Origin of the sequence: Microbaculum mangrovi, assembly GCF_051390635.1 — a bacterium.
In the GTDB taxonomy this organism is placed as follows: domain Bacteria; phylum Pseudomonadota; class Alphaproteobacteria; order Rhizobiales; family Tepidamorphaceae; genus Microbaculum.
Map to the genome: position 1 here is coordinate 1,016,436 of NZ_JBPODT010000002.1, position 57,671 is coordinate 1,074,106.

45 protein-coding genes (2 of these 45 cut by a window edge) are annotated in these 57,671 nt (G+C 65.7%); 32 read left to right on the top strand and 13 right to left on the bottom strand.

All coding sequences use genetic code 11. The features are described from left to right. The 4 genes in view from ACSF9G_RS11225 to ACSF9G_RS11240 are tightly spaced (each overlapping or abutting the next) and all read left to right on the top strand, a layout consistent with a single transcriptional unit that may run on beyond the window. Positions 1-798 carry the 3' portion of a branched-chain amino acid ABC transporter permease gene (locus tag ACSF9G_RS11225; RefSeq protein WP_261617658.1) on the top strand. It extends 105 nt beyond the left edge of the window, so only the last 798 of its 903 coding nucleotides appear in the window; its start codon lies off the left edge, out of view; it ends in the stop codon at positions 796-798. Further along, positions 795-1,856, top strand: a complete 1,062-nt coding sequence (locus tag ACSF9G_RS11230; RefSeq protein WP_436641525.1) for a branched-chain amino acid ABC transporter permease — start codon at positions 795-797, stop codon at positions 1,854-1,856. The genes ACSF9G_RS11225 and ACSF9G_RS11230 overlap by 4 nt, the downstream gene beginning before the upstream one ends. Beyond that, complete coding sequence (locus tag ACSF9G_RS11235) at positions 1,853-2,596, top strand: ABC transporter ATP-binding protein (protein ID WP_436641527.1); 744 nt, start codon at positions 1,853-1,855, stop codon at positions 2,594-2,596. The genes ACSF9G_RS11230 and ACSF9G_RS11235 overlap by 4 nt, the downstream gene beginning before the upstream one ends. Continuing rightward, positions 2,596-3,462 carry an ABC transporter ATP-binding protein gene (locus ACSF9G_RS11240; protein ID WP_436641529.1) on the top strand — a complete coding sequence of 289 codons (867 nt, stop codon included), beginning with the start codon at positions 2,596-2,598 and terminating at the stop codon, positions 3,460-3,462. The genes ACSF9G_RS11235 and ACSF9G_RS11240 overlap by 1 nt, the downstream gene beginning before the upstream one ends. A gap of 21 nt (positions 3,463-3,483) precedes the next feature. Here ACSF9G_RS11240 and ACSF9G_RS11245 read toward each other — a convergent pair whose 3' ends face one another. Both ACSF9G_RS11245 and ACSF9G_RS11250 read right to left on the bottom strand, forming a co-directional pair. Continuing rightward, on the bottom strand, positions 3,484-4,395 hold the full coding sequence (locus ACSF9G_RS11245) for a DMT family transporter (protein WP_436641531.1): 912 nt from the start codon (positions 4,393-4,395) through the stop codon (positions 3,484-3,486). Between the two features lie 105 nt (positions 4,396-4,500). Then, positions 4,501-5,319: an SPOR domain-containing protein gene (locus tag ACSF9G_RS11250; protein ID WP_436641533.1), complete on the bottom strand. Its 819-nt coding sequence runs from the start codon at positions 5,317-5,319 to the stop codon at positions 4,501-4,503. Positions 5,320-5,505: 186 nt separating this feature from the next. On the opposite strand from ACSF9G_RS11250, the gene glmU reads away from it, so the two are divergent. From glmU to ACSF9G_RS11265, 3 genes are all read left to right on the top strand, one after another. Further along, positions 5,506-6,879 carry a bifunctional UDP-N-acetylglucosamine diphosphorylase/glucosamine-1-phosphate N-acetyltransferase GlmU gene (glmU, locus tag ACSF9G_RS11255; RefSeq protein WP_436641535.1) on the top strand — a complete coding sequence of 458 codons (1,374 nt, stop codon included), beginning with the start codon at positions 5,506-5,508 and terminating at the stop codon, positions 6,877-6,879. A 134-nt stretch (positions 6,880-7,013) separates the two neighbouring features. Continuing rightward, positions 7,014-8,840, top strand: a complete 1,827-nt coding sequence (glmS, locus tag ACSF9G_RS11260; protein WP_436641537.1) for a glutamine--fructose-6-phosphate transaminase (isomerizing) — start codon at positions 7,014-7,016, stop codon at positions 8,838-8,840. 223 nt (positions 8,841-9,063) lie between these two features. Continuing rightward, positions 9,064-9,762 carry a DUF502 domain-containing protein gene (locus ACSF9G_RS11265; protein ID WP_436642126.1) on the top strand — a complete coding sequence of 233 codons (699 nt, stop codon included), beginning with the start codon at positions 9,064-9,066 and terminating at the stop codon, positions 9,760-9,762. A gap of 6 nt (positions 9,763-9,768) precedes the next feature. Here the strand turns inward: ACSF9G_RS11265 and recG are convergent, their stop codons facing one another. Beyond that, positions 9,769-11,877: an ATP-dependent DNA helicase RecG gene (gene recG / locus ACSF9G_RS11270; RefSeq protein ID WP_436641539.1), complete on the bottom strand. Its 2,109-nt coding sequence runs from the start codon at positions 11,875-11,877 to the stop codon at positions 9,769-9,771. Between the two features lie 179 nt (positions 11,878-12,056). On the opposite strand from recG, the gene ACSF9G_RS11275 reads away from it, so the two are divergent. Further along, the gene (locus tag ACSF9G_RS11275) at positions 12,057-12,326 is read left to right on the top strand and encodes an FAD assembly factor SdhE (protein ID WP_436642128.1); all 270 of its coding nucleotides are present in this window, start codon (positions 12,057-12,059) and stop codon (positions 12,324-12,326) included. 6 nt (positions 12,327-12,332) lie between these two features. Next, positions 12,333-15,860 carry a transcription-repair coupling factor gene (mfd, locus tag ACSF9G_RS11280; RefSeq protein ID WP_436641541.1) on the top strand — a complete coding sequence of 1,176 codons (3,528 nt, stop codon included), beginning with the start codon at positions 12,333-12,335 and terminating at the stop codon, positions 15,858-15,860. A 25-nt stretch (positions 15,861-15,885) separates the two neighbouring features. Here mfd and ACSF9G_RS11285 read toward each other — a convergent pair whose 3' ends face one another. The 5 genes from ACSF9G_RS11285 to ACSF9G_RS11305 form a co-directional block, all read right to left on the bottom strand. After that, positions 15,886-16,857 carry an SLAC1 anion channel family protein gene (locus ACSF9G_RS11285; RefSeq protein ID WP_436641543.1) on the bottom strand — a complete coding sequence of 324 codons (972 nt, stop codon included), beginning with the start codon at positions 16,855-16,857 and terminating at the stop codon, positions 15,886-15,888. A 205-nt stretch (positions 16,858-17,062) separates the two neighbouring features. Then, positions 17,063-17,734: a DsbA family oxidoreductase gene (locus ACSF9G_RS11290; protein WP_436641545.1), complete on the bottom strand. Its 672-nt coding sequence runs from the start codon at positions 17,732-17,734 to the stop codon at positions 17,063-17,065. Positions 17,735-17,777: 43 nt separating this feature from the next. Beyond that, the gene (locus tag ACSF9G_RS11295; RefSeq protein ID WP_436641547.1) at positions 17,778-19,331 is read right to left on the bottom strand and encodes an acetate--CoA ligase; all 1,554 of its coding nucleotides are present in this window, start codon (positions 19,329-19,331) and stop codon (positions 17,778-17,780) included. Next, a complete protein-coding gene (locus ACSF9G_RS11300; RefSeq protein WP_436641549.1) occupies positions 19,328-21,031 on the bottom strand; it encodes an AMP-binding protein in 1,704 nt (567 codons plus the stop codon). The genes ACSF9G_RS11295 and ACSF9G_RS11300 overlap by 4 nt, the downstream gene beginning before the upstream one ends. Positions 21,032-21,053: 22 nt before the next feature. Next, positions 21,054-22,889 carry an extracellular solute-binding protein gene (locus ACSF9G_RS11305; RefSeq protein WP_436642130.1) on the bottom strand — a complete coding sequence of 612 codons (1,836 nt, stop codon included), beginning with the start codon at positions 22,887-22,889 and terminating at the stop codon, positions 21,054-21,056. Positions 22,890-23,169: 280 nt separating this feature from the next. On the opposite strand from ACSF9G_RS11305, the gene ACSF9G_RS11310 reads away from it, so the two are divergent. Next, positions 23,170-23,886 (top strand): invasion associated locus B family protein, encoded by a 717-nt coding sequence (locus tag ACSF9G_RS11310; RefSeq protein ID WP_436641551.1) that lies wholly within the window; start codon positions 23,170-23,172, stop codon positions 23,884-23,886. An 85-nt stretch (positions 23,887-23,971) separates the two neighbouring features. On the opposite strand, the gene hspQ is transcribed toward ACSF9G_RS11310, so the two are convergent. Continuing rightward, positions 23,972-24,304, bottom strand: a complete 333-nt coding sequence (hspQ, locus tag ACSF9G_RS11315; protein ID WP_436641553.1) for a heat shock protein HspQ — start codon at positions 24,302-24,304, stop codon at positions 23,972-23,974. A gap of 102 nt (positions 24,305-24,406) precedes the next feature. Beyond that, a complete protein-coding gene (locus ACSF9G_RS11320) occupies positions 24,407-25,450 on the bottom strand; it encodes an HpcH/HpaI aldolase/citrate lyase family protein (protein ID WP_436641555.1) in 1,044 nt (347 codons plus the stop codon). Positions 25,451-25,627: 177 nt separating this feature from the next. On the opposite strand from ACSF9G_RS11320, the gene ACSF9G_RS11325 reads away from it, so the two are divergent. Beyond that, positions 25,628-26,590 (top strand): AEC family transporter, encoded by a 963-nt coding sequence (locus ACSF9G_RS11325; protein ID WP_436641557.1) that lies wholly within the window; start codon positions 25,628-25,630, stop codon positions 26,588-26,590. A gap of 52 nt (positions 26,591-26,642) precedes the next feature. Further along, positions 26,643-27,770 (top strand): CaiB/BaiF CoA transferase family protein, encoded by a 1,128-nt coding sequence (locus ACSF9G_RS11330; RefSeq protein ID WP_436641559.1) that lies wholly within the window; start codon positions 26,643-26,645, stop codon positions 27,768-27,770. Positions 27,771-27,820: 50 nt separating this feature from the next. On the opposite strand, the gene ACSF9G_RS11335 is transcribed toward ACSF9G_RS11330, so the two are convergent. Then, a complete protein-coding gene (locus tag ACSF9G_RS11335; protein ID WP_436641561.1) occupies positions 27,821-29,032 on the bottom strand; it encodes a UbiH/UbiF family hydroxylase in 1,212 nt (403 codons plus the stop codon). Between the two features lie 230 nt (positions 29,033-29,262). Between ACSF9G_RS11335 and ACSF9G_RS11340 the strand changes: the two genes are divergently transcribed. The 4 genes from ACSF9G_RS11340 to ACSF9G_RS11355 all read left to right on the top strand — a co-directional run bounded on the left by ACSF9G_RS11340 (position 29,263) and on the right by ACSF9G_RS11355 (position 32,348). After that, positions 29,263-30,147 (top strand): DUF2182 domain-containing protein, encoded by an 885-nt coding sequence (locus tag ACSF9G_RS11340; RefSeq protein WP_436641563.1) that lies wholly within the window; start codon positions 29,263-29,265, stop codon positions 30,145-30,147. Between the two features lie 29 nt (positions 30,148-30,176). Continuing rightward, positions 30,177-30,788, top strand: a complete 612-nt coding sequence (locus tag ACSF9G_RS11345) for a DUF1326 domain-containing protein (protein ID WP_436641565.1) — start codon at positions 30,177-30,179, stop codon at positions 30,786-30,788. A gap of 9 nt (positions 30,789-30,797) precedes the next feature. Beyond that, on the top strand, positions 30,798-31,508 hold the full coding sequence (locus tag ACSF9G_RS11350; RefSeq protein WP_436641567.1) for a CDP-alcohol phosphatidyltransferase family protein: 711 nt from the start codon (positions 30,798-30,800) through the stop codon (positions 31,506-31,508). 114 nt (positions 31,509-31,622) lie between these two features. Continuing rightward, a complete protein-coding gene (locus ACSF9G_RS11355) occupies positions 31,623-32,348 on the top strand; it encodes a TerC family protein (protein WP_436641569.1) in 726 nt (241 codons plus the stop codon). On the opposite strand, the gene ACSF9G_RS11360 is transcribed toward ACSF9G_RS11355, so the two are convergent. Then, complete coding sequence (locus ACSF9G_RS11360; RefSeq protein WP_436641571.1) at positions 32,349-32,813, bottom strand: Lrp/AsnC family transcriptional regulator; 465 nt, start codon at positions 32,811-32,813, stop codon at positions 32,349-32,351. A gap of 351 nt (positions 32,814-33,164) precedes the next feature. On the opposite strand from ACSF9G_RS11360, the gene ACSF9G_RS11365 reads away from it, so the two are divergent. The 15 genes from ACSF9G_RS11365 (at position 33,165) to ACSF9G_RS11435 (ending at position 55,252) form a co-directional block, all read left to right on the top strand. Then, entirely contained in the window at positions 33,165-35,504 is a 2,340-nt protein-coding gene (locus tag ACSF9G_RS11365) for a thiamine pyrophosphate-binding protein (protein WP_436642132.1), read from the top strand. A 43-nt stretch (positions 35,505-35,547) separates the two neighbouring features. Then, positions 35,548-36,522 carry a quinone oxidoreductase family protein gene (locus ACSF9G_RS11370; RefSeq protein WP_436641573.1) on the top strand — a complete coding sequence of 325 codons (975 nt, stop codon included), beginning with the start codon at positions 35,548-35,550 and terminating at the stop codon, positions 36,520-36,522. A gap of 179 nt (positions 36,523-36,701) precedes the next feature. Then, entirely contained in the window at positions 36,702-40,973 is a 4,272-nt protein-coding gene (locus tag ACSF9G_RS11375; protein WP_436641575.1) for a peptidoglycan-binding domain-containing protein, read from the top strand. Positions 40,974-41,176: 203 nt separating this feature from the next. Further along, positions 41,177-42,097 carry a hypothetical protein gene (locus ACSF9G_RS11380; RefSeq protein WP_436641577.1) on the top strand — a complete coding sequence of 307 codons (921 nt, stop codon included), beginning with the start codon at positions 41,177-41,179 and terminating at the stop codon, positions 42,095-42,097. Between the two features lie 108 nt (positions 42,098-42,205). Further along, positions 42,206-42,553, top strand: a complete 348-nt coding sequence (uraH, locus tag ACSF9G_RS11385) for a hydroxyisourate hydrolase (RefSeq protein WP_436641579.1) — start codon at positions 42,206-42,208, stop codon at positions 42,551-42,553. Between the two features lies 1 nt (position 42,554). Continuing rightward, positions 42,555-44,045: a xanthine dehydrogenase small subunit gene (gene xdhA, locus ACSF9G_RS11390; RefSeq protein ID WP_436641581.1), complete on the top strand. Its 1,491-nt coding sequence runs from the start codon at positions 42,555-42,557 to the stop codon at positions 44,043-44,045. Further along, positions 44,026-46,362 (top strand): xanthine dehydrogenase molybdopterin binding subunit, encoded by a 2,337-nt coding sequence (gene xdhB / locus ACSF9G_RS11395; RefSeq protein WP_436641583.1) that lies wholly within the window; start codon positions 44,026-44,028, stop codon positions 46,360-46,362. Before xdhA ends, xdhB begins: the two co-directional genes overlap by 20 nt. Next, positions 46,359-47,360, top strand: a complete 1,002-nt coding sequence (gene xdhC, locus ACSF9G_RS11400; RefSeq protein ID WP_436641585.1) for a xanthine dehydrogenase accessory protein XdhC — start codon at positions 46,359-46,361, stop codon at positions 47,358-47,360. Before xdhB ends, xdhC begins: the two co-directional genes overlap by 4 nt. Before the next feature lie 173 nt (positions 47,361-47,533). After that, positions 47,534-49,096, top strand: a complete 1,563-nt coding sequence (locus ACSF9G_RS11405; protein WP_436641587.1) for an ABC transporter ATP-binding protein — start codon at positions 47,534-47,536, stop codon at positions 49,094-49,096. Then, complete coding sequence (locus ACSF9G_RS11410) at positions 49,086-50,177, top strand: ABC transporter permease (protein ID WP_436641589.1); 1,092 nt, start codon at positions 49,086-49,088, stop codon at positions 50,175-50,177. Before ACSF9G_RS11405 ends, ACSF9G_RS11410 begins: the two co-directional genes overlap by 11 nt. Before the next feature lie 2 nt (positions 50,178-50,179). Next, a complete protein-coding gene (locus ACSF9G_RS11415; protein WP_436641591.1) occupies positions 50,180-51,100 on the top strand; it encodes an ABC transporter permease in 921 nt (306 codons plus the stop codon). Between the two features lie 94 nt (positions 51,101-51,194). Continuing rightward, positions 51,195-52,259, top strand: a complete 1,065-nt coding sequence (locus tag ACSF9G_RS11420) for a BMP family ABC transporter substrate-binding protein (protein WP_436641593.1) — start codon at positions 51,195-51,197, stop codon at positions 52,257-52,259. Between the two features lie 65 nt (positions 52,260-52,324). Beyond that, on the top strand, positions 52,325-53,509 hold the full coding sequence (locus tag ACSF9G_RS11425; protein ID WP_436641595.1) for a urate hydroxylase PuuD: 1,185 nt from the start codon (positions 52,325-52,327) through the stop codon (positions 53,507-53,509). 29 nt (positions 53,510-53,538) lie between these two features. Beyond that, positions 53,539-54,021 (top strand): 2-oxo-4-hydroxy-4-carboxy-5-ureidoimidazoline decarboxylase, encoded by a 483-nt coding sequence (gene uraD, locus ACSF9G_RS11430; RefSeq protein WP_436642134.1) that lies wholly within the window; start codon positions 53,539-53,541, stop codon positions 54,019-54,021. 13 nt (positions 54,022-54,034) lie between these two features. Continuing rightward, positions 54,035-55,252, top strand: a complete 1,218-nt coding sequence (locus ACSF9G_RS11435) for a M20/M25/M40 family metallo-hydrolase (RefSeq protein ID WP_436641597.1) — start codon at positions 54,035-54,037, stop codon at positions 55,250-55,252. Here ACSF9G_RS11435 and ACSF9G_RS11440 read toward each other — a convergent pair. Then, a complete protein-coding gene (locus tag ACSF9G_RS11440) occupies positions 55,236-56,246 on the bottom strand; it encodes a GlxA family transcriptional regulator (RefSeq protein WP_436641599.1) in 1,011 nt (336 codons plus the stop codon). The two genes, ACSF9G_RS11435 and ACSF9G_RS11440, sit on opposite strands and share 17 nt — an antisense overlap. A 172-nt stretch (positions 56,247-56,418) precedes the next feature. Between ACSF9G_RS11440 and ACSF9G_RS11445 the strand changes: the two genes are divergently transcribed. Beyond that, on the top strand, positions 56,419-57,671 hold the 5' portion of the coding sequence (locus tag ACSF9G_RS11445; protein WP_436641601.1) for a sarcosine oxidase subunit beta family protein. Its footprint extends 10 nt past the window's final position; the window shows 1,253 of its 1,263 coding nt (coding positions 1-1,253); its start codon is at positions 56,419-56,421; its stop codon lies off the right edge, out of view.

A 57,671-nucleotide genomic window follows, 5' to 3' on the forward strand; every position in this document is an offset into this window, starting at 1 on the left:
ATGGCGCTCGTCTGGGGGGTGATGAGCATCATCAACATCGCCCAGGGCGAGTTCGTCATGCTCGGCGGCTATGTCGCCGTGATGATGTACTGGGGCGGCATCCATCCCTTGCTGGCCGTGCCGGTCGCCGCGGTCGTGATGTTCATCGTCGGATGGGCGCTCTATCGCGCGGTGATATTCCGCGTCGTCGACCGTGACCTGTTCGTCTCGATCCTGGCCACCTTCGGCCTGTCGATCCTCCTCCAGCAGCTGATGAACACGGCCTTCAGCGGCAACGTGCAGATCGCGGAAGCCGGGCTCGGCACCGTGTTCCTGTTCGACGGGCTCGTCACGCTGTCGGAAATCAAGGTCGTCGCCTTCGTGCTCGCCATCGTCGTCGGTGGCTGCATGGTGGTCTTCCTGAAGCGCTCGCGCATGGGCCAGGCGATCCGCGCCACGGCCCAGAATGCCCGGGCCGCCCGCGTGATGGGCATCAACACCGACCGGGTCTATGCCGTCACCTACGGGCTCAACGCGGCGATCTGCGGGTCGTGCGGCGCGCTGGTGGCGATGGCCTACAACATCCATCCCTATATCGGGCTGCCCTATACGATCCGCTCCTTCATGATCGTCGTCGTCGCGGGCCTGGGCAACTTCGCGGGCGTCATCCTGGCCGGGCTCGGGCTCGGCGCGGCGGAAAATATCGCCGGCTTCGTCCTCGGCGCCCAGTATCAGCTCGCCTTCGTCTTCGCGCTTCTCGTCGTCGTGCTGGTATGGCGCAACTGGCGGCTGGCGGCCAAGCGGCAGTACCTCAAATGAAAGTCGGCGCCTCCAGACTGCTGGGCTACGCGGCGCTACTGGCGATCGGCGCCGCCGCCCCGTACCTGTTCCCGAACTATCAGTCGCAGATGGCCGAGCTCTGGCTGTTCATCGTCTTCGCCCTGACCTGGGATCTGGTCGGCGGGCAGATGGGCTACAACTCGTTCGGCAACGTCGTCTTCATCGGCGTCGGCATGTATGTCTGCGCCATCACCCAGGTCGGCCTGTTCTACTCGGTCGCCGAGTACAACGCGGCCAAGGGCGGCGGCCAGACGGTTTTCACCTTCGACGTCGCCCAGTATCTCGAAGGCCTGGCGCTGGGGCTGCCGCTGGCCGCCGTCTCCGCCGGCATCGTCGCCGCGATCCTCGGTTCCGCGGTGCTCGGTATGCGCGGTCACTATTTCGCGATCTGCACCCTGGGCCTCGGGGTCGCGGCCGGGCAGATCGCCAACGGCTGGGAGTGGATCGGGGCCGGCTCCGGCATGGTCGTGCCGCACGCGCCGTCCGGCATCGGCGACACGGCCCGCTTCTACTACTATTTCGCCTTCGTGCTCGCCGTGATCACCTTCATCGTGGTCGCCTGGCTCTACACGACCCGTTTCGGCCTTGCCATCAACGCCATCCGCGACGACGAGGACAAGGCCGAGGCGATGGGCCTGCCGACCACCCGCATCAAGGTCTCCGCCTGGGTGATCTCCGCGCTGTTCCTAGGCGTCGCCGGCGGCATCCTCGGCAACCTGAAGCGCTTCATCGACCCGATCGAGGTCGCCTTCGCCGGCGCCACATTCGGCGTCTGGATGGTGCTGATGGCCATCCTCGGCGGCAAGGGCACGCTGTGGGGGCCGGTGATCGGCGCGGTCGTCTTCCAGGTCCTGAAGGAGGTCTTCTGGACCTACCTGCTCGGCTGGCAGCGCGTGGCGCTGGGCCTGATGATCGTGCTCATCGTCGTGTTCTTCCCGCAGGGCATCCTCGGCTTCCTGCGCGATCGCTTCCCCGAGCGCTTCGGCCACAAGGTCGACCCGGCGCTGGCGCGCGGGGCAGGGGGGGCGGCCGAATGAGCACGCTCCTGGAAGTCAGGGACGTGTCGAAGGCCTTCGGCGGCGTCCAGGCCAATGTCGACATTTCGCTGCGGGTGCCGGAAGGCAAGATCATCGGCCTGATCGGGCCGAACGGCTCCGGCAAGACCACGCTGTTCTCCTCGATCGTCGGTTATCATCCGATCGACTCCGGCTCGATCCGCTTCGAGGGCAACGAGATATCGAAGCTGCGCGTGCGCCAGATCGCCCGGCGCGGCCTGCTGCGCACCTTCCAGCAGACCCGCATCTACGGCGGCATGACCTGCATGCAGAACATGCTGATCTCCACCTCGATGCGCGGCCAGACGCTGATGCACCTGTTCGCCAGCCAGCGGTCGGGCGAGCACGGCCGTGCCGAGGAACTGCTCGAGTTCGTCGGCCTTTACCAGAAGCGCTACCTGCTTGCCGGCGATCTCTCCTTCGGCCAGCAGAAGCTGCTCGAGTTTGCCATGGCGCTGATGAACGAGCCGAAGCTGCTGATGCTCGACGAGCCGACCGCCGGCATCAATCCGACCCTCATCAACGGCCTGATCGACCGGCTCGTCCACGCCAACGCGAACTTCGGCATCACCCTATTCGTGATCGAGCACAACATGCGGGTGATCATGAACCTGGCGGAGCACATCTATTGCCTCGCGCATGGCCGCCTCCTCGCCGAGGGCAAGCCGGACGAGATCCAGAACGACCAGCGCGTCGTCGAAGCCTATCTGGGGGCGCACTGATGGCCGGCGAGAACAAGGGCGGCAAACGGATCCGCGGCTATGGCCTCGGCGACATCTCCACCGTCATGTCGGTCGAGGATGTGCAGCTGGAGGCCGAGAAGATCGCCGCCGAGGCGCCCGATCCGAAGGTGCTCGACGCGCTCGCCGGCGAGCCGTTCCTGTCGATCGACTCCCTGCGCGCCGGCTATGGCCGCATGCAGATCCTGCACGACTTCTCGCTGCGCGTGGCCAAAGGCCAGTCGCTGTGCCTGATCGGCCCCAACGGCGCGGGCAAGTCGACCGTGCTGCATTCGATCTTCGGCTTCACCAACATCATGGGCGGGACCATCTCGGTCGGCGGGCGCGACATCACCGGCCTGAACCCCAACGAGAAGCTGCGCGACGCCGGCATCGCCTACATCCTGCAGGACAACTCGGTCTTCCCGCAGATGACGGTGGAGGAGAACCTCTGGATGGGCGGGTTCCTGAAGCCCCATCCCAAGGAGGCCCGGGAGGCGGCCGAACGGGTCTTCGACAAGTACACCCGGCTTGCAGAGCGCCGCAGGCAGCCCGCCCGGGTTCTCTCGGGCGGCGAGCGGCGGCTTTTGGAGATCTCCCGCGCGCTGGTGATGAACCCGGACGTCCTGCTGGTCGACGAGCCGTCGATCGGCCTCGAGCCGCGCTTCATCGACATGGTCTTCGAGATCCTCGACGACCTCCAGCGCAGCGAGGGCAAGACCATCGTCATGGTCGAGCAGAACGCCAAGAAGGGCCTGGAGTTCGCCGATATCGGCTACGTGCTCGTCTCCGGCCAGCTTGCCAAGGCGGCCAGGGGCGACGACCTGCTGGCCGATCCCGACGTCGGCCGCTTGTTCCTGGGCGGATAGGCTCGGCGGGCGGGCTGCCCGTCAGGCCGTCTTCGCGACGCGGCGGCCGAACTGCGCCGTCGCCAGGATCACGCCCGCCGTCACCAGCACGAAGCCGACGGCATGATAGGTATGGAATTCCTCGCCGAGGAAGGTCACCGCCATCAGCACGCCGTAGACCGGCAGCAGGTACAGGAACGCCGAGGTGATCGACGGGCCGACGACCTTGACGCCGTACTGGTAGGACAGGAACGGCAGCACCGAGGAGAAGATCGCCAGCCCGATCAGGCTGATCCAGGCCGCCGCTTCGAGCGGGACCGGCGCCACCGCCACCGTTTCCCAGGCCATGAACGGGATCAGCAGCACGGCGCCCGACAAGGCGATGACGTCGAACAGCACCGTCGTCGGAAAGCCCTGCAGCGACGGCCGCCGCAGCAGCACCGAATAGATCGCCCAGGCGAAGGCGGCGAAGGCGATGCCGAGATCGCCGGGATTGAGGCTGAGCCCAAGCAGCCGCTTTAGCTCCCCGTGCATGACGATGACGACGACGCCGACGAACGCCAGCACGATGCCGGCGATCTGGCGCAGGCTCACGCGCTGGCCGCGGAACAAGACCTCCAGCACCAGAACGAAGACCGGCGACGTGGTGTAGATCAGCGTGGCGTTGGTCGCCGTGGTGTGGCGCAGCGCCAGATAGACGAAGCCGCCGCACACCACCATGCCGAGGAAGCCGAGCAGGGCGATCAGGCGCCACTGGGCCAGAAGCGCGTCGGCGTTGCGGCGTATCCCCGCCCAGGCGAACGGCAGCAGGATCACGCTCGCCAGGCCCCAGCGCCAGAAGGCCTGCGTCCACGGCTCGACGAAGTCCAGCGCGGCCCGGCCGAGCACGAGGTTCGAGGAAAAGAACAGGGGCATGAAGGCGAGGATCACGTAGGCGCGGGTCTGCTCGCTCATGGCGCGTCTCGGTCCGGCCCTCTGATATCCCCGATCACAGGAACTCAGGACCTACAGGGCTTCCCGGCGCTCGGCAAGGGCGCGGAGGACGGGGCCACCATGCCGTCACCGCATGACGAGCTTCTGGCCCTCGCTGCGCACTGCCCGGCAGTCGACGCCGCGTTCGTTGAGCAGGCTGCAGACCTGGATCGCGTCGCCGGCATCGGCGAACGGTCCCGCCAGCAGGCGCAGGCGGATCGTTTCGTCGGCCTCGGCGATCGCGACCGCCGGCTCGAGCCGGCCGACCAGGATGTCGTGCGCATTCGCGATCGCCGTCCACATCTGGCGGACCTCGTCCATCGTATCCGCGATGCCGAGCTGAACGGCGAAACGGGTCTGGCTCACCGCCGAGGGAATGACGCGCGCGGCCGGGCTGGCGAGCGCAGCGAGATCCGTCTCCGCCTGAGCCGTCTCCGCCTGAGCCGTCTCCGCCTGAACCGACGCATCGTCCGGGGTGGCGGTTGCCACCGGCTTCGGCGCGGGCGTCGGCGGCGTCGCGTAGCGATCCTGTTTGCCCGGACGCGCCACGTAGCCGACGTCTATCGTCCGCACGGACCGGGGCGCCGTCTGCGCGGTCCCGTCCGGGTCCGTCGGGGGCTCATCCTGTCGGATCCCGGCGGGGTCGGGAATGGATCCGGTGATCGGGCCGAAATCGCTTTCCAGCGTGGCGATCTTGATCGCCATCGCTTCCTTCTCCAGCGCTAGCAGGCGCGTCTCGGAGCGCAGCCGGGTGAGCTCCGCCGATAGGTCGGCGATCTCGGAATGCGTGGCGAAGCCCCCGGCCAGTTGCGCATCGGAGGCCGGGTCGAAAAGCGCCGCGATCCGCGCCCGTCCCGGCGCGTCGACCGCCGAAGCGAGCGCCCCGGCCGCTGACAAGATGGCCATCACGCCCCATATGCGCCGCAAACGGCGCGCACGGGGAGGTCTGCGCCTCTTCGCGGATCCGAGTTTGATCGCCAAAATGTCTACCGTTTCCGAGTTAAAGCCGTTAACCAGAATTAACCGATTCTCTCCCCAACCTTGCAGCGATCCAGTTAATTATCCGGTAACCATGTGCCCGCGGAGCTACCCATGACCGACCGTCCATGCCTCTACATCGTCCTCGCGGCCGGTGAGGGCACGCGGATGCGTTCGGCGATCCCCAAGGTCATGCATCCGGTGGCCGGCGTGCCGATGCTCGGCCACGTCCTGGAGACGATCGGGGTGTCGACCGGCGACAAGGCCGTCGCCGTGGTCGTCGGGCCGGGCATGGACGCTGTGTCCACCTTCCTGTCGAAGCGGGCGCCCGAGGCGTCCCTCCATTTGCAATCCGAACGGCTCGGCACGGCCCACGCGGTTCTGGCGGCCCGCGACGCCATGACCGCCGACCGCGACACGCTGGTCCTGTTCGGCGACACCCCGCTGGTCACGCCGGAAACGCTGGAGCGCATGCGGGCCGCGCTGGCTACCGGCGCCGATGTCGTCGTGCTCGGCTTCGAGGCCGCCGACCCGACCGGCTACGGCCGCCTGATCACCGAGGGTGACACGGTCACGGCCATCCGCGAGGAACGCGATGCTTCGGATGAGGAAAAAGGCATAACCTTCTGTAATGCTGGCGTTATGGCCTTCTCCAAAGGGATCCTTCCGGACCTGCTCGACGCGATCGGAAACGACAATGCCAAGGGCGAGTACTACCTGACCGACGCGATCGAGATCGCCAGGTCGCGTGGACTGGCCACAGCTGCCGTCACCTGCGCGGAAGCCGAAGTGCAGGGCGTCAACACCCGCGCCCAGCTCGCCGCCGCCGAAGCCGCGATGCAGGCCCGCCTGCGCGCCGCCGCGCTTGACGGCGGTGCCACCATGGTCGCCCCCGAGACCGTTTTCCTCAGCCGCGACACGCGTATCGGCCGCGACGTTCTCATCGAGCCGAATGTGGTCTTCGGGCCGGAATCGTCGGTCGGGGACGGCGCCACCGTCCGCGCCTTCTCGCATATCGAGGGCGCGTCGATCGGCGACGGCGCGACCGTCGGTCCCTACGCCCGGCTCAGGCCGGGATCGGCGATCGGGGCCGGCGCGCGGGTCGGCAATTTCGTGGAGGTCAAGGCGGCGACCGTGGAGGACGGCGCCAAGGTCAACCATCTCAGCTATATCGGCGACGCCCGTGTCGGCGCCGGCGCCAATATCGGGGCGGGCACCATCACCTGCAATTACGACGGGGTTTCCAAGCATCACACCGATATCGGGGCGGGCGCCTTCATCGGCTCGAATACCGCGCTGGTGGCCCCGGTCAGGATCGGCGACGGCGCCTATGTCGCCACCGGCAGCGTCATCACCAAGGACGTCGCGCCCGATGCGCTGGCCTTCGGACGCGCCCGGCAGATCGAAAAGGAGGGAGGCGCCGGTCGGATCGCCGCGAGAGCCAAAGCGGCCGCGCGGAAACCGGATTCTAAGAAATCCGAGGGATAGTTCCCCAAAATAGGTGTCAGAGTCGGTCACAAAGTTTGAATTCTCCAAAATCGCGAAAGCCGATATCCGACGCCATGATATGACCGACGGCCTTCAAAGCGGCGTCGGGCCGATGACCGGGAGTCGATAGTCACATGTGCGGGATTGTAGGCATCATCGGCAACGAGCCGGTTGCCGAGGGCATCGTCGAGGCGTTGCGGCGCCTCGAGTATCGGGGATACGACTCCGCCGGCGTCGCCACACTGGAGGACACGCATCTTCAGCGCCGCCGCGCCGAGGGCAAGCTGCGCAATCTGGAGACGCGCCTGCGGGAAGCCCCGCTGATGGGCCGGATCGGCATCGGCCATACCCGCTGGGCGACCCACGGCGCGCCCAACGAGACCAACGCCCATCCCCACGCCACGGATCGCGTTGCGGTGGTCCACAACGGCATCATCGAGAATTTCCGCGACCTGCGCACCGAGCTGGAAGCCGGCGGCGCGGTGTTCCAGACGGACACCGATACCGAAACGGTGGCCCATCTCATCACCCGCGAGCTGGCGGCCGGCCAGCCGCCGGCGGAGGCCGTGCGCCGCACGCTCTCGCGTCTGGAAGGCGCCTTCGCGCTCGCCATCATGTTCGACGGTCAGGACGACCTCATGATTGGGGCGCGGCGGGGCAGCCCGCTGGCCATCGGTCACGGCGACGGCGAGATGTTCCTCGGCTCCGACGCCATCGCGCTCGCGCCCTTCACCGACCGGGTCACCTATCTGGAAGACGGCGACTGGGTGGTGCTGACCCGCGCCGGCGCCTCCATCTTCGATGGCGACGGCAATCCGGTCGTGCGCCCGATGAACCGCTCGCTGGCGACCGCGCTACTGGTCGACAAGGGCAACTTCCGCCATTTCATGGCCAAGGAAATCTACGAGCAGCCCGAGGTCATCTCGCATACGCTCGCCAACTACATCGACATGGCGACCGAGACCGTGCGGCTGCCGGAGGATCTGCCCTTCGATTTCTCCCAGCTGAAGCGCATCACCATCTGCGCCTGCGGCACCGCCTACTATGCCGGCCTCGTCGGCAAGTACTGGATGGAGAAGTACGCGCGCCTTCCCGTCGACATCGACGTCGCCTCGGAGTTCCGCTACCGCGAGGTGCCGCTTGAGGAAGGCGGGCTGGCGATCTTCATTTCCCAGTCCGGCGAAACCGCCGACACGCTGGCCTCGCTGCGCTACTGCGATTCCCAGGGCCAGCACATCCTGTCGATCGTCAACGTGCGCGAATCCACGATCGCCCGCGAGTCCGAGATTGTCTTCCCCACGCTCGCCGGCCCCGAGATCGGTGTCGCCTCCACCAAGGCGTTCACCTGCCAGCTCACGGTGCTGGCCTGCCTGGCGATTGCCGCCGGCCGCCAGCGCGGCATCCTGTCGGACGGCGACGAGCGCAAGCTCGTCCACGCCCTGATCGAGGTGCCGCGGCTTGCGACCCAGGCACTCAAGCTCGAGCCGCAGATCGAGGACATCGCCAGGGATCTGTCGCGGGCCCGCGACGTCCTCTATCTCGGGCGCGGCCTCAACTACCCGCTCGCGCTCGAAGGTGCCTTGAAGCTCAAGGAAATCTCCTACATCCACGCCGAAGGCTACGCTGCCGGCGAACTCAAGCACGGCCCGATCGCACTGATCGACGAGAACGTGCCGGTCATCGTCGTCTCGCCGTCGGATACCCTGTTCGACAAGACGATCTCCAACATGCAGGAGGTGGCCGCCCGCGGCGGGAACATCATATTGCTGACCGACGAGGACGGCGCGAAAGCCGCCGGCGACCAGCCGCAGGCGACGCTGGTGCTGCCGAAGATGTTCCAGTTCGTCCAGCCGCTGATCTACGCGATCCCGGTTCAGCTTCTCGCCTATCACACGGCGGTTTTCATGGGCACCGACGTCGACCAGCCACGCAATCTGGCAAAATCGGTGACGGTGGAATAATCGGCGTGATGCCGACAAAAACGGCACCGGTTCGATTCCATCACCCCTCCCGCCCCCACGAATTGGGTTATATGATGCGTGAGCGCGGACTTGACGCCGGGACCAACCCGGCCCACTTCTCACGATCGGACCACGTATGACGAACCATCCGGAAGGCGAGGGCGGCGGGCTCGGCCCCATTCTGCCGCACGATCCGCCGGTGAAACGGCGGATTGGGTTCGGCATGCGCCTGCGCAACTACTTCCTGACCGGTCTCGTGATCGCAGCGCCGCTGTCGATCACCATCTACATCACCTGGACCTTCATCGGTTGGGTCGACGCGTGGGTGAAGCCGTGGATTCCCGAACGCTACAATCCGGACCACTATCTGCCGTTCACCGTGCCCGGCTTCGGCCTGATCGTCGCGATCGTCGTGCTGATCGTGCTTGGCGCGACCACGGCGAACCTGTTCGGCCGCACCATCATCTCCTATGGCGAGTTGCTGCTGGACCGCACGCCGCTGGTCCGCTCGATCTACCGCGGCCTCAAGCAGATCTTCGAGACGGTGCTATCGCAGACCAATCAGTCCTTCAAGGATGTCGGACTGATCGAATACCCGCGGCCGGGCCTGTGGGCGGTCGTGTTCATCGCCACGGAAACCAAGGGCGAACTCAGCGAGAAGGCCGGCGGGGACGAAACCGATCTGCTCAGCGTGTTCCTGCCGACCACGCCCAACCCGACCTCAGGCTTCCTGCTGTTCGTGCCGCGCAAGGACGTGATCGTCCTCGACATGACCGTCGAGGAAGCCGCCAAGGTCGTGATTTCGGGCGGTCTCGTGACGCCGACACGGGACAACGTGGCGCAAGGCACCCTGCCGGGCCGCAAGAGCGGCAAGAAGACCGGAGACACCGATCCGCTGGAGCCGAAGAGCGCCGCCGAATAGGCGGGCCTATCCGGCCTCTATCAGGCGCATCGCAGCATCCTTCCGGAACAGATACAGCAGCGTTCTCAGCGCCTGGCCGCGCGCGCTCGTCAGGCCCCGATCCCGTTCGAGGGCGAGCCGGGCGTCGTCGCGGGCGGCTTCGAGCATGTCGAGATGGACGCCGGTGCGCACGACACGGAACTCCGGCATGCCGCTCTGGCGCGTGCCCAGAACCTCGCCACCGCCGCGCAGCCGGAGATCTTCCTCGGCGATGCGGAAGCCGTCCTCGGTCTCGCGCATGATTTCGAGCCGCGCCCGCGACGTCTCGCCGAGTGGGCCCTTGTAGAGCAGCAGGCAGCTGGATTCCGCGCGCCCCCGGCCGACGCGGCCGCGCAGCTGGTGCAGCTGGGCCAGGCCGAAGCGCTCGGCATGCTCGATGATCATCACGCTGGCGTCCGGCACGTCGACGCCGACCTCGATGACGGTGGTCGCGACCAGGACGCGGACGGCGCCGTCGATAAAGCGGCGCATGACCGCATCCTTCTCCGCCCCGCTCATGCGCCCGTGGATCAGCGCGACGCGATCTCCGAATACCGGTTTCAGCGCCGCGAAGCGCTCTTCCGCCGAGGCAACGTCGAGGACTTCGGATTCGTCGACCAGCGGGCACACCCAGTAGACCTGGGCCCCCGCGTCGGCGGCGCGCTGTACGCGCGCCACCACGTCGCTCATCCGGTCCAGCGGCACGACCGCGGTCGAGACCGGCTTGCGGCCGGCCGGCTTCTCGGTCAGCTTGGTCACGTCCATGTCGCCGTAATGGGTGAGCAGCAGCGTGCGCGGGATCGGCGTCGCCGTCATCACCAGCATGTCGACGGCCTCGCCCTTGGCCGCCAGCGCCAGGCGCTGATGCACCCCGAAGCGGTGCTGCTCGTCGACCACCGCCAGCCCGAGGTCGGCGAATTCCACCCCGGTCTGGAACAGGGCATGGGTGCCGACGAGGATGTCGATCGATCCCTCGGCGAGACCCGCGAGGATCGGTTTGCGCTCCTTCGCCGTCTCGCGTCCGGTGAGGATCGCGGCCGTCAGGCCCGCCGCTTCGGCGAGCGGCGCGATGGTCCGGAAGTGCTGGCGGGCCAGAAGCTCCGTCGGCGCCATGAAAGCCGACTGCGAACCCGACTCCGCGACGACCGAAATGGCGAGTAAGCCGACCACGGTCTTGCCGCTGCCTACGTCTCCCTGCAGCAGTCTCAGCATCCGCGAGGGCGCGGCGAGATCGGCCCGGATATCCTCCACGGCCTGCGCCTGCGAGCCCGTCAGGCTGAAGGGCAGGGCATCGATGATCTTTGTCTGAATATGTCCGTCGCCCACCCGGGCCTTGCCGCCGGCCTTCTTCATCCGGCTACGCACGATCGTCAGCGCCAGCTGTCCGGCAAGCAGTTCGTCATAGGCAAGTCTTTGCCAGTTCTGGCTTTCTTCGGCCGCCTCGCTCGGCTCCTGCGGGTGATGGACATGCGCGAGCGCCGCCTTGAAGCCGGGAAACGTCCGCCGTTTCAGCCATGCCGCGTCCTGCCATTCTGGCAGGTCCGGCACCGCCTCGACCGCCGCCGTCGCCGCCTTGGCGATCACCTTGCCGCTCAGGCCCGCGGTGCGCGGATAGATTGGCTCGAGCAATGGCAGCCTGGCGAAACCGTCCTCGTCGACGATGTGATCGGGATGAACGATCTGCAGCGTGCCGCCGAATTCCTCGATCCGCCCGCTGACCCAGCGCACCTCGCCGACGGGCAGGGTCTTTTCCAGCCATTGCGCGTTGGAATGGAAGAAAACGAGTGTCAGATCACCGGTTTCGTCGTGACACTGAACCCGATAAGGCGCCCGCGAACGGCCCGGCGGCGAGGGCCGGTGCCTGTCGATGGTGACGCGCAAGGTGGCGATCGTTCCCGGAACGGCCTGGGATATCGTCGGGCGCTGACGCCGGTCGACGAGACCCGAGGGAAGATGCCAGAGCAGATCGACGACCAGCGGCTCGCCGAGTTCGTCGTCGGCGCCGAGCAGGTTCGAGAACAGCTTCGACAGCCGCGGACCGACGCCGGGCAGACTGGAAACCGGTGCAAACAGGCTGTTCAGGGACGATGGCCGCATGGCAAAGGTCTAGCGGATTATGCCGAGAGTCGACATATACAAACCGGTATTTCGCCGTGCACGGCGATCGGCGGGTGGTAGACGGCGCGCCCGCGCGCTATACCCCCGCGAAAGCCAACGGCACCATATCCTGCAAGGCCCGAACCGTGACTGAGACCGCGAAAAACGACACCGCCGGCATGGACGTGCGGCGCCGAAAGCTGACGTTCCGCTGCTGGCATCGCGGAACGCGCGAGATGGACCTGCTGCTCGGCCGATACGTAGACCGTCACATCGCCGGTTTGAATGATGCGGATATCGAGGCACTCGAGCACCTTTTGGAAGCGCCCGATCCCGAACTGTTCGCCTGGATCACCGGTGGCAAGCCCGTGCCGGCGAACTACGATTTGCCGATCCTCCAAGCGATCCGCGACTTCCATCGAGACAATCCGACGGCCGAAGCCGTCTGAAGACCCATGACCGCTCCCGACTTGATCCGTAAGCGCCCGTTCGGCGCCACCATCCTCGAAGCCCCTGGGCGGGTGACGCTCGCCCACGTGCCCGACGGTTTCGACGCGGTCGTCGCGACCGATCTCGCCCGCGCACGGGGTGCAGGCTCGCTGCTCCTATTCGTTGTCCGCGACGCCCAGCGGCTCGCCGCCTTCCGCAATGCGGCAGCGTTCTTCGCCCCCGATATCGAGATCCTGCCGTTTCCGGCCTGGGATTGCCTTCCCTACGACCGGGTGTCTCCGAACGGCGAGGTGGTGGCCCAACGCCTCGCGACCCTGTCGCGACTGAGCCATCGCCACGAGACCGACAACCCGATCATCGTCGCGACCACCATCAATGCGATCACCCAGCGGGTGCCGCCGCGCGACTGGGTGGCAGCGTCTTCGTGGACCCTGAAGCCCGGAAACCAGATCGATATGGACGGCCTCGTCGCCTGGCTCGCGCGCGATGGCTTCGAGCGCACCGGCACGGTCCGCGAGACCGGCGAATTCGCGGTGCGCGGCGGCATCCTCGACCTGTTCCCGCCGGGACGCACCGAACCGATCCGCCTTGATTTCTTCGGCGACACGCTGGAATCGATCCGCAGCTTCGATCCGGAGACCCAGCGCACGACCGCGCAGGAAAAAGGGCTGTCGCTCATTCCGATGAGCGAGCTGCGTCTCGACGAGGCCGCGATCAGTCGATTCCGCAGCCAGTATGTCGCCCGCTTCGGCGTTCCCTCCATGGATGACCCGCTCTATTCGGCGGTCAGCGAGGGCCGGCGCCACCAGGGCATGGAGCACTGGCTACCGCTCTTCCACGAGCGGATGGAAACGTTGTTCGATTATCTCGGCGAAACGCCGGTGCTGCTCGACGCTCTGATAGAGGAAGCCCGGACCGAGCGACGCGACCACATCGCCGACTACCACGAGGCGCGCGTCGAGGCGCTCGAATTGCCGGATGGCGACTCCGCGCCCTACAAGCCGCTCGATCCAGGCGACCTGTACGTGCCCGAGGACGACTGGTCGGGCGCGCTGGAAGCGCGAGCCGTTGCCGCGCTGACGCCCTTCGACGTGCCGGAGACCGCGGAAACCGGTCCGGTCTTCGATCTCGGTGCCCGCGAAGGCCGCAACTTCGCCCCCGAACGTACCGACCAGGCCGAAAGCCTGTTCGACGCCGCCGCGAAACATGCCAGAGCACTCTCGTCCCCGGATCGCCGCATCATCGTCGCCTGCTGGAGCGAGGGCTCGCGCGACCGTATGGGCGACATGCTGGCCGATCACGGCCTGGAAGGCCTCGCCGTCGCCGACGATTGGCCGGATGCGCAGAACCTGCAGCCGGGCAGGGTGGCGCTTACGGTGCTGGGCATCGAGCGCGGCTTCGAGGCGCCGTCCTTCGTCATCATCGGCGAGCAGGACATCCTCGGCGACCGGTTCGTCCGGCCGAAACGCAAGAGCAAGCGTGCCGCCGACTTCCTGACCGAGCTGACGAGCCTTTCGCCCGGCGACTATGTCGTCCACGTCGATCACGGCATCGGCCGCTTCGTCGGCCTGCAGACGATCGCGGCGGCGGGCGCGCCGCACGATTGCCTGGAACTGCACTACCACGGCGGCGACAAGCTGTTCCTGCCCGTGGAGAACATCGAGCTCCTCTCGCGCTACGGCTCCGAGGACGCGACCGCCCAACTGGACAAGCTCGGCGGCCACGGCTGGCAGGCCCGCAAGGCGAAGATGAAGGAGCGCCTGCGCGAAATGGCGGAGGCGCTGATCCGCATCGCCGCCGCCCGCACCATGCGCCCCGCGCCGGTCATGACGGCTCCGGAAGGGGCCTTCGAGGAGTTCTGCGCACGCTTCCCCTACGAGGAGACCGAGGACCAGGAGCAGGCCATCACCGCCGTGCTCGAGGATCTGGCGAGTGGCAATCCGATGGACCGCCTCGTCTGCGGGGACGTCGGCTTCGGCAAGACCGAGGTGGCGCTCCGGGCAGCCTTCGTCGCCGCGCTGTCCGGTCGCCAGGTCGCCGTCGTCGTGCCGACGACCCTGCTTGCCCGCCAGCATTACAAGACCTTCGTCGAGCGTTTCCGCGGTTTCCCCGTCAAGATCGGCCAGGCTTCGCGGCTCGCGACATCGAAAGAGCTTGGCGAGACCAAGAAGGGGCTCAAGTCCGGCGACATCGATATCGTCATCGGCACGCATGCGCTGCTCGGCAAGACCGTGACGTTCCGCGATCTCGGTCTCGTCATCGTTGACGAGGAGCAGCATTTCGGCGTCAGCCACAAGGAACGGCTGAAGGACCTGCGTGCCGAGATTCACGTCCTGACGCTGACGGCGACGCCCATACCGCGCACCCTGCAGCTTGCGCTGACCGGCATCCGCGAACTGTCGATCATCGCCACGCCGCCGGTCGACCGGCTTGCGGTTCGCACCTTCGTTACGCCTTTCGATGCCGTTGTGCTGCGCGAGGCGATCCTGCGCGAGCACTATCGCGGCGGCCAGACGTTCTTCGTCTGCCCGCGCATCGCTGATCTCGAGGAGAACGCCGCCTTCCTGCGCGAATCCGTGCCGGAGGTGAAGGTCGCGGTTGCCCACGGCCAGATGCCGCCGGCCCAGCTCGATGACATCATGGGCGCCTTCTATGACGGGCGCTACGACGTGCTTCTGTCGACCGCGATCGTCGAGTCCGGCCTGGACATCCCGACCGCCAATACCCTGATCGTGCATCGCGCCGACATGTTCGGCCTTGCGCAGCTCTATCAGCTGCGCGGCCGCGTCGGGCGCTCCAAGGCCCGCGCCTACTCCTATTTCTCGGTGCCGGCGAAGCGCAAGCTGACCGCCGGGGCGGAAAAGCGGCTCAAGGTCCTGCAGTCACTCGATACGCTGGGCGCCGGTTTCATGCTGGCGAGCCACGATCTGGACATCCGCGGTGCCGGCAACCTGCTCGGCGAGGAGCAGTCCGGTCATATCCGCGAAGTCGGCTACGAGCTCTACCAGGCGATGCTCGAGGAAGCGGTCGCCAGCCTCAAGGAAGGCGGCGAGGTCGAGGAAGGCCAGTGGTCTCCGCAGATCACGCTCGGCACGCCGGTGCTGATCCCGGACTACTACGTGCCCGATCTCGACGTCCGGCTCGGTCTGTACCGGCGTCTGTCGCAGCTTGCGGACGAGATGGAGGTGGAGTCGTTCGGCGCCGAGCTCGCCGACCGGTTTGGCCGTTTGCCGACCGAGGCCGATCAGCTCCTGGACGTGGTGCGGGTCAAGATCCTGTGCCGCGACGCCGGCGTCGATCGCCTCGAGGCGGGGCCGAAGGGGCTCGTCATCGGCCTCAGGAACAACCGCTTCGCCAATCCGCAGGGGCTGGTCCAGTTCGTCGGCGAGGAAGGCCATCGCGCCAAAATCCGCTCCGATCACACCATCGTGCTGCTGCGCGACTGGGCGACGCCGGAGGACCGCTTACGCGGCACCACGACGATCCTGCGCCGGATCGCGTCGCTGGTGGAAACGACCGAAAACGCCGCCTGAACGCCGCAGTTGGTCAAGGCCGCGGCTATTCGGGTTTGCAGATCTCGTTTCCGCCGATCGCCTTGATCGTGCGCACCGCCAGTCCGGCGACCAGAACGGTCAGTATGCCGACCAGCACGAGCCCGATCGTCTGGTGCGCCTGCGAGCCGGTTCGTTCCGCGTAGACGAGCGAGGCGATCGACAGCGCCGCGATCGGGAATGACAGCGCCCACCACGACAGCGCGAACGACAGTGTCAGGAACTTCGGTATCTGCGTGATGACGATGCCGGCGAAGACGTAGCCGACATTGAGCAGGATCAGGGCGAAGGGATCGAGGTCGCCGCCGAGCTGGAGGTAGGAGACGAAGCCGACCGCCGGCGGCGCGACGAGGATGACCAGCGTCGGCACCAGGCGGCCGGGCAGGGGATCGTGGAAGACCAGCCGGTTGAACACCAGCGTCAGCAGCACGATCCAGAACATCAGCCCGGCGGAAAAGAACAGCCAGGAAATATCCGGATAGCCGAACCCGACTCCGGCGACCGGCACGATGATGTTGCCGACGGCCGGAATGAACCAGGCCGGCGTCAGATGCATCTGCTGGAAGGTCCGGTGACCGATCCAGTTGGCGATCACGACAAGGCTCAACAGCCCCTGCGCGAGCATGCCGACGAACCAGATCGGCCGCGCCGTCTCCGGCCAGATCGGCGCCATCGCGGTGGCGATCAGCAGAACCGAAATCGAGATCGCCGGAAAGAACGCGATCTGCAGGGGATTGTCCCATTCCGACCTGACGCGCTCGGTCCAGGTGAACGCTTTGGCGGCATAGAACGCCGAAATGACGAGGAATACGCAGATCGTTACGATCAGGACGACCTGAGAGGCGCCGTTGTCGACGCCGAGCGCATGTTCCGAAGCCCGGTAGGCAAGGGTCACTCCGGAAAGCCCCATCACGATTGCGAAGAAGGCGACCGGGAAATGCGCCAGTCGGCTTTCGGTCGGCGCGGTGATCTCGCTCATGCCTTGCCCCTGTTCGATCGGCCGGAAAGCCCGGGAAGCGAGATGCCTCTGGAAGGCCCAATCCGGACACGTCGTGCGCTGAATCTGGCGCAAAAGCACCGGAATCGGCCCGCGCGGATGAGCTACTATGTCGGAATTCGATACGGGCCGAAACTCGCGCCGGTTGAGGGCGCGCGGTTACAGAATTTGGGGGCCTGAAACGTAATTAGGCGGATGCGTCGGAGCCTTGCGGTTCGGCCGGCTGCGTCAGCGCGCGGTCGATAGCCTCGGCGAGGATGTCCGGCGACTGCGCGCCCATGACCCCAAAGCTGTTGGCGAAGATGAAGCAGGGCACACCGGTCACCCCGATTTTCTGCGCGGTCCGGATTTCGCGCTGGACCAGCTCGACGTCCGCGTCTCCGCCGAGCAACTCGGCAACCAGTTCGGCATCCATGCCCATCTCGCGGGCCACGCCGATCAACGTCTCCGGCTCCTCGATGTTGGCGCCTTCGATGAAGTAGAGCTGAAACAGCCGCTCGACGACCTGCTCCTGGGAGCCGGCGGTCGCGGCCCATCGGATGATGCGGTGGGAATCGATGGTATTCGGCGTGCGCTGGATCTTCTCGAACGAGAACGGAATGGCTTCCTCGGCACCCGCCTCGCGCACGCGGTCGTAGATGGCCTTGGCCCGGTCCGGCCCGCCGAACTTGCTCTCCAGGTACTCGCGCCGATCGACCCCGCCGGGGGGAATGGTCGGATCGAGCAGGTAGGGCCGCCAACGGATATCGACATCGACGTCCGGGCGCTGCTTCAACGCCTTTTCCAGCCGCCGCTTGCCGATATAGCACCAGGGGCAAATCGTGTCGGAGATCACATCGAGCTGGACGGGGGTCGGCATGGCTGTCCTCCTCTTTCGCCCGCGGGCTTAGGGACGCGGACGGTCAGGCGATGGTTTTGCGCAGCTTTGCCCGCTGGATCTTGCCGTTGGCAGTGCGTGGCAAGGCGCCCGTCACCACAATCTCGTGTGGTACTTTGTAGGCGGCAAGGCGCGAACGCGCAAATTCGAGCACTTTTTCGGGAGCGAGCTTGGCTCCGTCCTTCGCCACGATGCAGGCGCGGATGACCGAGACGCCCGTCCTGGGCTCAATTGCGACGACGGCCGCCTCCGCCACGCCGTGAGCGGCGCACAGGACGTCCTCGACCTCGGCTGCCGAAACCCGATAGCCCATCACCTTCATCACGTCGTCGCCGCGCCCCTTCGGCCAGACGTAGCCATCTTCGTCCATGACGGCGAGGTCCCCGGTGACGAACCAGTCGCCGCGAAACGGATCCTCGTCCGGCCGGTTCCAGTAGCCGATCATCAGCGCCGGATCGGAGCGGTGCACGGCGATCAAACCGGTTTCGCCGCTCCCCATCGGTCCGGTTCCGCCCTCCAGTGGAACAACGGCGACCGCCCGGCCGTCCTGCGGCCTGCCGGGAGAGCCCGGACGCGGCATCTCCGTCGGCGGCGTCGAGATGTAGGTCGACACCTCGCTCATGCCGAAGGCCTCGAAGATCCGCCGCCCCGTCGCCTCGTACCACGCGTTCGCGATCTCGGGGCGCAGCGGCTCTCCGGCGGCAAGTCCATGACGCAGGGTCGGCACTGCCGACCGGGACATCGGGCAATACTTCAGGATTTGACGGTATACCGTTGGAACAGCAGCGAATAACGTCGCTTGAAACCGGTCGATCAATGCAGGCCAGATGTCCGGCCTGCGGTCTCCGGCGAAGACGACGCCGATGGCTCCATTGACCAACGGGTCGAGCAGGCCGGTGCCGAGCGTATAGGTCCAGTTGAGGGTCCCAGCGTGCAGGACGATATCGGTCACGGAAATACCGTACCAGCCGGCATACATCGGCCGCCGGCCCCACAGCGCCCGCTGGGCATGCAGCACGCCCTTGGGCCGCGATGTCGCCCCGGACGTGTAGACCAGGTAAGCCGGATCGTCGCAGGCGGTATCCAGATAGGCGGCCCGGTCAGCGGTTTCGGCCTGTCCGAGAAGCTCCGCTTCTTCGACCACGCGCCTGCCTCGCGCCGCCGTACCGATCGGCAGGCCGGTCGCAACGACGATCAGCGCCGGCTCCGTATCCCTGGCCATGAATTCGATATCGGCGCCGGTGAGCTGCGTCGACAGCGGAATGGCGACCGCCCCGACCGCCGTGGCGGCGAGAAACGCGATTGCCATCCCCGCCGTATTGCCGAGCCGGAGCAGGATCCGGTCGCCCTTCTTGACGCCCAAAGCCGACAGCACCGCGGAAACGCGCAGGACGGCATCTTCGAGGCCGGCATAGGTCCAGATCTCGTCGCCGGACCCGTCGGCCGGATCGTGCGCGACAATGAGAGCGGCCTTGTCGGGCGATGTCGCTGCCTGTTTCTGGAGGCAGGCGCGCGCAATGTTGAAATGCCCGGGGGGCGGCGCGCCGCCGTAAACGGGGGACGATACCGCGTCCGTCATGCCGCGAGGCTGGTCGCGATCGCGGACCGCAGCACGGAACCGGTCCCGGTGCGGGGGATTTCCGCAACCGCGATGATGCGATCGGGGACCATGTAGGGGGCGACGCCGATCCCGCGCAGATAGGCGCGGAACGCGGCGAGCGAGCAGTCCATCCCGGGCTTCGGCACGACGGCCGCGACGATGCGCTCACCGAACAGCGGATCGGGGACGCTCGCCGCCGCGGCATCCGCGAAACCCTCATAGGCCTTGTAGACGGAATCGAGGCTTTCGGCGCCGACAGCCATGCCCCCGGTGACGAAGGTTTCCGTACGGTGCCCTTGCACGGCAAGCATCGGCTGCCCGTCGTCGACGCGCCGGGATCGCAGGCCGGTCTCGCGGAAACCGTCGGGATGAGGCGCGAAGCGGAACGACTCGTCAAAACCGGCGTCGCCCGCGCGGAACGCGGTCGTCGGCACCTGCGATCCACCCAGAAGGAGGGCGCCGCTCATGAGCGCGCCGGGCATCAGCCCGCTGACCGCCCGGAACGTGGCGCCCTGCATCCGCGCCGTCAGAAGCGCCGCCTGCGGGTCCCTCGCATTCGCCACGTCGCCGGCCTCTGCATCGTCCGACGGGTGGTCGACCGGCGCGATCGGCAGAACCAGCGCCCGCCGTCCCGTTCCCGCGGTCAGTGCCATCTCATCGAGCGATACGACATCGATTATCGACGTGTCGGCGCCGACCGTTCCCTGCGCGGGATCGAAGGCGTCGGGCGAACACCAGTAGCGGATCAACCGCGTGCGTTGCTCCGGATCGAGCCGCGCGGCGAGATGGGTGAGCTTCCCGGGCAGTACCAGATGGGTCGCCGCAAGCCCGCCGATCTCCCGGCAGAACGCCGCGGAGGTCAACGGCATGACGAGGATGAGCTGGCATCCAGACAGAAGCCAGGCGCCCAGCCCGCACGCGATCCCCGCGAGCGACGAGGGCAGGAGCGTCGTTGCCAGTGAGGCATCCGGGCCGATCCGCGCTTTAAGGATCACCTCCATTGCCACGGACAGCCACTGGTTGTGGCTGCGTGCCACCGGCTCCAGCCGGCTGTCCCAACTGGCGAGCGTGACGATTGCCACATGATCGGCCGGATTGCCCGGCCTCGGCGCGCCATTGCCGCCTTCCGACGACGCATCGGGCAACAGAGCCTCGTTCAGCGAACTGACGCCGTCCGGTACCGCGTCGCCGAAAGCGAAAATATGCCGGATCGACAGAATCTCCGTCGCGACGCGCATCATCAGATCGCAATGATCGTTCGGTCCTATCCGCGTTCCGGTTACGACGGCATGAGGAGCGATCCTTCCGAAGGCCGCCTTCAGCTCGTGCTCGCGCGCGATCAGCGGGAGCGCCACCGGGATCAGACCGGCGCGAAGCGCGGCCAGGTGCGCGATCAGCGCTTCCGCTGTGTTTCCAAGCTGAATCGCGACGATCGAGTCCTGCTTCAGACCGAAATCGAGAAACACGGCGGACACGGCCGAAACCATGTGATCGATCTGTCGCCAGGTCATTTCCGAGGGGACGGTCCGAGGCCATCCGAGGCGGTCGCCACGATCGACCAACGCGACCACGTTCGGCCTTACCGCCGCATTGCGCGCCAGTATTCCATCCAGTGGTACCTTCCCCCAGATACCGGCGGAAACGTAATGCTGAGCCGCTTCCCGATCGACCAGTATCATCCCGTTCGCCCCATTGCCCCGTTCAGTCGCTCCGCTCCCCGGCGCCGCGGTCCCACCACGAATCGAGGTCGTAACCGTACAAGGATACACGGGCAGGGTGTCCGATACGCGCCCCCCGCGCCACCCACTGTTTGGGCAGGTGAAAAAGCGGAACCACGTAGGTGCCGGACATCAGCAGCCGGTCCAGCGCGCGCGTCGCGTCGACGAACGCGCCGCGATCGTGCGCTTCGAGCATCGTCTCGATCATGGCGTCGATCGCCGGATCCGAGACCCCCATGTAGTTGCGGGTCCCATCGGTCTTCGCCGCCTCGCTGCCCCAGTAGAATTTCTGCTCGTTGCCCGGCGACAGCGACGAGAACCAGAAATAGGGCATCATGTCGAAATCGAAGGTCTGGCGTCGGCGCTCGAACTGGGCGCTGTCGACCTGCCGGACCGAGACCTCGATCCCGGCTCGCTTGAGGAAATTGACGTAGGCGAGGGCCAGCCGCTCCTGATCGGGCGTTCCCACAAGGATCTCGAAGGCGAGCGGTTTGCCCGTCGCCTTGTCGGCCATCACCCCGCCATCCAGCGCATATCCGGCGGCGTCGAGAAGCTGGATCGCCCGCCGCAGCGCTGCCCGGTCGCGCCCGGACCCGTCGGATCCGGGAACCTGGTAGGTGCCCTCCATGATCTCGGGCGCGATCCGATCGGCCCATGGCGCCAGCAGTGCGCGCTCGCGCTCGCTGGCGGGTCGGCCGTGGGCCGACAGTTCGGACCCCGGATAGTAGCTCTGCGTGCGCTGATAGAGCCCGTGATAAAGGCTCCTGTCGATCCAGGCCCCGTCGAAGAGCGTCAACAGTGCGTCGCGCACCCGCTTGTCGGCGAAGATCGGTCTGCGGGTGTTGAACACCAGCGCCGACATGCCACGCGGCACACCGGACTCGAACTCCTCGAGGACCACGTCGCCGGACCGGGCCGCCGGAAAGACATACTCCGTCGCCCAGCGTGCGGGATTGTCCTCGACCAGGACGTCCACCAGGCCCTTCTTGAAGGCCTCGAACAGGGTCGAGTCGTTGCGGTAGTACTCGTACTTGATCTCACCGAAATTGAACCGCCCCCGGTTCACGGCAAGATCGCGGCCCCAGTAGTTCGGGTCGCGCCGGTAGGTGACCGATTCCCCGTACTTCACCTGTTCGACCACATAGGGACCGCTGCCGACCGGCAGCATGTTCCCGCTGCGCTCGAAATCGTCGAACAGGTAATGGTCGAACGACAGGATCGGCATCAGGCCGATAATCAGTGGCATCTCGCGATCGGGCGCGCCCTTGAACGTGAAACGCACGGTCCGGTCGTCGAGTTGCTCTACCTTTTCGACCTGCGAATAGTATGTGCGGAAGTTGGGCCTGCCTTTCTTCATTAGCAGTTCCCAGGAGAAGATCACGTGTTCCGGCAGGACCGGCTTGCCGTCCGAGAAACGTGCTTCCGGCCGCAGACGAAACGTCACCGAACTCCGGTCGTCAGGCACCTCGACGCTGTCCGCGAGAAGACCATAGAGCGTGAACGGCTCGTCGAGACCGCGCGTCATCAGCGATTCGAAGACATAGTCGCGCAGGCCCCTGGCCGGCGCGCCCTGGACGATGAAGGGATTCAGGCTGTCGAAGCTGCCGACGACGCCCAGCGTCAGTTTACCGCCTTTGGGCGCGTCCGGATCGACATAAGCGAAATTTCCGAAGTCCGGGCCGTATTGCGGCTCGCCATGCATGGCGATCGCATGGGATGGTTCGGCGGCCGGGGTCCCGATCGCCGTCGAAAAGGCGAGTAAAACTCCCGCCGCCACCGACAAACCGCGACCAAACGCGCGACCAAACCGCGAAAACATACGCAAGATGACCGGTCTCTGTCCGAATCGTCTCCAGTCACTTTAACATAGGCCGATAAACTCGCCGGCGAAGTCGCGATCGAGGGGGTGTGCCAGAATTTCGGTTGACGTTGCTGGAAATCGGCCGCGATCCGCGCTATTGCGTAGCCCGCGCTCGGCTCCGACATCCTGTCGCCGCAATTCGCCGCGAGCTAGCGTCATGAGTGTCGCCATGCCCGTAATAATCCGCGAGCGTGGTCAACACACCCGAGGGAATTTCAGAAGGTTTCGAGGAGCACGTATGTTGCCCGTCATATCGAATTCGCGCCGCCACCTGAAAGGCGTCGGCAGTGCGCTGATCGCAGCCGCGATCGCAATCGCCTGGGCTTCGGCTCCCGCATCGGCGCAGGACGCCGGCGGCACGCCGCCGGCCGCGCCGGCTGTTCAGGCACCGTCCGGGGAGCAGAAGCTTGGTAGCTGGATCAAGCTGTGCGCGCCCGATCAGGCTGACGAGACCAAGAAGGAAGTCTGCCTCGTCACCCAGGAAGTCCGTACCGAGACGGGCGAATTCCTGGCGTCGGTCTCCGTCCAGGAGACCAAGACGGCGGAAGGCAAGCGCCTCGTCCGTGCCGCCGTGCCGCTCGGTACGCTGATCCAGCCCGGCATCCGCATGCAGATCGACGAAGGCAAGCAGGTCGCCGGCAAGTACGTGATCTGCCTACCGAACGCCTGCTACGCCGAGATGGAAATCGATGACGCGTTCATCGAAAGCCTCAAGAAGGGCACCAACCTCGTCGTTCTGGTCATCAACAACCAGGGCAAGGCAGTCGGCATCGGCCTTACGCTGATGGGCTTCACCAAGACCTGGGATGGCCCGCCTGTGCCGATGGAAGAGCTCGCCCAGCAGCGCCAGAAGCTGCAGGAAGAGCTGCAGAAGCGCGCCGAGGAAGCCCGCAAGAAGATGATCGAGCAGGGCGGCGCTGCCCAGCCGCCGGCCGAGGGCACGACGACGGAATAACCGGTCTCCCGGTGTACGAAAACAAAAAACGCGCGTCCTTTCGGGCGCGCGTTTTTGATTCCGGCGGGACGAGCCCGCGCAAATGTCAGTGGCAGCGTTCCTCGCGGCTCATATAGACGCCGTCTTCGATCCCGTCGAAAACCTCGGCGACCTGCGGGTGTCGTACCGGTTCGCCTGTGTCGTCGGGCAGGAGATTCTGCTCCGATACGTAGGCGATGTATTCGGTTTCGCTGTTCTCCGCGAACAGGTGGTAGAAGGGCTGATCCTTCTTCGGCCGCACGTCTTCGGGAATCGCCTCCCACCATTCCTCGGTGTTCGAGAAAGTCGGGTCGACGTCGAAGACCACGCCACGGAACGGGTACACGCGGTGCCGAACGACCTGGCCAATTCTGTATTTTGCAGTTCTTAGCTTCATCATTTCGTCACCGGCGCACCTAAACACGCGTTACTTGCGAAATTAATCGCTTGAGATTACAGCCGAATTGTTGTTGCGGCGCCGAACACTGTCAAGTGCGGCGCGTCAAGCGAAGCCGTAGGCACCCGCCAGTTCCGGGTCCTTTCGCGCGACGAGTTTGGCCAGGTCCACGATCACCTTGGCCTGCTTCCAGGTGGCGTCGTCCTGCATCTTGCCGTCGATCATCACGGCGCCGGTCCCGTCGGGCATTGCCTCGAGGATGCGCGCCGCGAGCTTTACTTCCTCCGGGTCCGGACTGAACACCCGCTTGGCGATGTCGATCTGGGAGGGATGCAGGGTCCAGGCGCCGGCGCAGCCCATGAGGAAGGCGTTGCGGAACTGGGATTCGCAGGCGTCCGGGTCGGAGAAGTCGCCGAACGGGCCGTAGAACGCCTTCAGACCGTTGGCCGCGCAGGCGTCGATCATGCGCGCGATCGTGTAGTGCCAGAGATCCTGCTGGACGCCGGCCCGCGCCGATCCCTCGACCGGGTCGGGCAGGACCGAATAGCCCGGATGACCGCCGCCGACGCGGGTCGTCTTCATCGCCCGCGAGGCGGCGAGATCGGCGGGGCCCAGGCTCATGCCGTGCATCCGCGGGCTGGCCGCGGCGATGGCGTCGACATTGTTGACGCCTTCGGCCGTCTCCAGGATCGCGTGGATCAGGATCGGCTTCGCAAGGCTGTGACGCGCCTCGAGCTGCGCCAGCAACTGGTCGAGATAGTGGATGTCCCATGCCCCTTCGACCTTGGGCAGCATGATCACGTCAAGCTTGTCGCCGACCGCACCGACGATCTCGACGATGTCGTCGAGCACCCAGGGGCTGTTCAGCGCGTTGATCCGCGTCCACAGGCCGGTCTCGCCGAAGTCGTTGGCCCGGGCCATCTCGATGAAGCCGGCGCGCGCGGCCTCCTTCGCATCCGCCGGAATGGCGTCCTCGAGGTTCCCCAGCACGATATCGACCTGTTTGACCAGATCGGGGATTTTGGCGCGCACCTTCTCGATATGCGGGGGAATGAAATGGATCATCCGCTCGGCGCGGACGGGCATTTCCCGAAACGGCTCCGGAGCGCCAACGGCGAGAGGGCGGTAGAAGTTGCGCGGGAGTTTCATAGTGTCGTCGGTCCTGTCGATATCTTGACGCGTGGCGGGTCGCCAACATGTCGCTGGTCAGCCCGCAATGCAACCGTTTTGCCGCAGTGCAGCAACAGCGCGACGTTGACCGTCCCGCCGCAAAGGCGCTAGGCGAATGACAGGGCGTAGGACGCCCACGCGACGGGATATGGCGGCTTGCAACAGGTAATCTCGCTGGCGATGCCTTTTTTCGGGCTGATCTTCCTCGGCTTTCTGGGAGGGAAGATCGTAAAGCATCCGGCCGAGGGCCTTGCCTGGCTCAACATCTTCGTCGTCTATTTCGCGCTGCCGGCGCTTTTCTTTCAGCTACTCGCCCAGACTCCCTTCGAGCAATTGGCCCAGTGGTCCTTCGTCCTGACCACGACCTTCGCCACCTACTGCGTCTTCGTGATCGCCTTCGTGGTCGGCTGGCTGGTGACGCGCGGCAACGTCCAGGAAGCCACGATCCAGGCGCTCGTCGGCAGCTATTCGAACATCGGCTACATGGGCCCCGGCATCACGCTCGCCGCGCTCGGACCGGCGGCGACGGTTCCCACCGCACTGATCTTCTGCTTCGACAACACGCTGCTGTTCACCCTTGTGCCGCTTTTGATGGCGCTCGGCCGCGACGATCATGTCGGCGGTCTGTCGATGGCGATCGGGATCGTCCGGCGCATCCTGCTCCACCCGTTCATCCTGGCGACCATCGCCGGCGTGCTCGCCGCCTATTTCCGCTTCGAGCCGCCCGAGGCGATCAACACGATGCTGACCTATCTGCGCTCCGCCGCCGCACCGTGCGCCCTGTTCGCGATGGGGGTGACCGTGGCGCTGAGGCCGCTGAAGCGAATTCCGCGGGAACTGCCGGTCCTGGCCTTCATAAAGCTCATCCTGCACCCGGTTCTGGTGCTGGTGCTGTTGAGCTTCGTTGGTGATTTCGAGCCGGTCTGGGTCTATACGGCGATGCTGATGTCGGCCCTGCCGCCGGCGCTCAATGTCTTCGTCCTCGCCCAGCAGTACAACGTCTATGTCGAACGCGCCTCGAGCAGCATCTTGCTCGGCACCATCATTTCGGTGTTCACGCTGACGACCGTGTTATACCTCGTGGCCAACGATATGGTGCCGGCCGACCTGTTTCCTTGAGCCGACGGTTCGCGGCTCCGCCGGCGAGCCGCAGATAGTCCGGGGGATAATCGTGCAGCCGCTTTCTGGCATTAAGGTACTCGATTTCACGACGCTTCTGCCGGGCCCGCTCGCCGGGCTTATCCTCGCCGAAGCCGGCGCGGACGTAACGAAGGTCGAGCGCCCCGAGGGCGAGGAAATTCGTCGTTACGCCCCCCGCTGGGGGGGTGAATCGATCCAGTTCAGTCTTTTGAATCGCGGCAAGAAGAGCGTCACCGTCGACCTGAAGGACAAGGCTGCGCTCTCGCGCATCGAACCGCTGATCGCCGAGAGCGACGTGTTGATCGAACAGTTCCGGCCGGGCGTCATGGCCCGCCTCGGGCTAGACTACGACTCCGTTCGCAAGATCAGGCCGGACATCGTCTATTGCTCGATCACCGGCTACGGCCAGCATGGTCCCAAGGCCTATGTCGCCGGACATGACCTGAATTACATCGCCGAGACCGGGCTGTTATCGCTGTCCTTCGGAAACTCCGGCAAGACCGTGGTGCCGCCTGCACTGATCGCCGATATCGGTGGCGGCACGATGCCGACCGTCATCAATATCCTGCTGGCGCTGCTGCGCCGCAACGCGAGCGGCGAGGGTGCCTATATCGACATCGCCATGGCCGATACGATGTTCACCTATGCCTGGTGGGCCTTGGGCCTCGGCAATGCCCTCGGAGACTGGCCGGGCAACGGCGACGCGATGCTGACGGGCGGCTCGCCGCGCTATCAGATCTTCCCGACCCGCGATGGCCGTTTCGTCGCAGTGGCCGCACTGGAGCAGAAATTCTGGAACACGCTGTGCGACCTCGTTGGTCTCGAAGACCGGCTGCGCGACGACAGCGTCGACCCGGAGGCGACCACCGGAGCGCTGCGGGCGATCATCGGCAACCGGACGGCCGACGAGTGGCGGCAGGTCTTCGACGGGCGGGACTGCGCCGCGAACGTCATCCGCTCGCTCGACGAAGCGGTCCGCGATCCGCATTTCCTCGAACGCGGCCTGTTCGACTTCGTTCTCGAGAACGATCAGGGCAAGCGTATTCCCGCTGTGCCCGTGCCCGTGGCCCCTCAGTTCCGTGGCGACAGGGCCATCGCTAAGAAAGCCCCGAAACTCGGCGCCGACGGTGAAGGCGGCGCTGCAGGCTCGAACCGGTGAACCGCGTCGCACCATCAAAGGCTGGCGCGACCACGTGAATTGCCGGGGGCCTAAGTCTCACCCCGCATGAGCCGCGGCAGGCGGTACCGCGGCGCGACGCCCTCGCGCATGGCGAAGCGCCGCAGCGGCCCAACACTGCCAAGTGCAACGATGCCGGCCGAACGGAGCATTTGCGCGGGCAGGAAGCCGGCGATCAGCGTGCGGTTCAACAGATCGATGGCACCGGCCCGCGACATGACGTCGACACGGCGGGCGGCATCGTAGGCGTTGCAAAGGGTGTCACCGCCCAGATCGTCGCCCGCGGCTAGCGCGTCCTCGACAATCTCGGCGATCGAAGCCGCATCCCGCAGGCCAAGATTGAGCCCCTGAGCCCCGATCGGCGGCACCACGTGGGCGGCCTCGCCGACGAGCGCCACCCGGTTCGCGGCGAAGCGACGCGGCACCAGACCGGACAGGGGGTAGAGCCCGCGCGGTCCGTCGATTTCGACCCGGCCGAGAATGCGATGGCTGATGCGCTCGATATCTCGGGCGAGGGAGTCGTCGTCGAACTCGCTCAACACTTCGGCCATCTTGCGCGGTTCCACCCAGACGAGGCTCGATCTGTTGCCCGGCAGGGGCACCAGCGTGAACGGCCCTGGCGGGCGATGGAACTCGGTGGAGATGAAACCGTGCGGCTTCTGATGTCTCAGGTTGAGGACGATTGCGGCCTGATCGTAGGCCCATTCGTCGACGTCTATGCCGGCGGCGGCGCGGCACAGGGAACGGCGCCCGTCGGCGGCGGCGATCAATTGTCCCTTCAGCGTTTCACCGTCGGCCAAGTCAACGCGCGCCGCGTCTTCTTCGAGATCGACCCTGTTAATCGTCCCGTTGATGATCCGGACCGAAGGATAGTCTGAGATCCGGCGTCGCAAGGCCGCGACCAGGACCGAATTCGGAATGTTCCAGCCGAACGCCTCTTCGCCGATCTCGCTGGCGGAAAAATCCACGGTCGGGGCCCGGAAAAGCCGGCCGGTATCGTCGATGATCCGCATGCGCGCGAGCGGCGCGGCCTCGTCGACGCAATCCGCCCAAACGCCCAGCTCGGTGAGAAGCGCCACCGAGGCGACCATCAGCGCGGAGGTGCGCCGGTCCTTTGCCGGATCGGCGAGGGGATCGACGACCGCTACACGCGCACCGCTTCGGCCGAGGGCGAGCGCGGCCGAGAGCCCGGCGGGCCCGCCGCCTGCGACGATTACATCCAATTCCGTACCGTTCACTGGCATTGCCGATTCTCTTCCCGATCAGGGAATATCGCCAAATCGCCGCTGCGTCACCGCGCCCGTTGCCGCACACCACGGATTGCGCTGCAATAACCTTCGCTTCAGGCGCGCGTTGCAATCCGGTCCGCGCCGTGATTTGAGCTTGGAGCGTAGACCCATTCGAGATCGAGGGGCGGGCCTTGGCCGCCGAGACTGACGGACGACTGAGACATCTTCGGGGCGCCGCGGCGGTGATGGCCGCGGCAAGCGCTAACTCCCGGCGCGTCGCCTGGGTGATGCTTGCCGTCATGGTTGTCTTTGCCTGGGCCTATATCGCCGTCCTGGCCATGGCGATCGGGCTGGGAGCGACGTTCGGTTCACTCGGTCCCGGCATGGCTGTTCTCGACCGGTTCTCGGCGTGGGCCGGTCTCGACGCCGTCGCCTTCCCGCTGCTTGCCTCTAGCCCGTGGCTTTCCCGGCTTGTCGCCGCCTGTACGGCGAGCGCCGCGGACTGGACCGGCGAGACGGTCGTCCTGCACGTCACCATGTGGCTCGCCATGGGCATCGCCATGATGCTGCCGACCGCGACGCCGATGCTGCGCACCTACGCGGAAATCGCCGATACCGCAGCCGAGAAGGGCCGGACCGTCGTTTCGCCGGTGGTGCTGGCGCTCGGTTACCTGACGATCTGGTCGACGTTCGCGGTCTTCGCGACCGGGCTGGAATGGGCCCTGAACTATCTCGGCGCCCTATCGACCACGGGAGCGATCGCGACATCCGGCCTCTCGATCGCTGTCCTCGCGGGCGCGGGCATATACCAGTTCACCGATCAGAAGGCCGCCTGCCTGATCAAATGCTCCAATCCGTTTCCGTTCCTGTTCGCTAACTGGACGGAAAGAGCCGGCGGTGTATTCCGTCTGGGCCTTCGCGAGGGATTGCATTGCCTGGCGTGCTGCTGGGCGCTCATGCTGGTTATGTTCGCGGTCGGCACCATGAACATCGTTTGGATCGCGATCCTCACGGTGGTCATGACTGTGGAGAAACTGCTGGGTGCGCGGTGGTTCAGCCGCGCGATCGGCGTGGTTCTGCTGGTCTGGGCGGCAGCCGCGATTGCAGGTCTGTCCCTCGACGGGCTGTGATAACGTCAAGATAAACAGGGAGAAGGTTCGTGTCCGAGTCCTGGTCGATCAACGGCGAACTGGCGCTGAGTTGTAACTGTACTGTTTTCTGCCCCTGCGTTCTGTCGCTTGGCCAGCATCCGCCCACCGAGGACTATTGCCTGGCGTGGTTCGGCGTACGCATCGACGATGGCCACCACGGCGACACCGACCTGTCCGGCATCAATGTCGCCGCGATGCTGGAGATCCCCGGCCTGATGTCGCGCGGCAACTGGACGGCGGCGCTGTTCATCGACGAGAAGGCCGGCATCCAGGCGGTGCGGGCGCTGACCCGCATCTTGTCCGGCCGGGCCGGCGGCACCACCGGTCTTCTGTCAATCCTCGTCAGCCGCTTCCTTGGCGTTCAGCAGGCGCCCGTCACCTATACGATGGACGGCAATACGCGTATCGTGAAGGTGCCCAAGATCATCGACGGCGCCATCACGCCGGTCGCCGGCAACGATCGGGACAAGGAAGTGGTGATAACGAACAGCCAGTACTGGATCGCCCCCGAGGTTACGGTAAGCAGGGCCGACAAGAGCCGGATGCGCGGCTTCGGCCGGAACTGGAATTTCGAGGGCCGCAGTGCGGAGCTGTGCCGGATCGAGTGGCGGGGACCGTAAGTAGGCGCGATGGGCGACGTTGCCAGTCATGAACGCAGACTTGCCGCGGCAGCAGTCCATGCGCTGACCGCGTCCGGCGTGGTCTGGGCGTTTCTGTCCCTGATCGCGGCCGTGCAGGGTGACTGGCCGTTAATGTTCGCCTGGCTCGGTTTCGCGCTCTTCGTCGACGGTATCGACGGGCCGCTCGCCAGGAAGGTCGGCATCACCCGGGTTCTGCCAGGCTGGAACGGTGAGATCCTCGATCTCGTCGTCGATTACCTGACCTACGTGTTCATTCCGGCCTATGCGGCCGTTGCCGCCGGTCTGTTCCCGGACGGCTTTGGCCTTTTCGGCGCGGCGATCATCTGCCTGTCGTCTGCCGGTTTCTTCGCCAAGCGGGCCCAGAAGAGCGCGGACAATTATTTCATCGGCTTCCCGGCCGTATGGAATCTGGTGCTGTTCTATTGGATGGTGTTCGACTCCGGTCCCGAGCTGGTGATGGCCTCGACCATCGCCTTCGGGCTTCTCACCTTCTTCCCGGTCATGTTCATCCATCCGGTTCGGGTGGCGAAATTCCGCAATGCCTCTCTGCTCGTCACCGTGGCGTCGATCCCGCTGGCGCTGATCGCGATCCTTCAGGATCTCAGTCCGGCGGATTGGGTGAAGGCCGGTCTTGCCGCCGCGCTCGTCTATCTTTTCGGCGTCAGCCTTTGGCGCACGTTGTTCGGGTCGACCGACTAGATCCAGAACCTTAAATCGCCTCGCGCGTTTTGTTAGGCTGCAAAATCCCGATTCCGGGCCGGCTGCCCCTTGTGCCGGAGGGCGGTTGCCACCAGCCAAGATGCGGAGCGTTCCATGATCGCGTTGTTGTCCGATCCCAATGCCTGGGCCGCGCTGGCCACCCTGACGGCCATGGAAATCGTACTCGGGATCGACAACGTCGTGTTCATCTCGATCCTCGTCAGCAGGCTGCCGGAACACCGCGCACGCATCGCACGCCAGGTCGGTCTGGCGCTGGCGCTGGTCTTCCGCATCCTGTTTCTCTTCACCCTGACATGGCTGATGGGACTCACGTCCACGCTGTTCGTCGTATTCGGCGAGGCCGTGAACTGGCGCGACCTGATCCTGATCGCCGGTGGCCTGTTCCTGCTGGTCAAGGGCACGATGGAAATACACACCGGCATCGAGGGCGACGACCATTCGGCCGCCGCGTCGGCATCGGCCGCCTTTGCCGTGATCGTCGCTCAGATCATCGTCATCGACCTGGTGTTCTCGGTCGACTCGATCGTCACCGCCATCGGCATGGCCCAGCACATCGAGATCATGGTCGCGGCCGTGATGATCGCCGTCGCCGTGATGTATCTGGCCTCCGGGCCGGTCTCGGAATTCATCAAGGAGCATCCCACGACCAAGATGCTGGCCTTGTCCTTCCTGCTCTTGATCGGCGTCGCCCTGATCGCCGACGGCGCCGGCTTCCACATTCCGCGCGGCTATATCTACTTCGCCATGGCGTTTTCGGCCGGGGTCGAGACCATCAACGTGCTCGCGCGCCGCAATCGCCGTACCCGGCGGGCGCAGTAGTCAGTCCGACAGCACCGGATAGACCGCCGTCTTCTTGATGGTGCCGAGGGCGAAACTCGTCTCGATGCTGCCGACACAGGGCAGCCGCGTGAGCCGCGTCTTCAGGAACCGCTCGTAGGCTTCGAGGCTCGACGCGACCACGCGCAGCAGATAGTCGCGCGTCCCCGTCATCAGGTAGCAGTCGAGCACCTCTTCGCAATCGGCGATCGCCCTGTCGAACTCGCTGATTTCGTCCTCGGTCTGCCGCGTGAGCCGCACCGAGACGAAGGCATTGATAGGCAGGCCATAAAGGTCCTGGTCGACGGTCGCGGTATAGCCGCGGATCACGCCATCGTCCTCCAGCTTGCGCAGCCGACGCAGGCAGGGCGACGGCGACAGGCCGACTTTCTCGGCGAGCGCCTGGTTGGTGATGCGGCCGTCGGCCTGCAGTTCGCGAAGGATCTTGCGGTCGATTCTATCGATCATGATTGGGCTGTCGTGTTTTGTCGTTTCATTGGGGCGCCGCGCAATTTTCTGCCAAAGCACGCAAATACTGCGCCGAAGTTAGCAATTTAAAACCTCGCCGTCCCGGGCATTCCTTCAGTCACCAGTGACAACGCGGCATCGACTTTGAAGGATGATGACGACGGCCAGAGGGCACCACCGCGACCGTGTCGGCCGGTGCAGGTCGCCCGCCGTCACCGTGTCGACCAAGGTCGAGACCGCGCTATAGTTTGTATCCGACACCTGTGAGAGGAGCGATCCGTGGCTGTTCGATCCAAGGCCCTGGTGGCAAAGGCGGGAAAGTCTGAGTTGCTCGACGTCGCATCGCTCGAGATGCTTGAGCGAAAGATCCTGTGGCTGTCGTCCTGGATCATCCACAACGCCAACCATGTCCGCCACAATGCCGACGGCCTCAAGGTCGGAGGCCATCAGGCGTCCTCGGCCTCGCTGTCGACGGTCATGGCGGCGCTGTTCTTCAGGGTTCTGCGCCCCGAAGACCGCATAGCCGTCAAGCCGCATGCCAGTCCCGCCTTCCACGCGATCCAGTACCTGTTCGGCCATCAGACCCGCGAGAAGCTGGAGAATTTCCGCGGCTTCGGCGGTGTCCAGTCCTATCCTTCGCGCACCAAGGACACCGACGACGTCGATTTCTCGACCGGTTCGGTCGGCCTCGGCGTGGCGGTGACGGCCTTTGCCAGCATGGCGCAGGACTACGTGCGCGCGCACGGCTGGATGCCGGACTGGCCGGAAGGTCGCATGGTCGCGCTTCTTGGCGACGCGGAGCTCGATGAAGGCAATATCTTCGAGTGCCTGCTCGAAGGCTGGAAACACGACCTGCGCAATTGCTGGTGGGTCATCGACTACAATCGCCAGAGCCTCGACTCCGTCGTCTCCGACGCCCTGTTCCAGAAGCACGCGGACGTATTCCGTGCGCTCGGATGGGACGTCGTCATGATCAAGTACGGAAAGTTGCAGGAGGCGGCGTTCGAGAAGCCGGGCGGCGAGGCGCTGCGGCGCTGGATCGACGATTGCCCGAACATGCTCTACTCGGCGCTCGTCTTCCAGGGCGGCGCCGCGTTCCGCAATCAGCTCAAGGCGGACCTGTCGGACGAACCCGATACGCTGAAGATCATCTACGACCTCGACGACGATGGTCTCCACAAGCTGATGACCAATCTCGGCGGCCACTGCATGGAAAGCGTGGTCGAGGCCTTCGAGTCCGCGCCCGACGACAAGCCGGTGTGCTTCATCGCCTATACGATCAAGGGGCACGGCCTGCCATTCCAGGGCCACAAGGACAACCACGCCGGCCTGATGACCAGGGAGCAGATGGAGGGTTTCCGCGAGGCAAACGGGATCGCGCCCGGCGAGGAGTGGGAGCCGGCCGCCGGTCTCGGCCTGAACGTGGCGGGTCTTGAGAAGCTGCTCGCCGCGGCACCCTTCAACGCAAAGGGCAGGCGCAGGCTGGAGGCCGCTCATATAGACGTGCCGCACCTGCCATTGCCGACGATCCGCGGCGCCATGTCGACGCAGGAAGGCTTCGGCAAGATCCTCGACGGCATCGCCAAGTCCGATACCGAGCTTGCAGACCGTATTGTCACCACGTCGCCGGACGTCAGCGTCTCGACCAATCTCGGCCCCTGGGTGAATCGCCGCGCCATCTTCGCCCGCGAGCCGCGCACCGACGTGTTCAAGGAACGCAAGCTCATGTCGGCGCAACGATGGGACATGAGTCCGACCGGACAGCACATCGAGCTCGGTATCGCCGAGAACAACCTGTTCCTCAACCTCGGCGCGCTCGGTCTGTCGCACTCCCTGTTCGGCGAGCGCCTCCTGCCCATCGGCACGCTCTACGACCCGTTCATCGCCCGTGGCCTCGATGCCCTGAACTACGCCTGCTACCAGGACGCCCGCTTCATCCTCGTCGCGACCCCGTCGGGCATCACGCTGTCGCCGGAGGGCGGCGCGCACCAGTCGGTCGGCACGCCGCTGATCGGCATGGCACAGGACGGTCTGGCCTACTTCGAGCCGGCCTATGTGGACGAGCTTGCCGTCATCCTCGAGTGGGCCTTCGACTATATTCAGCGCGGCGCCAAGGCGGGGAAGGGCGACTGGCTCCACGAGCGCGAAGGCGGCTCGGTCTATCTGCGCCTGTCGACCCGGCCGGTCGACCAGCCGATCCGCGAGATGACCGACGACTTGCGCGAAGGCATCATCCAGGGCGGCTACTGGATGCGCCCGCCCGCCGAGGGCGCCGATCTCGCCGTGGTCTACACCGGCGCGGTGGCCCCGGAATCCGCCTCGGCGCTAGGACAGTTGCTGGAGCTCTCGCCGGGCGCCGGGCTTCTGGCCGTGACGTCGGCCGATCGTCTCAACGCCGGCTGGCAGGCGGCGCAGAAGGCGAGGCAGATCGGCGAAGATCCGCCCCTCTCGCATGTCGAGAGGCTGCTGGAGCCGTTGTCGCGTGAAACCCGGCTGGTGACCGTGATCGACGGGCACCCGGCGACGCTCTCCTGGTTGGGTGCCGTGCGCGGCCATCCGACGGAATCGCTGGGTGTCGAGCATTTCGGCCAAACCGGAACAATTCCAGACCTTTATCGTCAATACCGGATCGATCAGAAGGCCATTGTCGAGGCCGGCCTGTCCACCCTTCCGAAAGGTCGCCGCCGCTGATACGGTGCCCGCCACGGGGCGTGCGTAGCAAGGGAGGTGCGACATGGTTCAGGCGATACGGATCGAGACGTGTGGCGGACCGGAGGTCATGAAATGGACCGAGGTCGAGCAGCCGAAACCGGGGCCGGGCGAGGCGCTGGTTCGGCACAAGGCCGTCGGCCTCAACTTCATTGACGTCTACTTCCGCACGGGCCTGTACAAGGCACCATCGATGCCGCTCATACCGGGCAGCGAAGGAGCCGGCGAGGTGATCGCGATCGGGGAGGGCGTCACCGATGTGGCGGTCGGCGACCGGGTCGCCTACGCGACGACCGTCGGCGCCTACGCCGAGGAGCGCGTGATCGCCGCCGATCGTCTGGTCAAGGTCCCCGATGGCATCTCCTACGAAACCGCGGCCGCGATGATGCTCAAGGGCATGACCGCGCGATACCTGCTGCGCCGTACGTTCAGGGTCGAGGCCGGTCAGACGATTCTGTTCCATGCCGCCGCCGGCGGCGTCGGCCTTATCGCCTGCCAGTGGGCGAACCATCTCGGCGCGACCGTAATCGGAACGGTCGGCTCGGAGGAGAAGGCCGCGCTCGCCAAGGCACACGGCGCCCACCATACGATCAACTACCGGACGGAAAACTTCGTCGACCGCGTCAAGGAGATCACCAACGGCGAAGGCGTCGAAGTCGTCTACGACTCGGTCGGTAAGGATACGTTCCCCGGGTCTCTCGATTGTCTCAAACCGCTCGGCATGTGGGCGCTGTTCGGTCAGTCGTCGGGAACGGTACCGCCGCTTGATCTCGGCATCCTTGCGCAGAAGGGATCGCTGTTCGCGACACGGCCGACATTGTTCACCTATGTCGCCAAGCGCGACGACCTGGTCGCGACCGCGAACGAACTGTTCGATGTCGTGAAGAGCGGCGTCGTGAAGATCGAGATCAACCAGACCTACGCGCTGAAGGACGCCGAACAGGCGCATCGCGACCTGGAGGGGCGGAAAACCACGGGCACGACGGTGCTGATCCCCTAGCGGAAACAAACCCGCATTGTTAGCCAATGGCACGGTTGCGTTGCGTGCGGCCGCGAACAATGCGATTCAGATTGCCTTGAATCGGCCCCAACCGCCCGTATAGTTATTCAGGTCCGGGGGCTACGGACGGATCATTTAAGAGAGGCGGCGGGTCGTTCGCGTCCTGCCGGGCATAATTGATGGCCCCCAGACTGAATCTCCAGTCACTCCGCATCCTTGTCACAGGCGCGCTCTTCGCGTCCGGCGCCGGTATCGTTTCCGGTTCTTTGACGTCGGCCGGCGCGCAGGACGGTATCCTGTCTCCCGGCGATGCGATCATTACGCAATTCTCGGGCCTCACGACCGGGCCGACCGGCCAGCCTCTTCCCGATCCGAACGGCGCGACCGTTCGCGCCAACTCGATGGGCAATCCCGGATTTCCGGCCAACGGCTCGGTATGGCCCACGCCACCCGTGATGTTCTCGCTGACCGCGCGCGAAACCGGCCAGGTCTTCGGCATCGCCTATGACGACGCCGAGCCGGCCAATGCCTACGTGGCGGCGACATCCGTCTTCGGACTCTATCGCAGTCCGACGGGCGAGGGCTGGGCCGAAGGGATGTGGGGTCCCGGCGGCGGCCCCGGCACGGTCTGGAAACTGGACGCGGCCAACAACTACAGCCCCGTTCCGTTCTCCAACCTTCTCGGCGACGACGGCACGGAGAACGAAGGCCCGGGCCTCGGCGGCATCGCCTTCGACGCGTGGAATCAGCAGCTGTTCGTGTCCGACCTACAGACCGGCCTGATACACCGGATCTCGCTCGATAGCGGCGAGACGCTGCAGAGCTTCGATCACGGCCTCGACGGCCGCTCCTATTTCCTAGACGTCCCCTCCGGCGAGTATCTGGTCCTCGACGTCATTCCCGACAGCGAGGAGACCACGCCGCGGTTCGACGACTGCACCGATGCGTCGGGTGCGTCTGCCCGGTTCGAAGAAACGCCCGACTGCTGGAACTATGCCGACTTCCGCCGCCGCATCTTCGGTCTCGGCGTCTATCGCGATCCGGTTACCGACACGGTCCGCCTCTACTACGCGGTCTGGGGCGGCGCGGCGCTTGGCAGCGACGGCTGGGACACCGCGGGCGACGACGCGGCAACTAGCGTCTGGTCGGTCCTTCTCGACGGAAACGGCGGGTTCGACCTGACCGACGTGCGTCGGGAATTCATCGTTCCGCCGCTGGTACCCGCGGTCGAAGGCGAGGGGCAGGCGGAGGCGCCCGCCGTTGCCGATATCGCTTTTTCCTCCGACGGCGGCATGTTGCTCGCCGAACGCGGCCGCCCCGCGCCCGATTTCAGCGTCAATCCGCCGGCGCTCGCCGAGCCGGATTCGGCCCGCGTCCTGCTGTTCATCCGCAACGAGGACGGCATTTGGGAGAGCGAAGGTCGCTACGACGTCGGCTTCCCCGAACGCGGACCGGATACGCCACCGCATATCCGCGCGAACGCCGCCGGCGGCGTCGCGCTCGGCAACGGCTATACCGAAACCGGCGACCTCGATCCCGAAGCCGTCGACGGAACCGTCTGGATGTCTGGCGCACCGCTGTGCGCGCCCGACGGGCCTTGCATCGACCGCCAGACGGGCCAAGCGACCGTCAACGGCCCGATCAGCGGTTTCCAGGGCACACCTGTCGCGAACACCGCAGAGCTCGTGCCGCCCGCAGCCGCACAGGCCGGCGCGAATGCAACCGGACCGGCGACGCCGCCGGAGGGTCCGCGCTCCTCTTACATGGTCGCCAACGCCGACGGCGGCATTCTCGGTGGCATGGGCGATATCGCGATCTACCGGAGCGAACCGGTCAGCCAGATCGTCCAAGTGGTGGAACCGACGCCGGAAGTCGTCGAGGAGCTGCCGCCGGAAGCGTTTCAGCCCGAAGCACCGTTGCCGGATCTCGCCGTCGCCAAGACTGGTCTGGGCTCCTGCGCACCGGGCGGGGATTGCCTCTTCGAGATCTCGGTCACCAACGTCGGGCCGGTCGACTATTACGGCCCGATCGTCCTGACCGACACGATCAGCGCCGCGGGCGTCTCGCTAGCCGATGCGGAGCCGGAGCCGTGGTTCTGCTATTCGGCAGACGGAAACGTCTACTGCCAGCTGCCGCCCGCGACGCTGGCGCCGGGCGAGACCACGGCCCTTTCGCTGACGCTGAGGCTGTCGAGCAGCCATTCCGAACCGCGCCTCAACAACTGCGCAGCGGTCACCTGGCTTGGACTACAGGGCCGCGATCGCATCCGCGCAGTACAGGCCGGTCTGCGGCAGGCCGGTTTCGATCCCGGCACCGCCGACGGCATCATGGGTCCGCAGACCGCAGCGGCGATCCGCGCCGCGGAAGGGTCCGCCGGCATGGCGCAGACGGGCGAGATCACATCGGATCTCGTCGACTATCTGTTCGGCGAGAACGCCAGCCAGGACGGCGACGCGAGCCCGGCCAACGATCAGGACTGCGGCCTGATCCGGGTCGACGTGCCTCCGCCGCCGGCCCATCTGGTTCAGGTTTCCGGCTTCCACCGCCGCTTCGACTCGGTGAACCACAACCCGGCGACCAGCGCACCGTTCGATTTCCACGACCCGGAGCTGTCGTTCTTCCACCGGACCTGGCGGTCCTCGCTGCATGACGCGACCGTCAGCGAGCCCATTCCGCTTCATCGCGTGGCCATGTCGCAGTTCCACCTGACCTGGGGCTCGGCGTTCCACGACGGAGTATTCACCCAGTTCGTTCCGCTGCATTCCCCTGCAGTGTCGGTCTTCCACGGTGCCAACCGGTCGGTCATGCACGACTTCCGCACGACCGGCTTCCTGGCGGCCCATCGCTTCGAGCTGTCCGGTTTCCACCGAGCCTGGAATTCGTCACGTCACGACGGCATCGTTACACGCGTGGCGCCGCTGCATTGGGTGCAGCTGTCGGCGTTCCATCGCCGTTTCGCGTCCGGCCTGCACGATCGCGCCGTCACCCGGATGCGCCCGCTGCACAATCCGGGCCTGTCGAACTTCCACAACTTCAACCAGTCGAACCTGCACGACCCGCTGACGTCGCGTGTGCGCCCGCTGCACCAGCCGGGGCTTTCGACATTCCACCGCAACGCCATATCCGCGCAGCACAATCCGGCGACGTCGGTCAGGCGCCCGGGACATCTCAACAACATCTCCGGCTTCCATCGCAGCTTCGCCTCGGCGCAGCATGTGCCGCTGACGTCGCGGGTTCGCCCGCTGCACGCGACCGGACTGTCGAATTTCCACAGGACCAATCCGTCGGCCCTTCACATTAACCGGACGACGCAGCGCCTGAACCAGCACGTCGGCACCCTGTCGCAGTTCCATCGCAACAACGTGTCGCGCCAGCACAATCCCACGACTTCGCGTGCCAGACCGACGCATGCCAACGGGATCTCGGCGTTCCACGGGACCAGCCCGTCCCGCCTGCACAATGCATCGACCTCGCGAGCGGCGCCGGTCCACGCGCAGGGTGTTTCGAGCTTCCATCGCAATACGGCGTCCGGGCTCCACAACTCGCGGACGTCCAACCGGGTTTCGCCGTCGCACCAGATGGGGCTGTCGAACTTCCATCGCAGCGGCAAGTCGGCCCAGCACAACAATAGAACGTCGAGCGGTGTTTCCCCGGCGCATCAGCCGGCGGTGTCGAGCTTCCACCGCAACCGCGGCTCCGCTCAGCATCAGGCGCGCACGTCGCAAGCGGCCGCCCCGTCGCACAATCCGCTCCAGTCTTCGGCGATCAGGGCGCCGAAGCAGCCTGTCCATGCCCCGGCGGTCTCGCGTGCGGGCAAGGCGCCAGCGCACAATCCGTCTGTGTCAGCAATCAGGCAGCAGCCGAAGACGCCCAGGCAACCAGCCCACAATCCGGTCGTGTCGTCGGCCAGGCAGCAGCCGAAGGCGCCCAGGCAGCCGGCACACAACCCGGTCGTGTCGTCGGCCAGGCAGCAGCCGAAGGCACCCAAGCAGCCGGCACACAACCCGGTCGTGTCGTCGGCCAGGCAGCAGCCGAAGGCACCGAAGCAGCCGGCACACAATCCGGTCGTGTCGTCGGCCAGGCAGCAGCCGAAGGCGCCCAAGCAGCCGGCGCATAATCAAGTCCAGTCGTCGGCCCGGCAAAAGCCGAAGGCGCCCAAGCAGCCGGCGCATAATCAGGTCCAGTCGTCGGCCCGGCAAAAGCCGAAGGCGCCCAAGCAGCCGGCGCATAATCAGGTCCAGTCGTCGGCCCGGCAGAAACCCAAGGCACCAAAGCAGCCGGCACATAATCCATCCGTATCGGCGATGAGACAGCAGCCGAAGGCCACGAAACCGGCTCCCAGGAAACCGGCGCAGCAAAAGCCCGCTCAGAAACAGCAGCCTCGGAAGCAGCAGCCTCGTAAACAGCACGACAAGAAATTGTCGAGGCAGCTTCAGCAGCTGAAAAAATAGGCTTCCTGCCCGACGATCGTGTGCCGCCGTGCCTGAACCGTGGCCTGTGAAACAGTGAATCTTGCGGAGTGAACCGCGTGCCAAGCGTGAAATCGATAGTGCGTCGTCTAGCGGCCGCCGCGACGGTCGCGGTTATGGCTGGATCCGCCTCAGCCGAACCGAAACCGGGTGAGCCTGGATATGGAGTCCAGTTCAACCAGCAGATGATCGATCGTCTGCTCGGCGCGCCGGAATTCAACATCGACGACCCGATGGCCGCCTTCGCGCACGTCTTTGCGGCGCTTCCGGCGGACGTGACCGTTTATCCGACAGAGAACTACTTCTATTTCACGTTCGCCTGGAGCGGCATGGAGTTCGCCGGCAACATGCGCCTGGACGTCGCCGATCGAGACGACGGGGTTCTGCATTTTGCCTATTTCAACAAGAACGAGCCGTGGAACGTCGAGATCCTCAGCAACTACCGGCCACTCACCGAGAAGGAGGGGGTGAAGGTAGATCGGATCGACGATCTTCTCTACGCCGTCACCTATGACGGCAAGACCGTCCGTTTCCAACTGAACGACCTGAGGGACGTGGAAGCACCGGACAGTGTCGTTTCAGAAGGTGACACGCTGCTTGGCCCGACATTCGACGAATCCGGCATCCCGTTCTTTCTCGTCTACAACGAACCGCGCAAGGCGTTCCTGTTCGTTCTCGACGAGACCGAACCGCTGAACGACGTGTTGCTGCCCTACAATGAGGATCATCCCGCGCTTACCGTCGGTACGCGGACCGGTTTCGCCTTCTACGAGGATCGCTTTTCGCCCGAGGCACGCAAGATCCTTGTCGGCGTGCATGCCGGCAACGTCGAAGCCAACAACTACTTCGACGGCCCCTTCGATCAGCTCCCCGACAACTTCATTCCCGGGGAGGAGCTGCGCGACGCCATCACGTCAAAGTATCCGGAACTCGACGGCGAAATCGATCGCCTGGGGGCGTTCCGGTCGCAAGACGGACGCTTTCTCGTCAATCCCTACATCAACTACCGGTTCCCGGGCGAACTGGAGCAGTTCCTCCGGTGTGGCGACGTGGCGTTGGACGAGGAGAAGTTCTACGCGTGCCTCGCCCCGGTGGAAGGCCAATAATTTTTCCACTTGGTCAAAGTTCGCGTTTGCAGCGCGCGCCGGCCCGCTCCATTATACCTTGCGTCTGCGCACGAAACGGGCGTTTCATGAATTGCGCAAAAGGTGAGCATGGGACGACTGACCACGCACGTCCTCGACACAAGCACGGGGCGGCCCGCCTGCGGGCTCACGATTGAGCTGTTTCGTAGCGGCCGGGACGAGCCCGTTCTGACCGCAACGACCAATTCGGACGGGCGCGTTGACAGTCCACTGCTCGAAGGCGCTCCGCTGACGCCGGGAGCATACGAACTCCGCTTCCATGTCGCGGACTATTTCCGCGGGGCCGGCGTAACGCTTCCCGATCCGCCGTTTCTCGATGTGGTGCCGGTCCGGTTCGGGATCGCGGACGCGACCGCGCACTATCACGTTCCGTTACTGATCTCGCCCTACGGCTACTCCACCTATCGGGGAAGCTGACATGCAGGTCGATCGTCACGCCATCCGCATTCTGCGCCGCGGCGAGCCGGTCGAGATCTCCGATTTTTCGCCGACCGAGACGCTGCTCGATTATCTGCGCCTGCGCGACCGAGCGATCGGGACCAAGGAGGGCTGCGCGGAAGGCGACTGCGGCGCCTGTACCGTCGCCATCGGTCGCCTCGACGGCAATGGCAAAGTCGTCTACCGGCCGGTCAATGCGTGCATCCATCTGCTCGGGATGGCGGATGGCGCCGAGGTCGTCACCGTCGAGGATCTGGCGACAGACGGCCATTTGCATCCGATCCAGCAGGCGATGGTGGATCACGACGCCAGTCAGTGCGGCTTCTGTACGCCGGGCTTCGTCATGGCCCTGTTCGCGCTTTACCACCGAAGCAGCCCGGAAGAACCGGACAGGGCGGCGGTCAACGACGCGATTGCGGGAAACCTCTGTCGCTGCACCGGCTACAAGCCGATCGTGGCCGCGGCGCTGGAGGCCTGCAAGGCGCCCACGCCCGATAATTTCGGGACCATCGAAACGGCTCGCAAACTGGCCGAACTGGGCGCCGACAGACCGCTTTTCGTTGGTGACGAGACCCGGTTCTTCGCAGCCCCGGCAACCATCGACGAACTCGCCTCGCTCTACATTCTGCATCCCGACGCGACCCTGGTCGCCGGAGCGACCGACGTCGGCCTGTGGATCACCAAGCAAATGCGTCCCATCGAGCGGATCATACATCTGGGCCGCGTCGCAGCCCTCAACGGCATTGCCGATACCGGCGACGCCATCGTCATCGGTGCTGCGACCACCTATGCCGAGGCGTGGGATGCGCTGACGGCACTCGATCCCGATATCGCCGAGGTCCTGCGCCGTCTCGGATCGCCACAGGTGAGGGCGGCCGGCACCGTCGGCGGCAATATCGCCAACGGCTCGCCGATCGGCGACACACCGCCGCTGCTGATCGTGCTCGGCTCCGAGATCACGCTGAGGCGCGGTCCGCGGACGCGCGTGGTGCCGCTCGAGGATTTCTTCCTCGACTACGGCAAGCAGGACCGGGGACCGGGCGAATTCGTCGAGTCCATCCATGTTCCCAAGCCCGGTCCGCATACGCAGTTCCGCGCCTACAAGATTTCCAAGCGCGTCGATCAGGACATTTCGGCCGTGCTCGCGGCATTCGCCTTCGATATCGTCGCCGGCGAAATCCGGGACGTGCGAATTGCGTTTGGAGGAATGGCCGGCATCCCAAAGCGGGCGAGCAGCACGGAAGCCGCATTGAGAGGCGCCGGGCTGCACGACTTCGACAGATGGACCGAGGCGTTTGACGCGCTGGTGAAGGATTTCACGCCGATGAGCGATCATCGCGCCAGCGCCGGCTACCGAATGCAGGTCGCCCGCAATCTGCTCTACAAGGCGCTGGTCGAGGTATCGGGCGCTGAAACGGGCACGACGCGCCTCGTTGGACATCGGGAGCACGATGATGCTCTCCGGACTTGACCCCTTCGACAACACCACAGGTGAACTGCGATCGGTCCGCAAGGCCGTCCGCCATGACAGCGCGGAAAAGCACGTTTCCGGATCGGCGCTCTACGTCGACGATGTCGGCGCACCAGCGGGCACGCTGCATGTCGCGGTCGGCGGATCGCCGAAAGCGCGCGGCCGTATCGCCAGGCTGGACCTGGAAGCGGTCCGTACCGCCCCGGGTGTGGTCACCGTCCTCACCGCCGCGGATATTCCCGGCCACAATGACGTGAGCCCCGTCGGGACGGGCGACGATCCGGTGCTCGCGGACGGCGACGTCCGGTTCCACGGCCAGCCGATCTTTGCGGTCGTCGCGGAGACCCGCGACGCGGCGCGACGGGCGACGCGCCTGGCCAGGATCGAGATAGAGGACGCCGAAGCGCACCTGAGCGTCGAGACGGCCGAGGCCGCGGGCAGTCGTATCTCCCCCGACTTCGAGATCGTTCGCGGCGAACCGGCGGAGGCATTCGACGGAGCACCGCTCCGGCTGTCGGGCACGTTGGCGATCGGCGGCCAGGAGCACTTCTATCTGGAGGGGCAGGCGGCGCTGGCGATACCGCAGGAGGACGGCGACATGTATGTCCTGTCCTCGACCCAGCATCCCAGCGAAGTGCAGAAGGCGGTCGCCGACGTTCTGGGTATCGCGATCAACGCCGTCACGTCGGAAGTGCGCCGCATGGGCGGCGGCTTCGGCGGCAAGGAATCCCAGGCAGGCCAATGGGCGTGCCTGGCCGCGCTCGCGGCCCGCGTCACCGGCAGGCCGTGCAAGCTGCGGCTCGATCGCGACGACGACATGATCATGACCGGCAAGCGCCACGACATGCTGGCGCGCTGGCGGGTCGGCGTGGGCGATGATGGCCTGCTGCGGGCGGTCGATATCACCTTTCTTGCCAGATGCGGCTTTTCGACGGACCTGTCGGACTCGGTCGTAGACCGTACGGCCTTTCACACGGACAACGCCTATTTCGTGCCGAACATCGCGGCGCGAACGAAACGCATGCGCACCAACACGGTTTCCAATACCGCCTTCCGCGGCTTTGGGGGGCCGCAGGGGATCCTCGCGATCGAGCACGTCATGGACCAGACCGCACACGCGCTCGGTCTCGACCCGTTCGATCTGAGGACGCGCAATCTCTACGGCCCGGACCGCGACGTCACGCCCTATGGCATGACGGTGTTCGACAACATCGCACCGGAGGTGATGGCGAAACTCGAGGCGATGTCGAACTACCGAAGCCGCCGGCGGATGATCGCGGAACACAACGAGGCGGCTCCGATCCTGCGAAAGGGCATCGCCATCACGCCCGTGAAGTTCGGCATCTCCTTCACCGCGACCCATCTCAACCAGGCCGGTGCGCTGGTGCACGTCTATACCGACGGCAGCGTTCATCTGAATCACGGCGGCACCGAGATGGGGCAGGGGCTTTTCATCAAGGTCGCGCAGGTCGTCGCCGACGAATTCGGCATCGACCTCGATCGGGTGAAGATCACCGCGACGACCACGGGAAAGGTGCCCAACACCGCGCCGACGGCGGCCTCGTCGGGTACCGACCTCAATGCCATGGCCGCCCGCGTGGCCGCGGCCCGGATCCGGGAGCGCCTCGCCGCGTTTGCCGCCGAGACCTATGACGGCGCGGCCGAAGACGTGCGGTTCCGCGACAACCAGGTATTCGTCGGAAACCGCTCGGTGGCCTTTACCGACCTCGCCAGGCAGGCCTTCATGGCCCGGGTTTCTCTGTCCTCGACAGGCTTCTATCGGACCCCGAAGATCCACTGGGACCGGAAGAAGGGGGAAGGGCGGCCGTTCTTCTATTTCGCCTATGGCGCGGCCTGTTCCGAGGTCACCATCGATACGCTGACCGGGGAACTACGCGTCGACCGCGTCGACATCGTCCACGACGTCGGAAAGTCGCTCAATCCGGCAATCGACATCGGGCAGATCGAAGGCGGCTTCGTCCAGGGGATGGGCTGGCTCACGACCGAGGAATTGGTCTGGGACGACGAGGGGCGGCTGCGGACGCACGCGCCCTCGACCTACAAGATCCCGACGGCGTCCGACGTCCCCGCCGAGTTCAATGTCCATCTTCACGACGGCATCAACCGAGAGGAGGCGATCTACGGCTCCAAGGCCGTCGGCGAGCCGCCGCTGATGCTGGCGGCCTCGGTTCATTCGGCGATCTTCGACGCGATCGCGGGGCTCGCACCGTCCGACACACAGATCCCCCTCGATGCGCCGGCCTCGCCGGAAGCCATACTCCGCGCCATCACGACCATTCGGGAGGGGCGGCGGTGAACGAAGTCTGGACACGCCTTGGCGGCATCGTGGCGGAGGATGGCAAAGCCGCGCTCGTCACCGTGTTGTCCATCCGCGGCTCCGCCCCCCGGGAAGCCGGTGCCCGCATGATCGTTTCGGCCGACAATCGTTTCGCCGGCACGATCGGCGGAGGGCAGCTCGAATGGGAGGCGATCCAGCTCGCGGCCGGGAGGCTGAGGGGCGGCGCCAAAACGCTGTGTCTGACCGATTTCGCTTTGGGCCCCGATCTCGGCCAGTGCTGCGGCGGCCGGGTCGAACTCGCCGTGGAGATATACGCGCGAGCCGATCTGCCCGAGATCCGGACGTACTCGGGCTTGGAGGCGAGCGGCGGTTTTTCGTGTCAGACGCGGTTCGACGAAACGCGGTCACACGCCCGGCGGCTACTGTCTGAAGAGCCGCCGTCCGACGACGAGGGCATCGTCGCGCTCGATTCGGCGGCGCGCCTTTACCGGGAAAAGTTCACGGACGCGCGGCGACCGGTCTTGCTTTTCGGTGCCGGGCATGTCGGGCGCGCGGTCGTGCTGGCGCTGGCGCCGCTGCCCTTCCGCGTCACCTGGATAGACGGCCGCGCCGATGCCTTCCCGAAAGCAACGCCTCGGAACGTGAGCGCCGTGCGCGCGCAGAAGCCGGCGGGCCTCGTCGCGGACGCGCCCGCCGGCGCCTTCGTGCTGATCATGACACACAGCCATCCGCTCGACCTGGAGCTTGCCCGCGCGGCCCTGGCGCGGAGCGATCTGCCCTATGTCGGCGTCATCGGCAGCGACACCAAGCGGGCCCGTTTCCTGAAGCGCCTGGCGGAATCCGGCCTCGACGCCGCCGCGCTGAGACGGTTCAGGTGCCCCATCGGCATCGACGGCATAGACGACAAGGCGCCATCGGTCATCGCCGCGTCGGTTGCCGCCGAGCTTCTGCTCACGAGACAGACGCTTACGAAAGTCGCGGTGGACAAGACAGCTGCGGAGGACGCCTATAGATAACGTGCGAATGTCACTTTATGCATGCAAAACAGCTGTATGAGAAAGCTTGTTCAATCAATTTATTGATTGGCGCTGAGGGGGCACGGCCTTGCGGGACATGATACCCTTGGTCGAACGTGAGATGGATCGTCGGCACGCCGAAAGGAACGCCGCGACGGGGAGGGGTGGAACGCATGTCCGGGGCGGACATCACTGATCGCGACGACGGTCCGTTGCTCGAGGCGCGCAACATCACGAAGCATTTCGGCACGGTGATCGCCAACGATACCGTCGATCTCGTCGTTCGGGAGGGCGAGATCCACGCCCTGCTGGGCGAGAATGGCGCCGGCAAGTCGACCCTGGTCAAGATCCTCTACGGCATTCTGGAACCGAACGGCGGCGATGTGCTGTGGCGCGGCCGGCCGGTCCGCCTCAGGGCCCCGTCCGACGCCCAGGCGCTCGGCATCGGCATGGTGTTCCAGCACTTCTCGCTGTTCGAGGCGCTGACCGTGGCCGAGAACATCGCGCTCGCCTTGCCGAAGGGCGCCCCGGTCCGCGATGTCGCAGGCCGCGTCCGCGAGATCTCCCGTGACTATGGCCTGCCGCTCGATCCGAACCGCCACGTCTATTCGCTGTCGGTCGGCGAGCGCCAGCGCATCGAGATCGTCCGCTGCCTGATGCAGAACCCGCGGCTCATCATCATGGACGAGCCGACGGCCGTCCTGACCCCGCAGGAAGCCGACAAGCTGTTCGAGACGCTCGTCCGCCTCGCGAATGAAGGCTGCGCCATCCTCTATATCAGCCACCGGCTGGAGGAGGTGAAACGCATCTGCTCGACGGCCACGGTCCTTCGGCGCGGCAAGGTGGTCGCGACCTGCGATCCCGGCCGCGAAACGGCGGCGACGCTGGCGCGCATGATGGTCGGGGCCGACATCGCGGAAGTGAAGCCGCCGGGCAAGCATGAACGCGGTCCTGTGCGCCTCAGGGTCGATCACCTGTCGACCACGCCCGAAGATCCGCTGGGTACGGCCTTGCGCGACATTTCCTTCGAGGTGCGCGGGGGCGAGATTCTCGGCATCGCCGGCGTGGCGGGCAACGGCCAGGAGGAGTTGTTCCAGGCACTCGCCGGCATCGTCCCGGCAACACGGCCCGACACCGTCTCGATCGACGGCAACGCGGTGGGACGCGCCGACATCAACGCACGCCGGAAACTAGGCGCCGCCTTCGCACCGGAGGAGCGGATCGGCGAGGCGGCCGTCGCCCGCTTCAAGCTCTCCGACAACGTGCTTCTGTCCGGCCACGCGACCGAGCACCTCGTCGGCAACGGGATCATCAATTCGCGGACGGCGAAGACCTATGCCGCCGAGATCATCCGGCGCTTCGACGTGCGGGTCGGCGGGCCGGATCCGGAAGCCGGCAGCCTGTCGGGGGGAAACCTGCAGAAATTCGTCGTTGGCCGCGAGATGCGGCGCGATCCCGGTGTCTTCGTGCTGAGCCAGCCGACCTGGGGTGTCGACGCAGGCGCGGCGGCTGTCATCCGACAGGCGTTGATCGATCTGGCGGCGGCGGGTAGCGCCGTCGTCGTTATCTCGCAGGACCTTGACGAAATCTTCCAGATTGCCGATTCCATCGCCGCGATCTCGCACGGCCGGCTGTCCGCCGCGCACCCCGCCCGCGACATGTCGATGGAGAAGGTCGGCCTGTTGATGGGCGGCGTCCACGCCTCCGGGTCCGCGGAGGACAGCGATGCGGCTTGAACTCGATCGCCGGGCGGCACACTCGCAACTGATGACCGTTCTCTCGCCGGTCATCGCCATCGGCCTGACGCTGATAGCCGGCGCGATCCTGTTCCTGCTGGCCGGGATAAGCCCGATCGAGGGTCTCTACACCTATTTCATCTCTCCGGTAACGAGTGCCTATTCGGCGCAGGAAGTGCTAGTGAAGGCCTCGCCGCTGATCCTGATCGCGCTGGGCCTCTCGCTTTGCTTTCAGGCCAATGTCTGGAATATCGGCGCGGAGGGGCAGTACACGCTGGGCGCCGTCTTCGGCGGATGGCTGGCGCTGACGCTCGCCGACATGGATACACCGCTCGTGCTGGTCGCGGTTCTACTCGCCGGCATCGTCGGCGGCATGCTTTGGGCGGCGATCCCGGCGCTGCTGAAGACCGTGTTCCGCGCCAACGAGATCCTGACCAGCCTGATGCTGACCTACGTGGCGCTGCTGCTCATCGACTATCTGGTGCGCGGACCGCTACGCGACCCGGCAGGCTACAACTTCCCCGAAAGCGCGCTGTTCTCCTCGGCCGCGACGCTGCCCGGATTGAGCTCGGGCGGCCGGCTTCATCTGGGCGTCCTGTTCGCTTTCGTGCTCGCGATCGTCATGGCCTTCGCCCTGCCGACGACACTGAAGGGCTTCGAGATACGCACGGTCGGCCAGGCGCCCAAGGCGGCCCGTTTTGCCGGGTTCGGCGACAAGGGCATGGTCCTGTTCGTGTTCCTGGCCTCCGGCGCGCTTGCCGGCCTTGCCGGTATCGCCGAGGTGTCGGGCACGCTCAACCAGCTCCTGCCCACCATCTCGCCCGGCTACGGTTTCACCGCGATCATCGTCGCCTTCCTCGGCCGGCTCAATCCGATCGGAATCGTCTTCGCCGGCATCGTCATGTCGATATCCTTCATCGGCGGCGAGGCGGCCCAGATCCGCCTCGGCCTGCCGCTTGACGTCGCCAAGGTGTTCCAGGGCATCCTGTTGTTCTTCATCCTGGCCTGCGACACGCTGATCTACTATCGGCTGCGGCTCTATCGGCCTCGGGCGGCGTCCGCCGGTGACGCGAGGACATGACTATGGGCTGGCTGGAACCCCTCATCCTGACCGTCATCACCGCCTCGACGCCCCTGCTGTTGGCGGCAATCGGCGAACTCGTGGTCGAGCGATCCGGCGTCCTCAATCTCGGTGTCGAGGGCATGATGATCATGGGCGCGGTCTGCGCCTTCGCCATCGCCGTGGAAATGGACAGCGGCCTTCTCGGCATCATCGCCGGGGCGCTGGCCGGCGCTGGCCTGTCGGTGATCTTCGCCGTGCTCACCGTTTCTTTCGCCACCAACCAGGTTGCCACCGGCCTCGCGCTCACCCTGTTCGGCATCGGCGTATCCGGTGTCATCGGCGACGGTTATGTCGGCGTCGACCGCGCTCCGCTGCCGAAACTGGACTTCCCGGGATTGAGCGATGCGCCGTTCATCGGCCCGGTCGTGTTCGGACAGGACACGCTGGTCTATGTGTCCTTCGCGCTGGTGTTTGGCGTCGCCTGGTTCCTGCGCAGGACGCGCGCGGGTCTCACCTTGAGGGCGGTCGGCGACAACCACAACTCCGCCCATTCGCTGGGGCTGCCGGTCGCGCGGGTACGCTATCTCGCGATCCTGTTCGGCGGCGCCTGCGCCGGTCTGGCCGGCGCCTACCTGTCGCTGTCCTACACCCCGCTATGGGTCGAGGAGATGACCGCGGGCAGGGGCTGGATCGCGCTGGCGCTAGTGGTGTTTTCCTCGTGGATACCGTGGCGGGCGATCGTCGGCGCCTATCTGTTCGGCGCCATCACGATCCTGCAGTTCCACGCCCAGGGCGCTGGTATCGGCATACCCTCCCAGCTGATGTCGGCGCTGCCCTATCTGGCGACCATCATCGTGCTGGTCGTCATTTCCTACGAACGCACGCGGGCGCGCGCCAACACGCCGCTTTGCCTCGGCGTCCCGTTCGTGCCCGACAGGTGAGGTGAACCGGAAAGAGGACCCCATACGGCGCATCGCCACGGCCACGGTCGCGCCGGACAGATTGGAAGAATGGCCCGTTCAACAGAGGAGTTGCGTGATGAAAAGACTGCTACTCGCTGCCGCCGCGCTGGGATTGAGCCTGGCAGCGGCGCACGCTCAGGACAAGACCAAGGCCGCCTGGGTCTATGTAGGTCCGATCGGCGATTTCGGCTGGTCCTACCAACACAATCAGGGGCGCCTGGCCGTCGAGAAAGCGCTCGGCGACCAGATCGAGACGTCCTATGTCGAGAATGTCGAGGAAGGACCGGACGCCGAACGCGTCATCAACCAGCTTGCCGCCGACGGCAACGCGATCGTCTTCACCACCTCGTTCGGCTTCATGAACCCGACGGTCAAGGTGGCCGCCAGGTACCCGGACGTGAAGTTCGAGCATGCCACCGGCTACAAGCGCGCCGACAATCTCGGCACCTATTCGGCCCGCTTCTACGAAGGCCGTTACGTGATCGGCAAGATCGCCGGCCGCGTGAGCGAGAACGCCATCATCGGCTACATCGTCTCCTTCCCGATCCCCGAGGTGGTGCGCGGCATCAACGCGTTCATGCTCGGACTGCAGTCCGTGCGTCCCGACGCCCAGGTCAAGATCATCTGGGTCAATTCCTGGTTCGATCCGGGCAAGGAGGCGGACGCCGCCAAGGCGCTGATCGACCAGGGCGCGGACATCATCGTCCAGCACACGGATTCGCCCGCGGCCATGCAGGTCGCCCAGCAGCGCGGCATCCATGCCTTCGGCCAGGCCTCGGACATGATCCAGTTCGGTCCGGATGCCCAGCTTACCGCGATCGTCGACGATTGGTCGGTCTACTACACCAATCGCGTCAAGGCCGTGCTCGACGGCACCTGGGAGGCGGACGACACCTGGGGCGGTTTCGCGGAAAAGATGGTCCTGATGGCGCCCTACACGAACATGCCAGACGATGTCGCCAAGGAAGCCGCCGAAACCGAGGAAGCGATCCGCTCGGGCAAGCTGCATCCCTTTACCGGGCCGATCTACAAGCAGGACGGCACGCTCGCCGCCAAGGAAGGCGAGGTGATCGGCGACGAGGAGCTGCTCGGCATGAACTGGTACGTGAAGGGCATCGACGACAAGCTGCCGAACTAGATGCGCTGACCTGAGAAAAACCGGGCGCCGGGATCGTTCCGGCGCCCGACAACGCCCGGACCGCCATGCTCGTCTTCCTCGTCGACTGGCTGAACCTGCTGGTGCGGTGGGCCCATTTCGTCTTCGGGGTGGGCTGGATCGGCGCGTCCTTCTATTTCGTCTGGCTGGACCTCAGCCTGCGCCAGCGCGAGAAAATGAACCCCGGCGTCTACGGAACCTCGTGGCTGGTGCACGGCGGCGGGTTCTATCACATCGAGAAATACTCGGTTGCGCCGGCCAGGCTGCCGGAGGACCTGCACTGGTTCATCTGGGAAGCCTATCTGACTTGGGTCACGGGCTTCGCCCTCCTGATCCTGCAGTATTATTTCAACGCCACCGCCTATCTGATCGATCCGCAGGTCCTCGACCTCGCGCCGCGCGAAGCGATCGCCATTTCGGTCGCAAGCCTGGCGGCCGGGTGGCTGATCTATGACGGCCTGTGCCGATCTCCCATCGGCCGCAACCCGGCGCTGCTCGGTCTCGCCGTTTTCGCCGAGGTGTGCCTAGCCGCCTATCTGTACAGCCAAGTCTTCTCCGGCCGCGCCGCGCTGGTCCATGTGGGCGCGCTCGTCGGAACCATGATGGCCGCCAACGTCTTCATGGTGATCATCCCCAACCAGCGGAAGATGACGGCCTCGCTGTTGCAGGGGGAGGATCCCGATCCGAGGCTCGGTCAGATCGGCAAGCAGCGTTCGACACACAACAATTACCTGACCCTGCCGGTGCTGCTGATGATGGTCAGCGGTCACTATCCGATGCTCTACAGCCATCCGCACACATGGCTGATCGTCGCCTTCATCCTGGTGATCGGCGCCATGGTGCGCCATTTCATCAACCGTGCGGATGCCGGCGACGCGTTCCCGACCTACTCGTGGGCGCTGCTGGTGGCGGCCCTCGGCCTCGTCGGCGCGATCTTCCTGACGCAGCCGGAACCAAGACCGGAGACGGCTGTCCCCGTGCCGAGCGATCGGGAGGTGCTGGCGATCCTCGACAAGCATTGCGTCATGTGCCATTCGCCTCGGCCCACCCACGACGGTTTCGAGGTGCCGCCGGCCGACGTCGCGCTCGACACCATCCCCGACCTGCGTCGCTTCGCCGAGCGGGTGATGGCGCAGGCGGTACGCGGCGACGCCATGCCGCTCGGCAACGAAACCAGCATGACCGACCAAGAGCGTGACCAGCTTGGTGCCTGGATCGAGGGTCGGCAGTGACGCGACTATCTGTTGCCGATGTGAACGCGATGGATCCGGCCTCCTTCGTCGCCGCCTTCGCCGATATCGCCGAGCATTCGCCCTGGGTCGCTGAACGCGCTGCGGCCGAACGGCCATTCACGGATCGTTCGGCGATAATCAGCGCCTTCGCGCGGGCGGTTCGTTCCGCCAACGCCGACGATCGCCTCGCGCTGCTCAGAGCCCATCCCGATCTTGCCGGCCGCGCGGCGATCGCCGGCGAGATCGGCGCCGACTCCCGCTCGGAGCAGTCCGGGGCAGGACTGGACCGCCTGACGGCGGAAGAATTCGCCCGTTTCACCGAGATGAACACGGCCTACCGCGACCGTTTCGGCTTCCCGTTCATCCTGGCCGTGCGCGGCGCCACGAAACACGACATCCTCGCGGCTTTCGAAGCGCGGATCGACAACGACCGCGCGGCCGAATTCGAAACCGCGCTCGAACAGGTATGCCGTATCATGCGGTTCCGGCTCGAAGACCGGATCGCGGAGTGAAGGGAGGCCGGACATGACCGACGCCATCGAAGCCAACTGGACCGACGAGGTCGCCTTCCTGAAGGAGCTGGTGCGTATCCCGAGCGATAACCCGCCCGGCGACTGTATCCGGCACGCCGAACGGACCGCCGTCATTCTCGAAGAGCTCGGTTTCGAGGTCGAACGCCATCCGGTTCCTTCCGATCTCGTCGAGCAACACGGCATGAAGAGCGTTGAGAACCTGATCGTGCGCCGCCGCTTCGGCGCGGGTGCCGGTCCGACGGTCGCGCTCAACGCCCATGGCGACGTGGTGCCGCCCGGCGACGGCTGGACGGTCGATCCCTATGGCGCCGAGGAGAAGGACGCAGCGATCTTTGGCCGCGGCGTCGCGGTCTCGAAATCCGACTTCGCGACCTACGCCTTCGCGTTGAAGGCGCTCGAAGCCGACCCGGACGGCCTTGACGGCACCATCGAGCTGCACCTGACCTACGATGAGGAAACCGGCGGCTATGTCGGGCCGAAATGGCTGCTCGACCAGGGCCTCACGATGCCGGACTACGCCATTTCAGCCGGTTTCTCCTACGCGATTACAACCGCCCACAACGGATGCTTGCATCTGGAAGTGACGGTGCGCGGACGGCAGGCGCATGCGGCCATGCCGGAATCCGGCATCGACGCGCTGGAGGCGGCGAACGCGATCCTGACCTCGCTCTATCAGGAACGCCATTCCCTCGGCGGCATCGAGAGCGCGATCCCGGGAATCGGCTCGCCCAAGCTGACCGTCGGCCTGATATCGGGCGGCATCAACACCAACGTCGTGCCGGATCGCGTGACGCTGCGCATCGACCGGCGGATCATTCCCGACGAAGTCGGCTCGGAAGTGGAATCCAAGCTGATCCACCTGATCGAGACCGCCGCCAAAGCCATCCCCGGCGCCGTCGTCGAATGTCGGCGCATCATGCTCGCCGAGCCGCTGCGCGAGCTGCCCGGTTCCGAAAGACTGATCGCCGCGCTGCAGGGACCGGCACGCAGGGTACTCGGCCTCGAGATTAAGCCGACGGGCGTTCCGCTCTATACGGATGCGCGCCATTACACGGCCGTCGGAATACCGACGGTGCTCTACGGCGCTGGTCCGCGGTCGATCCTGGAGGCCAATGCGCACAGCGCCGACGAGCATCTGCAGCTCGGCGACCTGAGGGCTGCAACGCAAATCGTCGCCGAAGCGCTGAGGACGCTCATTTCCCGCCGCTAGCGCCGCGTGGATCCGTTCGCTCACCAGCCATGACGGCGATCCGCCGCGTCGCCGAGGGCGTCTGCACGAAGGCCTGCCGGTAGCACTGCGAAAAATACGAGCTCGACGTGAATCCGGTCGCAACCGCCACGTCGAGAATCGGAACGTTCGTATGCAGAAGCAGGTCCCGGGCCCGCTCCAGCCGCAGCCGCATGTAGTAGCGCGCCGGCGTCACCTGCAGATACCGCTGGAACAGCCGCTCGAGCTGGCGGGCCGAAAGCCCCGTCCGGTAGGCAATGGTGGCGGTCGCCAACGGCGCCTCGAGATGGCTCGTCATGATCTCGATCGCCATGCGCAGCTTGCCGGGCAGGGGATGCAGGAAGGTCTGATTGCCCAGCCGCTGCTCCTCGTCGGCCGGCCGGATGCGGTCGTGCTGAAGCTGGTTCGCGATCGCCGCCGCGAGATCGGCGCCGTGCTGTTGGGTAACGATCTGAAGGATCAGGTCGACCGACGCCGCGCCGCCGGATGTCGTGTACCGGTCGCGGTCGATCTCATAGACCTTCGCGGTGCAGTCGATACCGGGAAACATTTCCATGAACGCCGGCCGGTTCTCCCAGTGCACCGTGCAGCGATAGCCGTCGAGAAGGCCGGCGCTGGCCAGGAGGAACGTCCCGGTCGACAGGCCGCCGAGAGCGACATTGGCCCGGGCGACACGCTGCAATGCGGCGTGATAGGCGCTCAGCGGCTGCGGCAGCGGCACCAGACCCGCGCAGATGAAGAACAGATCGGCGCGTTCGGCGACATCGAAACCGCCTTCGCACTCTATGCGGATGCCATTGGATGCCGTCACCGGCCCGCCGCTCAACGACAGCAGTTGCCAGCGATAGACGTCGCGACCAAGCAGTCGATTGGCGATGCGCATCGTATCGATCGCGGCAACCTCGCTCATGAGCGAGAAGCGCTCGACCAATCCGAAGGCGACGACGTATGGTCCGTTTTCTGGGGCCTGGCTCAAGGGCGCCTCACTCAGCGTCAGTACCCGATAGTGCCGCCGTCGCCGCGTTGCAAGCGGCCGGCGTCGCGTTGACATTGGCAGCCTGTCGGAATCCCGATGCCCGGGGAACCCGGTATCTGCCATCAATTCACAGTATGATTGACGAACGCGTTACGCCTGACGGGAAGATTACGTGGCCGAGTACTCCGTTTTCTCGCTGATCGCCAATGCCCTGACCGGCAACCGGTCGTGGAAGCCGGCCTGGCGGGCGGCGACGCCGAAGCCGCGCTACGACGTAATCATCGTGGGCGGCGGCGGCCACGGTCTGGCGACCGCCTACTACCTGGCCAAGGAACACGGCATCACCGATGTCGCGGTACTTGAAAAGGGCTATGTCGGTGGCGGCAATGTCGGCCGCAACACCACGATCGTCCGTTCCAACTATCTGCTGCCGGCCAATTCGCATTTCTACGAATGGTCGATGAAGCTGTGGGAAGGCCTGTCCCACGACCTCAACTACAACGTCATGTTTTCCCAGCGCGGGGTCCTGAACCTCGCCCATTCGCCCGCACAGATGGATGCCTACGCTCGGCGCGGCAACGCGATGCGGCTCGCCGGCATCGATGCGGAGCTCCTGCAGCGCGAGGATGTCGCCAGGCTCGTTCCCGATCTCGATGTTTCGCCGGACGCCCGATTTCCGATCCACGGCGGTCTGCTGCAGCCGCGTGGCGGCACGGCGCGTCACGACGCCGTTGCCTGGGGCTTTGCCCGCGGCGCCGACCGGCGCGGCGTCGATATCATCGAGAATTGCGAGGTCGTCGGTTTCTTGCGCGACGCGACCGGCCGCATCACCGGCGTCGCGACGACACGCGGCGAGATAGGCGCCGGCAAGGTCGGCGTCGCGGTCGCCGGCTCGACTGGCCATGTTCTGAAACTGGCCGGCATCGAGCGCCTGCCGATCGAAAGCCACGTGCTGCAGGCATTCGTCTCCGAGCCGTTGAAACCGCTGCTCGACACCGTCGTCACCTTCGGCGCCGGCCACCTCTACGTCTCCCAGTCCGACAAGGGCGGCCTCGTCTTCGGGGGCGATATCGACGGCTACAACTCCTATGCCCAGCGCGGCAATCTTCCCGTGGTCGAAGATGTCGCCAGCCTGTTGCTGACCATGTTCCCGTCCTATGGCCGGCTGCGGCTTCTGAGAAGCTGGGGCGGCATCATGGACATGTCGATTGACGGCAGCCCGATCATCGCGACCGGACCGCTGCCGGGCCTGTATCTCAATTCCGGCTGGTGCTACGGCGGCTTCAAGGCGACGCCCGCCTCGGGCTGGTGCTTCGCCTGGACGATCGCCAGGGACGCCCCGCACGACCTGAATGCCGCCTTCACGCTGGACCGGTTTCACAGCGGCGCGGTCATCGACGAACGCGGCGCCGGGCCCGTGCCATG

Excerpts from the sequence above, each read along its gene's own strand:
- glmS (WP_436641537.1), top strand. The coding sequence starts at position 7,014 with ATGTGCGGGATTGTAGGCATCATCGGCAACGAGCCGGTTGCCGAGGGC.
- ACSF9G_RS11335 (WP_436641561.1), bottom strand. The coding sequence starts at position 29,032 with ATGCCAGTGAACGGTACGGAATTGGATGTAATCGTCGCAGGCGGCGGG.
- ACSF9G_RS11305 (WP_436642130.1), bottom strand. The coding sequence starts at position 22,889 with ATGTTTTCGCGGTTTGGTCGCGCGTTTGGTCGCGGTTTGTCGGTGGCG.
- ACSF9G_RS11310 (WP_436641551.1), top strand. The coding sequence starts at position 23,170 with ATGTTGCCCGTCATATCGAATTCGCGCCGCCACCTGAAAGGCGTCGGC.
- xdhB (WP_436641583.1), top strand. The coding sequence starts at position 44,026 with ATGATGCTCTCCGGACTTGACCCCTTCGACAACACCACAGGTGAACTG.
- mfd (WP_436641541.1), top strand. The coding sequence starts at position 12,333 with ATGACCGCTCCCGACTTGATCCGTAAGCGCCCGTTCGGCGCCACCATC.
- ACSF9G_RS11405 (WP_436641587.1), top strand. The coding sequence starts at position 47,534 with ATGTCCGGGGCGGACATCACTGATCGCGACGACGGTCCGTTGCTCGAG.
- ACSF9G_RS11320 (WP_436641555.1), bottom strand. The coding sequence starts at position 25,450 with ATGAAACTCCCGCGCAACTTCTACCGCCCTCTCGCCGTTGGCGCTCCG.
- ACSF9G_RS11380 (WP_436641577.1), top strand. The coding sequence starts at position 41,177 with ATGATCGATCGTCTGCTCGGCGCGCCGGAATTCAACATCGACGACCCG.
- ACSF9G_RS11425 (WP_436641595.1), top strand. The coding sequence starts at position 52,325 with ATGCTCGTCTTCCTCGTCGACTGGCTGAACCTGCTGGTGCGGTGGGCC.
- glmU (WP_436641535.1), top strand. The coding sequence starts at position 5,506 with ATGACCGACCGTCCATGCCTCTACATCGTCCTCGCGGCCGGTGAGGGC.
- ACSF9G_RS11355 (WP_436641569.1), top strand. The coding sequence starts at position 31,623 with ATGATCGCGTTGTTGTCCGATCCCAATGCCTGGGCCGCGCTGGCCACC.
- ACSF9G_RS11350 (WP_436641567.1), top strand. The coding sequence starts at position 30,798 with ATGGGCGACGTTGCCAGTCATGAACGCAGACTTGCCGCGGCAGCAGTC.
- ACSF9G_RS11285 (WP_436641543.1), bottom strand. The coding sequence starts at position 16,857 with ATGAGCGAGATCACCGCGCCGACCGAAAGCCGACTGGCGCATTTCCCG.
- hspQ (WP_436641553.1), bottom strand. The coding sequence starts at position 24,304 with ATGATGAAGCTAAGAACTGCAAAATACAGAATTGGCCAGGTCGTTCGG.
- ACSF9G_RS11370 (WP_436641573.1), top strand. The coding sequence starts at position 35,548 with ATGGTTCAGGCGATACGGATCGAGACGTGTGGCGGACCGGAGGTCATG.
- ACSF9G_RS11365 (WP_436642132.1), top strand. The coding sequence starts at position 33,165 with ATGCTTGAGCGAAAGATCCTGTGGCTGTCGTCCTGGATCATCCACAAC.
- ACSF9G_RS11240 (WP_436641529.1), top strand. The coding sequence starts at position 2,596 with ATGGCCGGCGAGAACAAGGGCGGCAAACGGATCCGCGGCTATGGCCTC.
- uraD (WP_436642134.1), top strand. The coding sequence starts at position 53,539 with ATGGATCCGGCCTCCTTCGTCGCCGCCTTCGCCGATATCGCCGAGCAT.
- ACSF9G_RS11300 (WP_436641549.1), bottom strand. The coding sequence starts at position 21,031 with ATGATACTGGTCGATCGGGAAGCGGCTCAGCATTACGTTTCCGCCGGT.
- ACSF9G_RS11435 (WP_436641597.1), top strand. The coding sequence starts at position 54,035 with ATGACCGACGCCATCGAAGCCAACTGGACCGACGAGGTCGCCTTCCTG.
- ACSF9G_RS11245 (WP_436641531.1), bottom strand. The coding sequence starts at position 4,395 with ATGAGCGAGCAGACCCGCGCCTACGTGATCCTCGCCTTCATGCCCCTG.
- ACSF9G_RS11265 (WP_436642126.1), top strand. The coding sequence starts at position 9,064 with ATGCGCCTGCGCAACTACTTCCTGACCGGTCTCGTGATCGCAGCGCCG.
- recG (WP_436641539.1), bottom strand. The coding sequence starts at position 11,877 with ATGCGGCCATCGTCCCTGAACAGCCTGTTTGCACCGGTTTCCAGTCTG.
- ACSF9G_RS11410 (WP_436641589.1), top strand. The coding sequence starts at position 49,086 with ATGCGGCTTGAACTCGATCGCCGGGCGGCACACTCGCAACTGATGACC.
- uraH (WP_436641579.1), top strand. The coding sequence starts at position 42,206 with ATGGGACGACTGACCACGCACGTCCTCGACACAAGCACGGGGCGGCCC.
- ACSF9G_RS11360 (WP_436641571.1), bottom strand. The coding sequence starts at position 32,813 with ATGATCGATAGAATCGACCGCAAGATCCTTCGCGAACTGCAGGCCGAC.
- ACSF9G_RS11340 (WP_436641563.1), top strand. The coding sequence starts at position 29,263 with ATGGCCGCGGCAAGCGCTAACTCCCGGCGCGTCGCCTGGGTGATGCTT.
- ACSF9G_RS11235 (WP_436641527.1), top strand. The coding sequence starts at position 1,853 with ATGAGCACGCTCCTGGAAGTCAGGGACGTGTCGAAGGCCTTCGGCGGC.
- ACSF9G_RS11275 (WP_436642128.1), top strand. The coding sequence starts at position 12,057 with ATGGACGTGCGGCGCCGAAAGCTGACGTTCCGCTGCTGGCATCGCGGA.
- ACSF9G_RS11415 (WP_436641591.1), top strand. The coding sequence starts at position 50,180 with ATGGGCTGGCTGGAACCCCTCATCCTGACCGTCATCACCGCCTCGACG.
- xdhA (WP_436641581.1), top strand. The coding sequence starts at position 42,555 with ATGCAGGTCGATCGTCACGCCATCCGCATTCTGCGCCGCGGCGAGCCG.
- ACSF9G_RS11290 (WP_436641545.1), bottom strand. The coding sequence starts at position 17,734 with ATGCCGACCCCCGTCCAGCTCGATGTGATCTCCGACACGATTTGCCCC.
- ACSF9G_RS11230 (WP_436641525.1), top strand. The coding sequence starts at position 795 with ATGAAAGTCGGCGCCTCCAGACTGCTGGGCTACGCGGCGCTACTGGCG.
- ACSF9G_RS11250 (WP_436641533.1), bottom strand. The coding sequence starts at position 5,319 with ATGGCCATCTTGTCAGCGGCCGGGGCGCTCGCTTCGGCGGTCGACGCG.
- ACSF9G_RS11375 (WP_436641575.1), top strand. The coding sequence starts at position 36,702 with ATGGCCCCCAGACTGAATCTCCAGTCACTCCGCATCCTTGTCACAGGC.
- ACSF9G_RS11295 (WP_436641547.1), bottom strand. The coding sequence starts at position 19,331 with ATGACGGACGCGGTATCGTCCCCCGTTTACGGCGGCGCGCCGCCCCCC.